This is a genomic window from Vibrio sp. V12_P9A6T4, from assembly GCF_963874835.1.
Classification (GTDB): Bacteria; Pseudomonadota; Gammaproteobacteria; order Enterobacterales; family Vibrionaceae; genus Vibrio; species Vibrio anguillarum.
Map to the genome: position 1 here is coordinate 1 of NZ_CAWNJO010000034.1, position 57,671 is coordinate 57,671.

At 43.9% G+C, this 57,671-nt stretch carries 50 protein-coding genes (1 of these 50 running past the window's edge); 35 read left to right on the forward strand and 15 right to left on the reverse strand.

All coding sequences use genetic code 11. The features are described 5' to 3' along the window. The 3 genes from AACQ42_RS02870 to nagE all read right to left on the reverse strand — a co-directional run. Window positions 1-2,900 (reverse strand): FimV/HubP family polar landmark protein (locus AACQ42_RS02870; RefSeq protein WP_094165686.1); only part of this gene is annotated, 2,900 nt, incomplete at its 3' end. Between the two features lie 226 nt (window positions 2,901-3,126). Further along, a complete protein-coding gene (gene glnS, locus AACQ42_RS02875; RefSeq protein WP_017048027.1) occupies window positions 3,127-4,797 on the reverse strand; it encodes a glutamine--tRNA ligase in 1,671 nt (556 codons plus the stop codon). A gap of 328 nt (window positions 4,798-5,125) precedes the next feature. Next, window positions 5,126-6,613 carry an N-acetylglucosamine-specific PTS transporter subunit IIBC gene (nagE, locus tag AACQ42_RS02880; RefSeq protein ID WP_013857296.1) on the reverse strand — a complete coding sequence of 496 codons (1,488 nt, stop codon included), beginning with the start codon at window positions 6,611-6,613 and terminating at the stop codon, window positions 5,126-5,128. A gap of 489 nt (window positions 6,614-7,102) precedes the next feature. Here nagE and nagA point away from each other — a divergent pair, with 489 nt between their 5' ends. The 4 genes from nagA to asnB all read left to right on the forward strand — a co-directional run bounded on the left by nagA (window position 7,103) and on the right by asnB (window position 13,079). After that, window positions 7,103-8,239, forward strand: a complete 1,137-nt coding sequence (nagA, locus tag AACQ42_RS02885; protein WP_026028127.1) for an N-acetylglucosamine-6-phosphate deacetylase — start codon at window positions 7,103-7,105, stop codon at window positions 8,237-8,239. 2 nt (window positions 8,240-8,241) lie between these two features. Beyond that, entirely contained in the window at window positions 8,242-9,456 is a 1,215-nt protein-coding gene (nagC, locus tag AACQ42_RS02890) for a DNA-binding transcriptional regulator NagC (protein ID WP_026028126.1), read from the forward strand. A 99-nt stretch (window positions 9,457-9,555) separates the two neighbouring features. Next, entirely contained in the window at window positions 9,556-11,142 is a 1,587-nt protein-coding gene (locus tag AACQ42_RS02895; RefSeq protein ID WP_017045500.1) for a cation:proton antiporter family protein, read from the forward strand. A gap of 272 nt (window positions 11,143-11,414) precedes the next feature. Continuing rightward, window positions 11,415-13,079, forward strand: a complete 1,665-nt coding sequence (gene asnB, locus AACQ42_RS02900; protein WP_017045499.1) for an asparagine synthase B — start codon at window positions 11,415-11,417, stop codon at window positions 13,077-13,079. 81 nt (window positions 13,080-13,160) lie between these two features. On the opposite strand, the gene rfaH is transcribed toward asnB, so the two are convergent. Further along, complete coding sequence (gene rfaH / locus AACQ42_RS02905) at window positions 13,161-13,661, reverse strand: transcription/translation regulatory transformer protein RfaH (RefSeq protein ID WP_013857303.1); 501 nt, start codon at window positions 13,659-13,661, stop codon at window positions 13,161-13,163. Between the two features lie 307 nt (window positions 13,662-13,968). Here rfaH and AACQ42_RS02910 point away from each other — a divergent pair, with 307 nt between their 5' ends. After that, the gene (locus AACQ42_RS02910) at window positions 13,969-15,357 is read left to right on the forward strand and encodes a peptide MFS transporter (RefSeq protein ID WP_026028956.1); all 1,389 of its coding nucleotides are present in this window, start codon (window positions 13,969-13,971) and stop codon (window positions 15,355-15,357) included. Window positions 15,358-15,448: 91 nt separating this feature from the next. Here AACQ42_RS02910 and hemH read toward each other — a convergent pair whose 3' ends face one another. From hemH to htpG, 3 genes are all read right to left on the reverse strand, one after another. Next, on the reverse strand, window positions 15,449-16,414 hold the full coding sequence (gene hemH, locus AACQ42_RS02915; RefSeq protein ID WP_094165687.1) for a ferrochelatase: 966 nt from the start codon (window positions 16,412-16,414) through the stop codon (window positions 15,449-15,451). A 115-nt stretch (window positions 16,415-16,529) separates the two neighbouring features. Beyond that, window positions 16,530-17,174, reverse strand: coding sequence for an adenylate kinase (adk, locus tag AACQ42_RS02920; protein ID WP_013857306.1), 645 nt, complete (start codon window positions 17,172-17,174; stop codon window positions 16,530-16,532). 318 nt (window positions 17,175-17,492) lie between these two features. Next, complete coding sequence (htpG, locus tag AACQ42_RS02925) at window positions 17,493-19,400, reverse strand: molecular chaperone HtpG (RefSeq protein WP_094165688.1); 1,908 nt, start codon at window positions 19,398-19,400, stop codon at window positions 17,493-17,495. Between the two features lie 258 nt (window positions 19,401-19,658). Here htpG and AACQ42_RS02930 point away from each other — a divergent pair, with 258 nt between their 5' ends. The 3 genes from AACQ42_RS02930 (at window position 19,659) to AACQ42_RS02940 (ending at window position 21,414) form a co-directional block, all read left to right on the forward strand. Then, a complete protein-coding gene (locus tag AACQ42_RS02930) occupies window positions 19,659-20,525 on the forward strand; it encodes a winged helix-turn-helix domain-containing protein (RefSeq protein WP_088721050.1) in 867 nt (288 codons plus the stop codon). A gap of 10 nt (window positions 20,526-20,535) precedes the next feature. Continuing rightward, the gene (locus AACQ42_RS02935) at window positions 20,536-21,051 is read left to right on the forward strand and encodes a regulatory protein ToxS (RefSeq protein WP_026027495.1); all 516 of its coding nucleotides are present in this window, start codon (window positions 20,536-20,538) and stop codon (window positions 21,049-21,051) included. Between the two features lie 84 nt (window positions 21,052-21,135). Then, entirely contained in the window at window positions 21,136-21,414 is a 279-nt protein-coding gene (locus tag AACQ42_RS02940; protein WP_017045494.1) for a SelT/SelW/SelH family protein, read from the forward strand. A 17-nt stretch (window positions 21,415-21,431) separates the two neighbouring features. Here the strand turns inward: AACQ42_RS02940 and yfcE are convergent, their stop codons facing one another. Continuing rightward, complete coding sequence (gene yfcE / locus AACQ42_RS02945) at window positions 21,432-21,989, reverse strand: phosphodiesterase (RefSeq protein ID WP_026027494.1); 558 nt, start codon at window positions 21,987-21,989, stop codon at window positions 21,432-21,434. A 228-nt stretch (window positions 21,990-22,217) separates the two neighbouring features. On the opposite strand from yfcE, the gene AACQ42_RS02950 reads away from it, so the two are divergent. The 4 genes from AACQ42_RS02950 (at window position 22,218) to AACQ42_RS02965 (ending at window position 26,093) form a co-directional block, all read left to right on the forward strand. Continuing rightward, window positions 22,218-23,132: a TIGR01777 family oxidoreductase gene (locus AACQ42_RS02950; RefSeq protein ID WP_094165689.1), complete on the forward strand. Its 915-nt coding sequence runs from the start codon at window positions 22,218-22,220 to the stop codon at window positions 23,130-23,132. Between the two features lie 399 nt (window positions 23,133-23,531). Then, complete coding sequence (locus tag AACQ42_RS02955) at window positions 23,532-24,386, forward strand: thioredoxin family protein (RefSeq protein WP_094165690.1); 855 nt, start codon at window positions 23,532-23,534, stop codon at window positions 24,384-24,386. Window positions 24,387-24,694: 308 nt separating this feature from the next. After that, window positions 24,695-25,618, forward strand: coding sequence for an SPFH domain-containing protein (locus AACQ42_RS02960; protein WP_013857314.1), 924 nt, complete (start codon window positions 24,695-24,697; stop codon window positions 25,616-25,618). Window positions 25,619-25,625: 7 nt separating this feature from the next. Beyond that, window positions 25,626-26,093 carry an NfeD family protein gene (locus AACQ42_RS02965; RefSeq protein ID WP_094165691.1) on the forward strand — a complete coding sequence of 156 codons (468 nt, stop codon included), beginning with the start codon at window positions 25,626-25,628 and terminating at the stop codon, window positions 26,091-26,093. A gap of 121 nt (window positions 26,094-26,214) precedes the next feature. On the opposite strand, the gene cueR is transcribed toward AACQ42_RS02965, so the two are convergent. From cueR to zipA, 5 genes are all read right to left on the reverse strand, one after another. Next, complete coding sequence (gene cueR, locus AACQ42_RS02970; RefSeq protein WP_019282246.1) at window positions 26,215-26,634, reverse strand: Cu(I)-responsive transcriptional regulator; 420 nt, start codon at window positions 26,632-26,634, stop codon at window positions 26,215-26,217. Window positions 26,635-26,700: 66 nt separating this feature from the next. Then, the gene (locus AACQ42_RS02975; protein ID WP_094165692.1) at window positions 26,701-27,504 is read right to left on the reverse strand and encodes a hypothetical protein; all 804 of its coding nucleotides are present in this window, start codon (window positions 27,502-27,504) and stop codon (window positions 26,701-26,703) included. Window positions 27,505-27,579: 75 nt separating this feature from the next. Next, window positions 27,580-28,623 (reverse strand): chitoporin, encoded by a 1,044-nt coding sequence (gene chiP, locus AACQ42_RS02980; protein WP_017045465.1) that lies wholly within the window; start codon window positions 28,621-28,623, stop codon window positions 27,580-27,582. A gap of 504 nt (window positions 28,624-29,127) precedes the next feature. Beyond that, complete coding sequence (gene ligA, locus AACQ42_RS02985) at window positions 29,128-31,143, reverse strand: NAD-dependent DNA ligase LigA (protein ID WP_013857320.1); 2,016 nt, start codon at window positions 31,141-31,143, stop codon at window positions 29,128-29,130. 68 nt (window positions 31,144-31,211) lie between these two features. Further along, complete coding sequence (zipA, locus tag AACQ42_RS02990; protein WP_013857321.1) at window positions 31,212-32,036, reverse strand: cell division protein ZipA; 825 nt, start codon at window positions 32,034-32,036, stop codon at window positions 31,212-31,214. 230 nt (window positions 32,037-32,266) lie between these two features. Between zipA and cysZ the strand changes: the two genes are divergently transcribed. The 5 genes from cysZ (at window position 32,267) to crr (ending at window position 37,180) form a co-directional block, all read left to right on the forward strand. Beyond that, window positions 32,267-33,019, forward strand: coding sequence for a sulfate transporter CysZ (cysZ, locus tag AACQ42_RS02995; RefSeq protein ID WP_013857322.1), 753 nt, complete (start codon window positions 32,267-32,269; stop codon window positions 33,017-33,019). Window positions 33,020-33,176: 157 nt separating this feature from the next. Beyond that, on the forward strand, window positions 33,177-34,145 hold the full coding sequence (gene cysK / locus AACQ42_RS03000) for a cysteine synthase A (protein ID WP_013857323.1): 969 nt from the start codon (window positions 33,177-33,179) through the stop codon (window positions 34,143-34,145). A gap of 298 nt (window positions 34,146-34,443) precedes the next feature. After that, window positions 34,444-34,701 (forward strand): HPr family phosphocarrier protein, encoded by a 258-nt coding sequence (locus AACQ42_RS03005; RefSeq protein WP_026027491.1) that lies wholly within the window; start codon window positions 34,444-34,446, stop codon window positions 34,699-34,701. A gap of 138 nt (window positions 34,702-34,839) precedes the next feature. Beyond that, window positions 34,840-36,564, forward strand: a complete 1,725-nt coding sequence (gene ptsI, locus AACQ42_RS03010) for a phosphoenolpyruvate-protein phosphotransferase PtsI (protein WP_013857325.1) — start codon at window positions 34,840-34,842, stop codon at window positions 36,562-36,564. A 106-nt stretch (window positions 36,565-36,670) separates the two neighbouring features. Continuing rightward, window positions 36,671-37,180 (forward strand): PTS glucose transporter subunit IIA, encoded by a 510-nt coding sequence (gene crr, locus AACQ42_RS03015; RefSeq protein ID WP_010317358.1) that lies wholly within the window; start codon window positions 36,671-36,673, stop codon window positions 37,178-37,180. A 79-nt stretch (window positions 37,181-37,259) separates the two neighbouring features. Here crr and AACQ42_RS03020 read toward each other — a convergent pair whose 3' ends face one another. Next, window positions 37,260-38,411, reverse strand: coding sequence for a 2-octaprenyl-3-methyl-6-methoxy-1,4-benzoquinol hydroxylase (locus AACQ42_RS03020; protein ID WP_094165693.1), 1,152 nt, complete (start codon window positions 38,409-38,411; stop codon window positions 37,260-37,262). A gap of 257 nt (window positions 38,412-38,668) precedes the next feature. Between AACQ42_RS03020 and miaB the strand changes: the two genes are divergently transcribed. The 5 genes from miaB (at window position 38,669) to lnt (ending at window position 44,243) form a co-directional block, all read left to right on the forward strand. Next, window positions 38,669-40,093, forward strand: coding sequence for a tRNA (N6-isopentenyl adenosine(37)-C2)-methylthiotransferase MiaB (gene miaB, locus AACQ42_RS03025; RefSeq protein WP_017048014.1), 1,425 nt, complete (start codon window positions 38,669-38,671; stop codon window positions 40,091-40,093). A 70-nt stretch (window positions 40,094-40,163) separates the two neighbouring features. Then, window positions 40,164-41,264, forward strand: coding sequence for a PhoH family protein (locus AACQ42_RS03030; protein ID WP_017045820.1), 1,101 nt, complete (start codon window positions 40,164-40,166; stop codon window positions 41,262-41,264). After that, the gene (gene ybeY, locus AACQ42_RS03035) at window positions 41,264-41,728 is read left to right on the forward strand and encodes an rRNA maturation RNase YbeY (RefSeq protein WP_094165694.1); all 465 of its coding nucleotides are present in this window, start codon (window positions 41,264-41,266) and stop codon (window positions 41,726-41,728) included. Before AACQ42_RS03030 ends, ybeY begins: the two co-directional genes overlap by 1 nt. Before the next feature lie 85 nt (window positions 41,729-41,813). Then, a complete protein-coding gene (gene corC, locus AACQ42_RS03040; RefSeq protein ID WP_010317353.1) occupies window positions 41,814-42,689 on the forward strand; it encodes a CNNM family magnesium/cobalt transport protein CorC in 876 nt (291 codons plus the stop codon). Between the two features lie 33 nt (window positions 42,690-42,722). Beyond that, window positions 42,723-44,243 (forward strand): apolipoprotein N-acyltransferase, encoded by a 1,521-nt coding sequence (gene lnt / locus AACQ42_RS03045; RefSeq protein WP_094165695.1) that lies wholly within the window; start codon window positions 42,723-42,725, stop codon window positions 44,241-44,243. A gap of 51 nt (window positions 44,244-44,294) precedes the next feature. Here lnt and AACQ42_RS03050 read toward each other — a convergent pair whose 3' ends face one another. Beyond that, window positions 44,295-44,765 carry a zinc ribbon-containing protein gene (locus AACQ42_RS03050; RefSeq protein WP_029388304.1) on the reverse strand — a complete coding sequence of 157 codons (471 nt, stop codon included), beginning with the start codon at window positions 44,763-44,765 and terminating at the stop codon, window positions 44,295-44,297. Between the two features lie 122 nt (window positions 44,766-44,887). Here AACQ42_RS03050 and leuS point away from each other — a divergent pair, with 122 nt between their 5' ends. The 13 genes from leuS to AACQ42_RS03115 all read left to right on the forward strand — a co-directional run. Beyond that, window positions 44,888-47,461 carry a leucine--tRNA ligase gene (gene leuS / locus AACQ42_RS03055; protein ID WP_094165696.1) on the forward strand — a complete coding sequence of 858 codons (2,574 nt, stop codon included), beginning with the start codon at window positions 44,888-44,890 and terminating at the stop codon, window positions 47,459-47,461. A gap of 136 nt (window positions 47,462-47,597) precedes the next feature. Further along, the gene (locus tag AACQ42_RS03060) at window positions 47,598-48,224 is read left to right on the forward strand and encodes an LPS-assembly lipoprotein LptE (RefSeq protein WP_094165697.1); all 627 of its coding nucleotides are present in this window, start codon (window positions 47,598-47,600) and stop codon (window positions 48,222-48,224) included. Window positions 48,225-48,233: 9 nt separating this feature from the next. Further along, entirely contained in the window at window positions 48,234-49,259 is a 1,026-nt protein-coding gene (holA, locus tag AACQ42_RS03065; protein WP_013857334.1) for a DNA polymerase III subunit delta, read from the forward strand. A gap of 62 nt (window positions 49,260-49,321) precedes the next feature. Then, a complete protein-coding gene (rsfS, locus tag AACQ42_RS03070; RefSeq protein WP_013857335.1) occupies window positions 49,322-49,639 on the forward strand; it encodes a ribosome silencing factor in 318 nt (105 codons plus the stop codon). Window positions 49,640-49,642: 3 nt separating this feature from the next. Continuing rightward, window positions 49,643-50,113 (forward strand): 23S rRNA (pseudouridine(1915)-N(3))-methyltransferase RlmH, encoded by a 471-nt coding sequence (gene rlmH / locus AACQ42_RS03075; protein ID WP_013857336.1) that lies wholly within the window; start codon window positions 49,643-49,645, stop codon window positions 50,111-50,113. A gap of 6 nt (window positions 50,114-50,119) precedes the next feature. Beyond that, a complete protein-coding gene (gene mrdA, locus AACQ42_RS03080; RefSeq protein ID WP_013857337.1) occupies window positions 50,120-52,000 on the forward strand; it encodes a penicillin-binding protein 2 in 1,881 nt (626 codons plus the stop codon). Continuing rightward, window positions 52,000-53,121, forward strand: coding sequence for a rod shape-determining protein RodA (gene rodA / locus AACQ42_RS03085; RefSeq protein WP_013857338.1), 1,122 nt, complete (start codon window positions 52,000-52,002; stop codon window positions 53,119-53,121). The genes mrdA and rodA overlap by 1 nt, the downstream gene beginning before the upstream one ends. Before the next feature lie 2 nt (window positions 53,122-53,123). Further along, window positions 53,124-53,906: a septal ring lytic transglycosylase RlpA family protein gene (locus AACQ42_RS03090; protein ID WP_017045827.1), complete on the forward strand. Its 783-nt coding sequence runs from the start codon at window positions 53,124-53,126 to the stop codon at window positions 53,904-53,906. A 92-nt stretch (window positions 53,907-53,998) separates the two neighbouring features. Next, window positions 53,999-55,177 carry a serine hydrolase gene (locus tag AACQ42_RS03095; protein WP_017045828.1) on the forward strand — a complete coding sequence of 393 codons (1,179 nt, stop codon included), beginning with the start codon at window positions 53,999-54,001 and terminating at the stop codon, window positions 55,175-55,177. A 119-nt stretch (window positions 55,178-55,296) separates the two neighbouring features. Further along, entirely contained in the window at window positions 55,297-55,575 is a 279-nt protein-coding gene (gene ybeD / locus AACQ42_RS03100) for a DUF493 family protein YbeD (protein ID WP_010317329.1), read from the forward strand. A gap of 213 nt (window positions 55,576-55,788) precedes the next feature. After that, a complete protein-coding gene (gene lipB, locus AACQ42_RS03105; protein ID WP_094165698.1) occupies window positions 55,789-56,442 on the forward strand; it encodes a lipoyl(octanoyl) transferase LipB in 654 nt (217 codons plus the stop codon). A 5-nt stretch (window positions 56,443-56,447) separates the two neighbouring features. Next, window positions 56,448-57,416 carry a lipoyl synthase gene (lipA, locus tag AACQ42_RS03110; RefSeq protein ID WP_013857343.1) on the forward strand — a complete coding sequence of 323 codons (969 nt, stop codon included), beginning with the start codon at window positions 56,448-56,450 and terminating at the stop codon, window positions 57,414-57,416. 146 nt (window positions 57,417-57,562) lie between these two features. Continuing rightward, window positions 57,563-57,671: the 5' end (the start) of a hypothetical protein gene (locus AACQ42_RS03115; protein ID WP_013857344.1), read on the forward strand. It continues 218 nt past the right edge of the window; the window shows 109 of its 327 coding nt (coding positions 1-109); its start codon is at window positions 57,563-57,565; the stop codon falls past the right edge of the window.

The following is a 57,671-nucleotide window of genomic DNA, read 5'->3' on the forward strand; positions in this document are numbered from 1 at the left end:
TCTGTATACTCTGGCAGCTCAAGATCCGTAAGGTCGCTCTCGTCTTCCTTTTCTTCTAGAGAAGGCTCGTTAATTGAAGCAAGTGCATCTTCTTCACTAAATTCAGGTAAGGCTTGCTCGTCAATCGCTTCAAAACTTTCTTGAGCAACAGGCTCTGACGCCGTCTCTTGAGGCTCAGCTATCGCATCCGCTAGCGCGTCTTCTTCTGACTGCTCTGGCAGTTGGACTTCGGAAAGCTCGCTCTGTGACTGTTCTTCTAGCGATGGCTCATTAAAGGAAGCAAGGAGATCTTCTTCTTCGAACTCCACTAACTTGTCATCGTGGAGCTCCTCAACATGGTCCTTTGCCGATGATTCTGCTGAATTGGTTTGAAGCGGCTCAACATCAGCTTGGCTTGGTTCTTCGTCTTCTAGCTCACCAATGTCCCAGTCTTCATCTTGTGGAACTCCAAATTCGTTAGGGCTGACTTCTGGTTTGCTAACCTGTGCGGGTTCTATTTTTTCCGGGGATGTCGAGCTGCTTAGAGGTTGCTCCTCATTCGGCTTCAGATCCGGATAACTTGCCCCTTCAATTTCTGGGTTAAAATCAAATGAGTCGTCGATAAATTCTTCATCGATGTCGCCATCAACCACTCCCATCTGTTCATCATCCAGTAGAGGATCTTTTTCAGGAGCGGCACTTAGCAGATCGTCAATGAAGATGTCGCGGTTAAACTCGGAATCTTCAACGCTATCGTTTTCATTATCCAACAACTCGCTATTTTGCTGTTCGGCCTCTTCGATATTCTGAGCATGCTGCTCGATTTCCAGCAACTCTTCAAATAATGCCGTACCATCTTCTTCAGCGAGACTATCCTTATCTTCAGCACCTTCTTGCTCTTGGTCTGCCTTTTCAAACGCAAGTGATTCAGAACCATTGTCAGTAAATAGTTCGTCCAATAGCTCTGTACTATTCTCATCCAGCTCGGTTTCAATGTCGGATTCCGTAGCTTCTTCACCCAATAACTCATACAGAGTTTGATCACCAGTGAAGTCAACATCATCAATATCTTCTTCGCTCGAAGCGATGTCTTTATCGGGCTGCACAAGTTCTTCAAGTAAGTCGGTGCTTTCCGATAAGTCTGTCTCGCTCTCTTCATCATCACCGAGTAGCTCATCGAGCAGTTCGACACTGTCGCTATCAATTGCTAGGACGTCTTCATCTTGCTCTTCTAATAATTCATCCAGCAGCGCTGTTTCAGTGGAGGAATCAGTTTCTATTGAGGTGAGGTCAGATTGCGCTTCAATCGTTGCGAATAGATCATCAAGTTCACTATCCGACGCTAGCTCTGCTTCTTTTAAATCGAAGTTACCGCCGGTTTTTGCTAGCTCGGGCTCTTCTGAATCCAAGTTGAAATCATCTTCGGACTCATCCAATAATGAATCAAAGTCAAAACTATCATGATGATCGTCATCACTATTGGCGGCAAACAAATCGTCAAGTAGCGATTGATCTAAAGTATCGCTTCCGAGATCTTCAGCTTTATCATCTCCAGCCAATAACGCGTCAATGTCGTCTTCAGAGATGGAATCATCATCATCGGATAAATCAAATTCTGTTTCGCTATCATCTTCATCTAATAACGCTTCGTCTAAAGCTCGCGCCATCTCATCGAGACCGACAGCTTTTTCGTCAGCACCAACACTGATGCCGTTACTGCTAGCGGTCAAATCTTCTAAATCCGCAGCAAGATCACCATCATCGCCGATACTCGCAAATGGGTCTTCGCCATCTTCACCTTCGAGGTTGAAGTCTAAATCTGTATCGTCTAAATCGGCAAAAATGTCCGATTCTTGCTCAGCATTGTCATCGATTTCATCATCCAGTGTGATATCGTCACCAAATAACTTCTCACTATCATCAGACTCACCAAACAAGTCATCATCCAGCATTAAATCATCGTCAATATCTTCAAGGCTGCCAGCAGCCATTGGCGTTATGGGCTCTTGATTACCTTGAGTGACAACAGGCTGCTCCGTTGGCTTGGATCGGCGGCCAAGCAACATCACAACCAGTAAACCAATTAACAGACCAGGAATAAGGGCGAGAGCGGCGACCAACCAAGAGTTGGAAAGCAGTTGATCAAGTGCACTTGGTGCAAGCTTTTGCGCCTCTAATGCTTTTCTACGTTCTTCATCAAGTAGCTTTTCAACTTCAGAGCGAATGCGGTTTTCGTCACCGAGTTCTCCTTTGAGTGCATCGACTTCAGATTGAACATCTGCCAGCATCAAACGTAACTTATGATTTTTCTCTTCAAGCGCCAGTAATTCAGTATCAGATTTCGCAACTTGTGTGCCAATATCTTTTAGCACAGGTTCACTCTTCGTCTTTTCAACAACTGGTTGAGCGACAGTAGAGGCAATTGTTTTTTCAGGCAAAGCTGTAGAAGCAGCAGTAACAGGCGCTGTTGGCTGCGCCGTATTAGCATTCAATTTGGCTTGATGCGCGGCCATGATATTGACCGCTTCTTGGGTGGGCGCACTATTTACCTGTGCCAATGATGGAACACGTAAGTTGCTACCTGGGATCAAACTGTGAATATTTTGATTTTCGAACGCCTGAGGGTTTAGCCGATAAATGGCCAGCAGGGTTTGTTGTACAGTGACGTTATTCGATGGGCGTAGTCGAGTGGCAATAGACCACAAAGTGTCGCTGTCTAAGGTTGGCCCAAAAAACGTCGATGGTTGGCTATTAGCCTGCTGAAGATTACGAGTTTGAGTGAGATTTTCTGAAAATTGAGGAGAAGACTGGATCTCACCATTCGGCCCAACCAGGCGAATGCTCTCGGCACTAACGATAGAAGTCTGAGTCACGGCAACCATTGCTATCGGCAACAGTAGACGCTGAAAAATTTGACGCATATAAGGCTCAGCTATGTGCTTGGAATAAATAAATACGATGATCTGTTTAATATATCGGATAACGCTAGCAAAACTATAGGACGCAAGGTAAAAAATGTGTCACGACTACGATAATCGCAGGAATCTCACACATTTTTCCCCGCTAAGTGAGCTTGCTCAGACAAAAACAGTACCATAATAAAAAGAAAGGCCAGCATTGGCTGACCTTTTTAAATAGTACTTAAGCTTACTCTGCGTCTATTTTTGCCCAAGTGTCACGTAGACCCACTGTGCGGTTAAAAACCAACGCTTCTGGTTTAGAATCTTTCGAGTCAGCACAGAAATAACCCATGCGCTCAAACTGATAACCTTGCTCCGCGTGTGCCGACACCAAACTAGGCTCAACAAAACCATTAATTTTAACCAATGAATCTGGGTTAATGGTTTCGGCAAAGTTGTCAGCCGCCGCCGGGTTGGGAACGGTAAATAGGCGATCATACAAACGAATTTCAGCTGGCAAGGCTTTATCGGCGGATACCCAGTGAATAACACCTTTCACTTTGCGTCCATCTGCCGGGTTTTTACCCAGAGTATCCATATCGTAAGTGCAGAATATTGTCGTAATATTGCCTTGTGCATCTTTTTCAATGCGCTCTGCTTTTATTACGTAAGCGCCGCGTAAGCGAACTTCTTTGCCTAGCACTAAACGTTTGTATTTCTTGTTGCCTTCTTCACGGAAATCTTCACGTTCAATCCACAATTCGCGAGTAAATGGAACTTCACGTTCGCCCATTTCAGGCTTGTTTGGATGATTTGCCAGCGTTAACGTCTCGACTTTACCCGCCTCAAAGTTTTCTATCACCACTTTTACAGGGTCAAGAACCGCCATGGCGCGAGGCGCATGTTCGTTTAAGTCTTCACGGATACAAGACTCTAACGAACTGAATTCGATCATATTTTCCTGTTTTGTCACACCTATGCGTTTGCAAAACTCACGAATCGATGCTGGTGTGAATCCACGGCGGCGTAAACCTGAAATCGTCGGCATACGTGGGTCATCCCAACCATCCACTAATTTTTCCGTAACCAGCTGGTTTAGTTTACGCTTAGACATTACCGTGTATTCAAGGTTTAAACGGCTAAACTCATACTGATGTGGTCGACAATCAATCGTGATATTTTCCAACACCCAATCGTACAGACGGCGGTTATCTTGAAACTCTAGGGTACAAATTGAGTGCGTGATCCCTTCCAAGGCATCCGAGATACAGTGGGTAAAATCGTACATTGGATAAATGCACCATTTATTACCCGTTTGGTGATGCTCAGCGAAACGAACACGGTAAAGCACAGGATCGCGCATCACCATAAAGGATGATGCCATGTCAATCTTGGCACGTAGGCACGCTTTGCCTTCTTCGAAACCACCAGCGCGCATTTTCTCAAATAGCGCTAGGTTTTCTTCAATGCTGCGATCGCGGTACGGACTTGGCTTACCTGCTTGAGTCAATGTACCTCGATATTCACGGATCTCTTCTGGACTGAGCTCTTCAACATAAGCCAGACCTTTTTGGATCAACTCAACCGCGTATTGGTATAGTTTGTCAAAATAATCTGACGAATAACAAACATCACCAGACCATTGGAAGCCGAGCCATTTCACGTCGGCTTTGATTGACTCAACGTACTCCATATCTTCTTTTTCAGGGTTTGTATCGTCAAAACGTAAATTACACTGTCCCTGATAGTCCTGAGCAATACCAAAGTTTAAGCAGATAGATTTAGCATGACCGATGTGCAGGTAACCATTTGGCTCGGGCGGAAAACGAGTATGCACACTTGTGTGTTTGCCATCCGCTAAATCTTTATCAATGATTTGGCGAATAAAATTCGATGGACGAGCCTCAGCTTCACTCATCTATAGCACCTCAAAATTATTTAGTATCGTCAGAAGATTTTTCTGTATGTAAGAGCAGCAATGCTTGCAGAAACAGAAAGTTTGTCGCTAATGATCCACAATTATCCGCTCTTGCACAATAAAAAGTGGGCATTTCCTGCGATTATTTCAAGACATTGCCTTTTGTCTGGCTAGGCTAAGCAAAATTTCAGGCAAAGGGCGTAAGAAATAGGCAAAAGCTACCGTTGTGGGCAGTCTTAAATTTGAATAGCGCTCATTTGATGAATAAGAAAAGCCTCTGCATGAAGCAGAGGCTTTAAAATAACCTAATCATCCGTTGCGATTAAGACTAAGGAAGTTTCACGCTAGAAAGATCTTCGTTTGCATTGATAGACTTCATCTCACCAGCAACGATTTCAGCAAGAGGACCTAAGATAACTTGTAGGTTATTAGTACCCAGTTTCACCACACCCATTGCACCCAATGCTTTTAATGTTTTCTCGTCGATAATGCTCATGTCATTGACAGATAAACGTAAGCGAGTGATACAAGCATCGATGTTAGATAGGTTGCTGTGACCGCCTAGAGCTTTAAGGTATTGTTTAGCGAGCTCAGAAGACTCTTTCGCGCCTGATACTTTGCTATCGCTGTCGTCATCTTCGCGACCTGGTGTTTTAAGGCCAAATTTCAAAATAACGGTACGGAAAATCACATAGTAGAGAGCAAAGAACACAATACCTTGAACTATTAGCATGTACCAATTAACCGCCAGTGGGTTACGTGATGACAATACCATATCCACAAGGCCTGCAGAGAAACCGAAACCCGCAATCCACTGCATTGAAGCAGCAATGAATACTGATAGACCCGTCAATGCTGCATGCAGTACATATAGTGCAGGAGCAAGGAACATGAACGAGAATTCTAGAGGTTCAGTTACACCAGTAAAGAATGAAGCAAAACCAGCTGCAATCATGATAGAAGCAACTTTCTCTTTATTCTTCGCTGTAGATGTGTGGTAAATAGCCAATGCCGCACCAGGTAGACCGAACATCATAATAGGGAAGAAGCCTGCTTGGTACATACCCGTTACGCCTGGGATACCAGTACCCTCAGCGATAGATTTTGCACCACCTAAGAAGTTAGGAATGTCGTTAATACCCGCAACGTCAAACCAGAATACTGAGTTCAGTGCGTGATGAAGACCAACAGGGATTAGCAAACGGTTAAAGAACGCATAGATACCTGCACCCGCAGAACCTAGACCTTGAATCGATTCACCAAACGATACTAGACCACCATAAACATGCGGCCATACATACATCAGAACGAAGGCGATAAAAATACCAGCAAACGACGTCAAAATAGGTACTAGGCGTTTGCCAGAGAAGAAGGCTAATGCTTTATGCAATTCTACAGTAGAGAAGCGATTGTAGATTTCAGCAGAAACAATACCTACTAAAATACCAACAAACTGGTTGTTGATTTTACCAAAAGCAGCAGGAACTGCGCTTGGATCAATACCTTGGATCTGTGCAACGGCTCCTGGAGAAAGCAAAGTCGTCACGACTAAGAAACCAACAAACCCCGACAATGCAGCAGCACCGTCTTTATCTTTAGACATACCGTAAGCCACACCAACAGCAAACAGTACAGACATGTTATCAATGATTGCAGCACCTGCTTTAATCAGGAATGCAGCCAAGGCACTGTTTGAACCCCACCCATTTGGGTCGATCCAATAACCAATACCCATTAGTATCGCGGCAGCTGGCAATGTGGCAACTGGTACCATCAACGCCTTGCCTACTTTTTGAAAGTATCCAAGAATATTCACCTTAAGTTCCCCCTATAGGATTTAGGATTTTTTGTATTTGGTTGAGCCACTTATTTTAGTCGCTCAATTTAGTCAAACTCAGTTTATGATATTAATTTTGCTCCGCAAATTAAAACCTTATCATTTGTGATCATAATCACCACAATCTGCCAAATACCAAGGTTTTTGCTAGCGAGATCATAAAACTTATTTTACAATTAAAAAAAATGGAAATTAGGCGATAATATTTGCCTGTTTCATCGTCGAATAGCATGTAAGCTAAACAACCCCGACTGGCTTTTTTCGTATAAAATGCAAACTATAACTATCAAATAACCCAGTCAAAACGAGCACTTAATTTTAATGTCATCCAGCATTGGCTGTTTGCTAGCAAGATAATTCGCGACCTAATTGAAGTAAGAAACGAAAGCACCGTACTGGCACATTCCACCTTTCATTTCGTCGCCTCGCCAAATTTATAAAGTATTGATAGATAAGGATTTGATTATTATGTACGCACTAACTAACTGTAAAATCTACACTGGCAGTGATGTGCTAGTTGACCATGCTGTGATTATCAACAACGAGTTGATTGAAGCGGTCTGTCCTATTGCGGATTTACCACAAGATATAGCGACACAAGATTTAAATGGTGCAAACCTAAGCCCAGGCTTTATCGACCTGCAATTGAATGGTTGTGGCGGTGTGATGCTGAATGATGAAGTAACGGCGACTACGATGCAGATCATGCATAAAGCCAACCTAAAATCAGGATGCACAAGCTTTTTGCCAACGTTAATCACCTCTTCAGACGAAGACATGCGCAAAGCGATTTCTGCCGCACGTGAATATCACTCTCAATATAAAAACCAATCACTGGGTTTACACCTTGAAGGGCCATATCTTAATGTGATGAAAAAAGGCATTCACAGTGTGGATTTCATCCGCCCTTCAGATGACAACATGATCGCCACTATGTGTGAAAATAGCGATGTGATTGCTAAAGTGACATTGGCGCCAGAGCACAACAATCCAGAACACATTGAACGTCTGGTGAAAGCTGGCATTGTGGTATCGATTGGTCACACTAACGCAACTTATACTGAAGCACGTAAAAGCTTTGAATCAGGCATCACCTTTGCCACACACTTATTTAATGCCATGACGCCGATGGTTGGACGTGAACCCGGTGTCGTTGGTGCAATTTATGACACCCCAGAAGTTTATGCTGGCATTATTGCTGATGGCTTTCATGTTGATTATGCTAACATCAGAATTGCTCACAAAATCAAAGGCGAAAAGCTTGTATTAGTGACCGATGCCACAGCTCCTGCAGGCGCTAACATGGATTACTTTATTTTTGTCGGTAAGAAAGTATATTACCGTGATGGTAAGTGTGTTGATGAAAACGGCACACTGGGCGGCTCAGCACTCACTATGATTGAGGCAGTGCAAAACACTGTTGAGCACGTTGGTATCGCATTGGACGAAGCTCTGCGGATGGCGACTCTATATCCGGCAAAAGCAATTGGTGTGGATCACAAACTAGGCCGAGTTAAAAAAGGCATGGTGGCGAACCTCACTGCATTTGATAGAGACTTCAATGTTCAGGCGACGGTTGTTAACGGACAATACGAGCACAATTGATAATGAATGGCGGACAAATAGGTAACGTAGATTTAGTCAAACAACTCAACAGCGCAGCAGTGTACCGATTGATCGACCTACAAGGTCCGATATCTCGTATTCAAGTTGCCGATGTGAGCCAACTTGCTCCAGCAAGTGTTACAAAAATAACCCGCCAACTTCTGGAACGCGGCCTCATTAAAGAGGTCGCACAACAAGCCTCTACTGGCGGACGTAGAGCCATCTCCTTAACAACCGAAGTCGCCCCTTTTCACTCTGTCGCCGTACGTTTAGGCCGAGATTACATTCAGCTCAGCCTGTATAATTTAGGGGGCAAAGAACTCGCGTCGGACTATCACGAGTTTCACTATTCTCACCAAACACAATTAATTGAGGGACTCCTTTTCCACCTCAATACCTTTATCAAACAACAGCAAGAGCGAATCGAACAGTTCATTGCCATTGGTATTGCCCTACCCGGCTTAGTCAACCCAGAAACGGGTGTCGTAGAATACATGCCCAACATTGCTATTGATGCACTCGCTTTAGGTGACATCATTCGTGATAATTTTCATGTTGAATGTTTTGTTGGTAACGACGTGCGCGGCATGGCGCTTGCCGAACATTATTTTGGTGCCAGCAAAGACTGTCAAGACTCTATCCTAGTCAGCGTTCACCGAGGAACTGGTGCTGGCATTATCGTCAATGGCCAAGTATTCCTAGGCTATAACCGTAACGTGGGTGAAATTGGTCATATCCAAATCGACCCACTCGGCGAACAGTGTCAATGCGGAAATTTCGGCTGTTTAGAAACGGTAGCCGCAAACCCGGCTATTATATCTCGTGTTAAAAAACTGATTGCTCAGGGCTATGAATCTAGCCTAGCGAATATAGAGAGCATTACCATCAATGATGTATGTGAGCACGCCAATCTCGGTGATGAGCTAGCAAAACAGAGCTTAATTCGAGTGGGTAATCAACTCGGTAAAGCCATTGCGATGACCATCAACTTGTTCAACCCACAAAAAGTGGTAATTGCAGGTCAAATCACAGCCGCTCAAGAGATCGTATTCCCCGCGATTCAACGAAATGTAGAGAATCAATCACTCAAAACTTTCCACACCAATTTACCCATAGTCGCGTCGCAGATTGATAAACAACCAACCATAGGTGCATTTGCTATGATTAAACGGGCAATGTTAAATGGTGTTTTACTTCAAAAATTACTTGGCGATTAAGCAACCGATTGAATTATAATAAAAGGCTGTGTCGTCATGACACAGCCTTTTTTACAACCAAAACATTATTTTTAAACCAAAGCATTACTAAAGGAATTTATGGAACTTATCCTAATTTCAACGGCTTTTTTCGCAGGGTTTATTGCCTTGAAATGCAATTTACCTCCGTTGGTTGGCTTTTTAGTTGCTGGGTTTGGCCTTAATGCCGCTGGCTACCACAGCAGCGATACCATTCTGACCCTAGCCGATCTAGGGGTTACCTTATTGCTGTTCACAATTGGACTTAAGCTAGAGATTAAAACCTTACTTGCGAGAGAAATTTGGGCTGGTGCCACGGTTCATAACCTCCTTTCGACAGGAATTTTCAGCATTGCTTTATTGATATTCAAATATTTAGGGGTTAGCTCTCTGGCCTCGATGTCAATTGAACAATTAGTTCTGCTTGGTTTTGCTTTGTCATTCTCCAGTACTGTTTTTGCGGTGAAATCACTGCAAGAGAAAGGAGAAATGAACGCGACATACGCCACTATCGCCATCGGTATTCTTGTGATGCAAGATATCTTTGCTGTCATATTTTTAACCGTCTCGACAGGAAAACTTCCTCATTGGTACGCTGCCACTTTATTGATCCTACCCTTTATGCGACCACTATTTTACAAACTGCTCGACTGGGTTGGTCACGGTGAAATGCTTGTTCTGTTTGGTATATTTTTTGCCTTAGTGGTCGGAGCAGGATCATTTGAATTGGTTGGGATGAAACCCGATCTTGGTGCTCTGATTTTAGGCATGCTGCTAGCAGGCCATCGCAAAGCATCTGAGTTGTCAAAATCACTCTTTAATCTAAAAGAGCTGTTTCTCGTCTGCTTTTTCCTCAACATTGGACTATCAGAACAACCCACAATGACTGGGTTTGCGCTCGCATTGTTGCTCTTACTGCTGCTTCCCATCAAAGGTATCCTCTATTTTTGGGTACTCAACCGCTTTAAATTCCGAGTGAGAACCTCATTGTTAGCCACCTTGTCTTTATTCAATTTCAGTGAATTCGGACTGATTGTGGGGGGGCTTGCTTTCAAAATGGGATGGATGTCGGGTGATATATTGGTCGCACTGGCCATTGCGGTATCCATTTCATTTGTAATCGCAGCCCCAATAAGCCGTAAAGGCCATGAACTCTATCAACATTCACGGCAATGGCTCAAAGAACATGCCGCTGAAAAACTCAACACCAAAGATCAATTAATTAATCCAGGCCATGCCCAGGTACTCATATTAGGGATGGGCCGCATAGGTACCGGTGCATATGATGAGTTGCGCTCTCGTTATGGCAAAATAAGTTTAGGCATAGAAGTCCGAGAAGAGGTTGCTCATGATCACCGCTCACAAGGGCGCAATGTTATTGCTGGTGATGCAACCGACCCTGATTTTTGGGAGCGTATTCTAGACACTGGTAATGTAAAACTCGTACTGCTTGCTATGCCGCATCATCAGGGTAACCAAATCGCACTATCGCAGTTACAACACCGTAATTTTAAAGGTCAAATCGCAGCCATCGCCGAATACCCAGACCAATTGGAATCACTATTGGAAAGTGGTGTTGATGCGGCATTCAACATCTATAGCGAAGCGGGTAGCGGTTTTGCCCGTCACGTATGTAAACAGCTCCAACCTAATTTTACTAAACCGTAATAATGTCTAGGTAAGCCATCGCAATTTTTAGGTAAAACATTGTCATTTCTATGCCCAACTCAATACGGCCCCAGAGCTTAGTTGGGCATAATTTACCCACCATCGCTCAAAAACAGAAAACAAATAGAAAAAATTCATATAAAGCACTCATTACTTAAATAAAATTCACCAAGATGCATCTTATGTGATATTAACGACACCATATGGTTGCTTTTTTTAACCAGAATGGCAAATTAGGTCCAACAGATTAAAAATCATCAAAAGGAAGTTGTATGTGTTCTATATTTGGCATTCTTGATATTAAAAGTGATGCAACAGCGTTACGCCCAATAGCGCTAGAGATGTCTAAAAAAATGCGTCACCGCGGCCCTGACTGGTCTGGCATCTATGCTTCAGAAAAAGCAATCTTGGCTCATGAGCGCCTTTCTATTGTCGGTTTAAACAGCGGCGCACAACCACTTTACAGCCCAAATAAAAAGCACATATTAGCGGTCAATGGTGAGATTTATAACCACAAAGAAATTCGTGCTCGTTACCAAGGCAAATACGATTTTCAAACCGACTCTGACTGTGAAGTGATATTAGCGCTTTATGCAGACATGGGTGCCGCGCTGCTTGAAGAACTCAACGGCATCTTTGCCTTTGTGCTCTATGATGAAGAAAAAGATGAGTACCTCATCGGGCGTGACCATATTGGTATCATTCCTCTTTACCAAGGCCATGACGAACACGGTAACTACTACATTGCATCCGAAATGAAAGCTTTGGTAAGCATTTGCAAAACTATCAGTGAATTTCCTCCTGGTAGTTACTACAGCTCGAAAGAGGCAGGCGCACAGCGCTACTATATTCGAGATTGGAATGAATATGCGGCAGTCCAAGGCAATAGCAGCAGTAAAGAAGAGCTAAAACAAGCATTAGAAGCGGCCGTGAAGCGCCAACTGATGACAGATGTACCTTATGGTGTTTTGCTTTCTGGAGGATTGGACTCTTCAATTACGTCAGCCATTGCGAAACGTTACGCTGCAATGCGAATTGAAGATGATGAACAATCAGAAGCATGGTGGCCACAGCTTCACTCTTTTGCGGTGGGTTTAGACGGTGCTCCAGACCTTAAAGCGGCTCGTGAAGTGGCTGAAAAAATTGGCACTGTACACCACGAAATGACTTATACCATCCAAGAGGGTTTAGATGCTATTCGTGATGTTATTTACCATATTGAAACGTATGACGTGACGACAATTCGAGCCTCTACTCCGATGTATTTGATGGGGCGGAAAATCAAAGCTATGGGTATCAAAATGGTACTTTCCGGCGAAGGAGCGGATGAGATCTTCGGTGGTTACTTATACTTCCACAAAGCACCAAACGCGCAAGAATTCCACGAAGAAACTGTGCGTAAACTGCTGGCGTTGAACTTGTTTGACTGCGCTCGCGCTAATAAATCTTTAGCGGCTTGGGGAGTGGAAGGACGCGTTCCTTTCCTAGACAAAGAGTTTATTGATGTTGCAATGAGGCTTAACCCTGCTGACAAAATGTGTGGCAATGGCAAGATGGAAAAACACATTCTACGTGAGTGCTTTGAAGATTATCTGCCAGCCTCGATTGCTTGGCGTCAAAAAGAGCAATTTTCCGATGGTGTGGGCTATAGCTGGATTGACACACTAAAGAGTGTTGCTGAAGAAAAAGTTACCGATCAACAGATGGAAACAGCAAAATACCGCTTCCCATATAATACTCCAGCGACAAAAGAAGGGTATGTTTACCGCGAGATCTTCGAAGAGCTGTTCCCGTTAGAGTCTGCTGCACAATGCGTTCCTGGAGGTCCTTCTGTAGCTTGTTCTTCCGCCAAAGCAATAGAGTGGGATGAATCCTTTAAAAATTGTATTGACCCGTCAGGCCGAGCTGTCAAAGCGGTGCATAATGAAGCGTACTAACCAAAACGCTGGCTAATAAAGCAAATAAAAGGCGCAAAATGCGCCTTTTATTTGTCTAAAGAGCTTACTGTAGAGAGTCAATCACGAATCTAATTCTAAATGTTTATTATCAATGCTCATCGGTATCACTTGGCTGATCATTTTAACCAGCATAATCGATCGCGTCTCACCATCGGGCTCTTGGTAAATGGCATCAATTCCTGAGAACTGCCCACCCTTAAGTCGAACTACCTGCCCTTTTTCTGGAATATTGAACGATGCTACCGGTAATTTTAACTGGTCGAGTAACTTCAATTCCTCGATCAAATCACTGTCCAACTCCTTCGGATGTGAACCAAATCGGATGAAATCAACCACACCGCGAGTAGAGCGCACACTAGTAAAGGTTGGGCCAATTTCAAAATCAAAGTAAATGAACATATAGGAGGGAAAAAGTGGCTCTTTGACAACTTGCCGCTTACCCCGAAGAATTCTCTCTAGTTCAATTTCTGGGTAGAAACATTCGACACCTTGGTTTTCAAGGTGTGCTTTAGCACGCCTCTGATCGCCACGTTTACAATACAACAAATACCAACGTTTCATTTTATTCCTAGCTACTGCTTTTCTTTTTCTTGAATCCTAACACCATCCTCCTCCTCAATAAACGGCTAATAAACTGAACACAAAAATAAACCCTTAATGTCCGAACAAGGCAAATTCAAATAATCAGTAATGAAAGATAAGTTTTCATAACGCAACAAAACTTTGAGCATTGATAGACATGCATTTTAAAAACAATGAGTTAGTTAATAATACCAGAATAAAATACTGATTTTACTCATTGCGATACGCTAAAAGCCCATGTATATCTAAAGCACAATTTTTCTCATCTCAAATACTAATAATTCTTATGACAAACCAACATCAATACTTTGGGCACCCAAGGGGCCTATTTTTACTTTTTGGCACAGAGCTATGGGAGCGTTTTTCGTATTATGCGATGCGCGCCATTTTGGTACTTTATCTTACAGACGCAACGATGAATGGCGGTCTAGGTTGGTCGACTAAAGATGCTCTCGATCTTTACGGCACCTATACAGGGCTAGTCTACATCACACCGCTTATTGGTGGTTACCTTGCAGATAACTACCTTGGGCAACGCCGTTCTATTTTATTGGGTGGAGCGTTAATGGCCATTGGCCAATTTACGCTGGCACTGCCTGCAGATGTGCTAGGCATTGGCTCTCTACACACTTTCTATTTAGGCCTTGCACTGCTTATCTGTGGTAACGGTCTATTTAAGCCCAATATCTCAACAATGGTTGGTGACCTATATAATGAAGGTGATAACCGTCGTGATGGCGCGTTCACCATCTTCTACATGGGGATCAATTTAGGTGCGCTACTTGCTGGTGTGATCTCTGGTTCAGTTACTAACTCATTTGGTTGGAAAGCCGGTTTTGTGGCCGCTGGTATTGGTATGCTGATCAGCCTTGTGATGCAAATGGCAATGGCTCAATCATGGCTTGGTAATATTGGCCGCGAACCAGCAGCTAAGCGCGATCTAAAACTGAAAAAATCAGCAAATAAAGAACCACTAACGAAAGCAGAAGTAGATCGTATCAAAGTTATCCTTGTGATGAGTTTGTTTACTATTGTTTTCTGGGCGGGTTTCGAACAAGCTGGTGGTTTAATGAACATTTACACGCAGCAATACACTGATCGTATGATGGGCGGTTTTGAGATACCTGCGGCTTGGTTCCAATCGTTAAATCCATTTTTCATTATTACTCTTGCCCCTGTATTAGCCGTATTATGGGTAAAATTAGGTAAGCGTGAACCAAACTCGCCAATGAAGTTTGCATTAGCGATGTTCTTCTTAGCCCTAGGCTTCCTATGCATGGTTGGTGCGGTTATGGAGCAAGGTGGTGACACTACCGTAAAAACATCAATGCTATGGCTTGTCGGTGCCTTCTTCTTCCATACCTTGGGCGAACTGTGTCTATCACCAATTGGTCTATCGCTTGTCACTAAACTAGCCCCACTACGCCTTGCTTCATTAATGATGGGAGCATGGTTCGGTTGTAACGCAATCGCGAATTATGTAGCAGGCCATGTAGGTTCTCATGTGGGAGAGCTTGGTGCGATGGCTATCTTCAGCGGTATTGCAGTAACAGCAACCATTGGCGGCGTCATTTTACTGTTGTGCTCTAACACGCTCGTTCGTTGGATGCACGGTGCAGAAAGAGCCACAAGCTACGCTGAAGAAATTGAGGAGCAACAAGCTCAGTTGGTTTAGCTTCAAATATACCTAGTGGTAATTCAAGAATAATAATGACAAACGGTCACGCTATAGTGACCGTTTTTGTACCAGAAAAGAATTCAACTCATCAGCGCTTAACTAAGGAAGCCATCATTTCTATATGCATTGCCGAATCATTTAGGCACTCAATGTAGGTAAACAATTCTCCACCAGCATGTATAAAGGTTTCTTTACCTTGCTCAGCTATCTCTTCTAGGGTTTCTAAACAATCCACCGAGAAGGCGGGTGTGATGATATCCAACTTTTTAATACCGCGGCTTGGCAGAGCCTCTAATGTTTTATCCGTATAAGGCTGTAGCCACTCTTCACGTCCAAAAATAGACTGATAGGTCATGCCGATTTGGTCAGCATTCAAACCAAGTTCTTGTGCCAAAAGTTCTGTGGTTTTTTGGCAGTGCTGTGGGTAGATATCACCGTTATCGGCGTATCGCTTAGGGATACCGTGGTAGGAACAAAGCAAATAGTCACCTTGCCCGTTACGTTGCCAAGAGTCACGGACTCTACTCGCCAAAGATCGTATATAAGCAGGGTGATTATGATAATCACGAATAAAACGTAAATTGGGCGTCACAGGGATACGTTTCATCGCTTTGGCAAGGCCATCAAACACGGCAGCCGTAGTAGTACCAGAATATTGAGGGTACAGAGGCAGCACTACAATCTCTTCAACACCACGCTCCAATAATGTGTTGATACCCTCTAAAAGGCTTGGTGAACCATAGGTCATACCAAGTTCCACTGGTGTACCGAGATACTGTTCTAACGCTTGCACTTGGCGTTTAGAGTACACCATCAAAGGAGAGCCTTCTTCCATCCAAACAGATTGATATAACTTAGCAACCTTGGGAGCTCGCAGCGGAAGAATCACACCATGTAATAATGGACACCAGATCCAACGATTCATATCAACCACACGCTGGTCATGTAAAAATTGGCTTAAAAATCGTTTTACTGCCGATGCCGTCGGTTCACTCGGCGTTCCCAAGTTAACCAATAGCACACCCTGTTTTTGATTATTTTGCATTACTTCCATTCATCCATTTCATTGTTAATTATTGAGTACGAATTCGCGGCAGGAAAGTTCATAAAAAAAGCGACCTTTAGGTCGCTTCCACTATAACAAAGTTAACAAGCCTATACTGAGCCAATTATGCTAATGCTTTCTCAATATCAGCGCTAACTTGAGCAACTGGCTTAGTGCCATCAAATTTTAGGTATTTCGTATTACCCATTTGTGCTTCTTTACCGTAGTAAGTGATCAGTGGCGCTGTTTGCTCGTGGTAAACACCTAAACGAGCACGAACGGTTTCTTCTTTGTCATCATCACGAACGACAAGATCTTCACCTGTTACGTCATCTTTACCTTCCACTTTTGGCGGGTTGTAAATGGCGTGGTAGGTACGACCAGAAGCCAAGTGAGCACGACGTCCCGCCATACGCTCAACAATAACGTCATCGGCAACATCAAACTCAATCACATAGTCAACATTAATACCCATTGCTTTTAAGCCATCAGCTTGAGGAATCGTGCGAGGAAAACCATCGAGTAAAAAGCCCTTTTCACAATCGGCTTGGGTGATGCGTTCTTTGATTAAGCCAAGGATGATTTCATCAGAAACAAGTTGACCAGCATCAATCACTGATTTCGCTTTTTTGCCAAGTTCAGTACCTGCTTTAATCGCAGCACGTAACATATCACCAGTAGAGATTTGTGGAATACCGTACTTCTCCATGATGAATTGAGCTTGAGTGCCTTTACCTGCACCGGGAGCACCTAGAAGAATGATGCGCATGTTTAATCCTCTTTAGAAAATTATGATTTATACCGAAGCTCACAACCAGATGAGACTTAAAACCAACGGTAAGTTTCGGTATAACGGTAATGAGATGAGTGAATAATAATTCGGCGAGCAACATACACAGCTTACCGATCGCATTCAAGCGATGCATTCTAACATACAAATTTAAGCGACTAACCAGATTAAGACTAAAGAATATAATCTTGGCCGGATGTTCGCTGCAAGTTTGCCTAAAATATCGCTCGTTCTCAGCAGAGAATCGCTATTCAAAGCAAAAAGCTCGCAGTTGCGAGCTTTTTGTTAGCCAGTTAGCTATTCAACCTTAGTCAAAAGCTGATTAATTGCGGTTAGGAATTGTGACGGATCTTCCATCGAACCACGCTCAGCAAGCGTCGCTTGACCTAGTAAAACTTCAACCCAGCGACCAAATACTTGCTCATCCGCTTCATCGGCCATCCGTTTCACTAACGCATGTTCAGGGTTAAGTTCCAAAATATACTTCACCTCTGGTACCGGTTGACCAGCCGCAGCAAGCAATTTTGCCATCTGCGTACCCATCTCATAATCGTCGGTCACAACAACCGCTGGAGTACTTGCCAGTTTAAAAGTAGTTCGAACTTCTTTGACACGATCGCCAAGGTACTGCTTCGTACGTTCAACCACCGATTTAAACTCTTCTTCAGTCTCTTTATGCTTCTCTTTTTCCGCTTCATCTTCGAACTGGCTCAGATCTAGCCCAGCTTTGGTGATGGATTGGAACATTTTTCCATCAAACTCAGTGAGGTAGTTCATCAACCACTCATCAATGCGATCAAACATTAAAATAACTTCGATACCTTTGGCTTTAAACTGCTCTAGGTGTGGGCTATTTTTGGCCGCAGCATAGCTATCGGCGGTGAGGTAGTAGATTTTATCCTGCCCCTCTTTCATCCGTTCAACATAAGCCGCTAAACTAACCGTTTGCTCTGCTGAGTCAACCTCGGTCGAGGCGAAGCGCAATAGGTTGGCGATCTTCTCTTTATTAGCAAAATCTTCTGCAGGCCCCTCTTTGAGTACCAAACCAAACTCTTTCCAGAAGGTTTGATATTTATCAGCATCATTGCTCGCCATACGTTCAAGCATGGTCAATACACGCTTGGTACAAGCATTACGCAATGATTGAGTCACCTTGTTATCTTGTAAAATCTCGCGTGAAACATTAAGCGGTAAATCGTTTGAGTCGATTAAACCACGAACAAAGCGCAAGTAGGACGGCATAAATTGCGCAGCATCATCCATGATAAAGACACGCTGAACATAAAGTTTCAAGCCTGATTTATGATCGCGATTCATCATATCCCAAGGTGCTTTCGCTGGAATATAAAGTAGGCTGGTATAATCGTTTTTACCTTCTACACGGTTATGGCTCCACACCAGTGGGTCAGCATAATCATGGGAAACGTGTTTATAGAACTCTTGATACTCTTCATCACTGATTTCTGACTTAGAACGCGTCCACAACGCCTGTGCTTTGTTGATTTGTTCCCACTGGGTCTCTTCAGTCTCGTTACCTTCGTCATCACGAACTTTGGTTTGGATAGAAACTGGAATTCCAATGTGGTCTGAATATTTAGAAATCACATCACGCAGACGCCATTCAGAAAGGAACTCTTTGCCTTCCTCTCGCATGTGCAAAATGATATCGGTTCCACGAGACTCTTTATTAATGCTTTCTACTGTATATTCACCTTCACCTTGTGAATACCATTGAACCGCTTCGTTAGCGGGTAAACCCGCAGCGCGAGTTTTTACAGTGACCGCATCAGCGACGATGAAGGCCGAGTAAAAACCCACCCCAAACTGACCGATAAGCTGAGAGTCTTTAGATTGATCTTGGGATAGTTTAGAGAAAAACTCCGCTGTGCCGGATTTTGCAATCGTACCTAGATGTTCAATGACATCTTCGCGGCTCATACCAATACCGTTATCTGAAATGGTCAGCGTATTCGCTTGGGTATCAAACGATAATTTAACGCCTAAGTTGGCATCACCTTGATATAAATCGGCATTAGACAACGCTTGAAAACGAAGTTTATCCGCAGCATCAGAGGCATTTGAAATTAATTCGCGAAGGAAGATCTCTTTATTGGAATAAAGAGAGTGAATCATAAGATGAAGTAACTGTTTGACTTCAGATTGAAAACCACGAGTTTCTTTATTGGTAGTAGCCGTTTCGCTCATACTAGCTCCATAACATCTGAGTTATTTTCATTCACACACAGAGTGTGCAACCAAGGATGATTTGCTAGTAAGATGAGGCTGGCAATTGTAAATTCAAGGTCAATAATCATAAAAACACTGTTTTTTTCATTTATTTTGATTATGCTTGCCGTAATTTTTATCAAAGAAAATAAAAACTAGCATAATGTTTCATCAATTGCTTCCCCAAGCAGGCTAGGTTGATGGACGGTTAAACATGCCAACAATAAGAAGATTATCATGAGTAACATAGGCACAAAATTCATCCTTGCTAACCGATTCACGTTTGATCCCAATAGTAACTCTTTGCTTGAACAAGAAAACGAACAAGAGGCTGTTCGCCTTGGTAGTAACGAAAGTCGAATTTTACTTCTACTTTGTGAACGCCCCAATGAAGTGATTACACGCCATGAACTGCATGAGTTTGTTTGGCGTGAACAAGGTTTTGAAGTTGATGACTCAAGCTTAACTCAAGCGATTTCAACACTTCGTAAGATGTTGAAAGATCAAACCAAATCACCAGAATTCGTCAAAACCGTGCCGAAACGAGGTTATCAAATGATCGCCTCGGTGACTCGAGCAACCCCCTACTCACAAAAAAACACCTTCAACGAGCCTGAAGAGGAACCGTTACTGGCCAGTGAGTCTATCCAAGACATTGACGCGGATACCACTTCGCAACCCGAAGAGACAACATCCCAAACCGTGACGACAGATCCACTCGCGAAAGTAAAAATAGGGAGAGAAAAGTTAACACTGCAAAGCAAATTGATGCTGGTTGTGGCTCTTTTCTTACCTATCCTGGCTCTCCTATTGACTAGCCCTGCACAATCAAAATTTAAACAGATTGCGGTTTATAACAACATAGTTGTGAATACGCCCATCAATCATCCAGACCTAAACAAATGGTTACCTTCTATTGAAAAGTGCGTAAAAAAATACAATGAATCACATACTGGAGAACTGGCACCTAAGCAGGTGATTGCGACTGGTGGTCAAAATAATCAGCTCGTATTGAATTACATCCATAGTTCTGAGTTCTCGGGTGAAAATGTCACTTTACGAATTTTAGCTAACCAAGATGATTTGGCCAACGTGTGTAAATAAGGGCATAAATATGAATCCAAAAGTGGCAACCCTCATCTTAGCTATCTCTGCACTATTCAGTAGTTGGTTATACTGGGGCAGTGATTTAAAAATAGAACAAATCCTAACGGCGCAAGAATGGCAATCTAAAATGGTCACTGTGGTAAAACGCAGTCAACAGAATGATTCTGTTGGGCCAATCCGTCGGGTTGATGTCAATTCGAATGTGAAATATTTACCTAACGGTACTTATATTAGAATGTCAAATGTGAAGTTATTCGCCGTGGGTGGTGAAAGTGAAAGTTTCATTAATATCTCAGAAACCGGCACCTGGGATATCAGTGATAGCTACTTATTGATATCGCCTAGCGAATTTAAAAACATTAGTTCTAGTCAAAGTAAGGACTTTACCCCTGAGCAATTAGAACTGATTACTCAATTTTTCAAGATGGATGCTCAACAAAGTCGACGCATTGATGTCGTCAATGAAAAAACATTATTGCTCACCAGCCTAAGCCATGGTTCGACAGTGCTGTTTATCAATTAGCCATCGAGTAATCTGTAACTTCAATGAAGGGTCGAAAAGATCCTTTGTTGCGTATGGCCCTTACTTCTTCACAAAAGGTACACCATGGAAAAAGCCAATATTGAGATCTACTATTGCCGCCAGTGTAATTGGATGCTTCGAGCCACTTGGCTAAGCCAAGAGTTACTGCATACTTTTAGTGAAGAAATTGAATCTGTGCGTCTCTACCCTGATACAGGGGGACGATTTGAAATCATGTGCAATGGACAACGTATTTGGGAACGTAAACATGATGGTGGTTTCCCTGAAGCAAAAGTTCTTAAGCAACGAGTCCGAGATATCATTGACCCAGAGCGAGATCTGGGTCATTCAGACAACAGGTAAATCAGATAGCGACCGGTTTAAGAGCTAGTCGCTAAACGATATTGCGCCAGTCCTTGCCCCTCTAGCCCCATTACTTGAAATAATCCATCCGTATAAATAGCGTAGCTTGGGGGAAATTCATTACGTGGAAAGGTCGCGGACCCCGGGTTGACAATAATGACATCATCTTGACCTTGCGCCATAGGGATGTGCGAGTGGCCATGGATCAAAACATCACCTTTTTTTAATGGTGGCCTATTTTGAGCATTATATTGATGGCCATGCGTTAAGAAAAAACGAGTTCCTGACTCCAAAACTACCCAACAAAAATCCATCATCATCGGAAAGTCGAGCAGCATTTGGTCGACTTCGCTATCACAATTGCCTCTGACCGCCACAATATGCGGCGCCCATCGATTCAAGCACTCCGCCACTGCGGTCGGATTATACCCATCAGGTATAGGATTACGCGGACCATGATTTAAAAGGTCTCCTAGCAGTACTAAAGTGTCTGCACCTGACTGTTCAAATAGACTGAGTACTTTTTCAGTAGCAGGCAGTGAACCGTGTAAATCCGAAGCAAAAAACAACTTCATACTTTTATCTCCGTATTTTGGAGCTACAGATTGTACGAATTTCAGCACACTTCGTCATCTTTAGTTATGGATAAACATTGTCATTTATCACCACGAACAATTCACGTATGCTAAATAAGTTTCCTATATTAGGTTAGATGGCAAACAAGCATCGTCACTTAACCAACATGGCTATCGTTCTCATCACCACCATTTAGGTGATATCGCACAGACCAATGAGGTAGAAACATGAAAATACTATTAACGGGAGGGACTGGCTTTATCGGTAAAGAGCTGATGAAACAGATTTTCACGCACAATATCTACCTTCTCACGCGCGATATAGAGCGAGCTAAACAGCAGCTCGCCCATGTAGACAAAGGTAGTATCACCTACCTGACCTCCCTAGCGAGTTTAAAAGACGCGAATCAATTTGACGCCATTATCAATCTTGCAGGAGAACCGATCGCCGACAAACGTTGGAGCAAACAGCAAAAATCGATCATTTGCGCTAGCCGATGGGAAATAACAGAGCGGTTAGTTGAACTCATCCATGCCAGTACTGAACCACCCTCCGTTTTCATCAGTGGCTCGGCCGTCGGCTATTATGGTGACCAACAGTCTCATCCGTTTGATGAAACATTACATGTGCACCAACAAAGTTTTCCTCATCACGTTTGCGAAAAATGGGAGCGCATCGCACTCCAAGCGCAATCAGAAAAAACTCGAGTGTGCCTATTGCGTACGGGGATCGTGCTCGCTAGTGATGGTGGTGCTTTAAAGAAAATGCTGCCACCTTACCGTTTAGGCTTGGGCGGCCCTCTTGGTAAGGGTGAACAGTATATGCCATGGATCCACTTATTAGATATGGCACGAGCGATAGCCTATTTATTAGACACGCCACATGCACAAGGTGCTTTTAACCTCTGTGCTCCACATCCCGTACCTAATAAGCATTTTAGCCAGCTATTGGCGAAAACATTACGTCGACCACACATACTATTCACTCCCAAATGGGTTCTAAACCTTGCAATGGGTGAAGCGGCTGTTTTACTGTTTGACAGTATTAGAGCAAAACCTAAAAAGCTAACCGAGCTAGGATTTCACTTCCAGTTTTCACACCTAGAACCTGCGTTGAAAAATATATTACAACATCGTGCTTAACCAAAACTGGCCTATATTTTTTGTGAATAGCAAGGTATACGATAATGACAAAAGCGATACTTATCAGTGGATAAACCGACGGTTGCATAAAGTAGAGCAACCAACTTAATTGTCATTAATTCGTAACATTCATGTGACATGATACAACTCTGGATATCCCAGTTAATCCAATATAAAGCGTTACATGTGGTACGACGAATATGACATTACACCAATTAAATTGGCTCAGTGTCGGTGTTGCGCTGACACTATTTTTAATATTATAGACACCTCTGCTTGCCCTCTCTTTGAGAGATAAAAAACGCTACTTTAACGGTAGCGTTTTTCATTTGCCCTTGATATTCCAATTTTTACCCCTATTTCTAAGACTATAAACTTGATTATCGCAAGGAAAATATCATGCAATCACCTTACATCGTTGAGGTCAATCAGCACAACTTTCGAGAGGTGTTCGAACGCTCAGTTGAGACTCCTATTCTCTTTTATTTTTGGGCACCCATGAATCAAGAGAGCGTACAACTCATTCCTGAATTACAAAGCGTAGCGCAACAACACAGTGGCGCATTCACATTGGCTCTTCTCAACTGCCAACAAGAACAGCAAGTGGCAGCACAATTTGGTGTTCAAGCCCTGCCAACAATCGCTCTGTTTATTAATGGTCAAGCGGTCGACGGTTTAGCAGGTGCTCAGACCATAGAAACAGTGAATACAATGTTAAACAAACATTTGCCAAGCCACGATGAAATTGCGCTACAGCAAGCCTTAACACTGATAGAGCAAACACAACATTCGCAAGCACTACCTTTGCTACTAAGTCTACCTGACGATATGAAAGCAAAAGCAGAGGTCAAACTGGCCCTCGCTGATGTGTTTCTGGAAACTCAGCAGTATGAAGCGGCAGAAACAGAACTGGAACGCATCCCACTAGAGTATCAAGATGGTTACTACAAAGGCTTAATCGCCAAACTGGAGCTGCACAAGCAAGCCGCTGACAGCCCAGAGATTCAAGCATTAGAAGAGATTTTTTCCGCTGAGCCAAACAACGCTCACATAGCAAGTGAGTTAGCGCTTCAATATCATCAAGTTAACCGTAATGAAGAAGCTCTCGAGCTGTTATGGTCATTTTTACAAAGCGACCTCAATTGCCTCGATGGCGGGCTCAAAAAAGTGTTTATGGACATTTTAAGTGCTCTTGGACAAGGAAATAGTGTGGCAAATCTCTATCGCAGAAAGCTGTATTCACTATTATACTAATAATATCAAGCAATTAAACTGGAAACGTTCTGCTTTGATTGTTTAAAAAACCAGTATCAAATCTCATTATTTCATTTGTTCCATATCGATAACTGATAGAGAATGATCAATAGCAAAGCTCAAACGTTGATGAGAATCGCTCCTATATCCAAATGACTTGGAGATACTGGCAGTCGGCAAGTGAGTTCATCCCTATGAGCACAATAAGCTCTATGATTGGGGTGAACGAACTTAGCTAACACAGCGGCCGATTCAATAGAGAAAGGAACATCAACATTAGGATTATTTAATACTTAAAAGGAACCGTTATGGCTATTGATTCACTCGTCGCCGTTGGCATATTTGTATTCGTCGTTATTTCATTTATCTTTTCTGCAGTGAAAACCGTTTCACAAGGGAGCAATTGGACAGTAGAGCGTTTTGGACGTTACACACACACCCTACGCCCCGGTTTAAATATCATTATTCCATTCATTGATCGCGTCGGACAAAAAATCAATATGATGGAACAGGTGCTTGATATCCCAGCACAAGAAGTGATATCCAAAGATAACGCCAATGTTGTTATCGACGCGGTTTGCTTCGTGCAAGTGATTGATGCTGCAAAAGCCGCCTATGAAGTTAGCGAACTACAACACGCCATTCGCAACTTAACTCTAACCAATATGCGTACCGTACTGGGCTCGATGGAACTGGATGAAATGCTCAGCCAGCGTGACATGATCAACACTAAATTGTTATCGATAGTCGATCAGGCGACTAACCCTTGGGGTGTAAAAGTCACTCGCATCGAAATTAAAGATGTACAACCACCAGCGGATTTAACCGCAGCGATGAATGCGCAAATGAAAGCGGAGAGAAATAAACGTGCTGAAGTGTTAGAAGCCGAAGGCGTACGTCAAGCACAAATTTTACGCGCCGAAGGCCAAAAGCAGTCTGAAATACTTAAAGCTGAAGGTGAAAAGCAGGCGGCTATTCTTCAAGCCGAAGCACGTGAACGCGCTGCTGAAGCAGAAGCCAAAGCGACAGAGATGGTTTCGAATGCGATTGCGCAAGGTGACATGCAAGCGGTTAACTACTTTATCGCTCAAGGATATACCGAAGCACTTAAAGCCATTGGTCAAGCAGAGAACAGCAAAATCATCATGCTGCCATTAGAAGCAACTGGGTTGATGGGTTCGGTTGCTGGCATTGCTGAAATGTTCAACCTAAAATCCTCACAAGATAAGTAGGCCTAACGTGATAGAGCTAATACAACAAATGAATTATTGGCACTGGCTCGCATTAGGCTTAGTGCTTGTTGCATTGGAACTGCTTGGAACTGCTGGGTATTTTCTTTGGTTAGGTATTTCCGCACTCATCGTTGGCCTTATCTTTACGATGCTCCCCATCAGTTGGCAACTGCAGTGGATGGCTTTTGCAAGTTTATCACTCGTCACGACTTGGTTATGGTGGCGTAAACAATTTAAATCAGACCACGATGGTGATGAGACTCGTGATCTGAACCAGAAACAGAAACAGCTGATCGGACAAACAGCTCGTCTTAAAGAGAGCGTTCAAGAAGGGGCAACTTTTCGATTGCAGCTCGGCGATACAACGTGGATAGCAAAATGCCAGCAAAACCTAGAAGCCGATGTTGTGGTTAAAGTCGTGGATGTCGAAGGAATTGTGTTGATTGTTGAGCCTAAAGAGAGCCAGCCTCATTGAGTAAACATTAGTAAGAAAGTACATAAAAACCAAAAGTGATGAATTGCTTTTGGTTTTTTCATTTATGGGCAGCCCAATTGTAGTGTGTGCCTCGACAGCTCATTAGCTAATGAGCTCATTTTCACACTGACTTGTTCAAGTCGTTATGGCAACACTGCCCCTTCAAATTATCTATGATTGGGCATTCACTACCGCCGTCGCCTGGACATTCGGTAATCCACTCTTCTAGTTGCAACTTAATCAATGAAAGCTCTGCCAGCTTCTGTGATACTTGTTTCAACTTCTCTTGCGCTTTCTCTTTGACTGCAAAACTGGTCCGGTACGGATCGTTGGCAAGGGCGAGTAAGGATTTACATTCCTCTAAACTAAAACCAACGCGCTTGCATCGCGCAATAAGTAAAAGATCATCAATATGCGCTTGTTGATAATGACGGTAACCATTCTCTGAACGAAGGGGCGGCGATATCAGCCCCTTCTCTTCATAAAGACGAATGGACTTAGCGGTAAGTGCTGTTAACTGAGAAACTTGGCTAATATTCATAGTAAGCGTAATACTTAAAAGGCATGATTTAACCATGCCTTTTATAACGATAAATCGCAAGCTTGATTATTGATTTAGTAACCAGCTCAGAATCTGAGACTTCTCAGCTTTATTCGCTTTCTCATACCAGTACCCTAGCATATCTAATGGCTTATTTTCTGCCTTCAGAGGTTGGCTAATGTTATCTCGATTGCTAAATGCCCAGTTTTCAAATATTTCCCGATCGTTAACATCAGCTTCAGCAAACCAATATTGAACCATTTCAATAGTTTTAGTCGCTTGCTCTTGCACTGAGTGAGTGACACTGGAAGGTATCGTTGAACTGCCTAAGGTGAAGTTCGCCTCGTCAATCACGGCTAAGAAGTAGGCTTTAGGCACCGAAAATTCTACTTGGCTTTTGTCTGTTGATGAGGTCAGCGTAAACACAACCGAATCCGAGCTCAGTTGCTGAATATATTCTTGAGATAATGGAAACTTAAACCATTGCGTCGTCGTACAATGCTCGGTACAAGTCTCAGCCAATGGACGATATGTTTCTACTTTAAACTTCTGTGATGAGTAAGTAACTGTGTCAAATTGGTCATAATTTTTAAAATAAGTAACATTCATATCAACATATGAATATTCAATATTTACCCCTTCAGATTTAGGGAAATTACCGACATAGCTTAGCTCAGATTTTACAATATCAGGACCTAAAATTGCCTTAGCTCCTGGTGTAATGTCTTTTGCTACAACTTGAACATAGTTGTGCCTTTCTTTGACATTCTTCGCCACATCATTGAACACACTAGAACTGTCTAAATTACTGCATCCAACGGCCATTGTGATGGTTGAAAATAATATGGTCGTTTTAAATAAATTCATCATTTATGTCCTTGTTTATGGAGTAAAAACACCGGCACAAGGCCGGCGTTTTATTAAAGAAAGGCAAGGTTTGTCAAATTAGAAGCCGTATTCCAAGCCTACACGTACAAATCCTTTCTTATCATCAGAGTTGTATGCGTCGTGCTGACCAACACGAATGTATGGCACGAAACCATTTTTCACGTACATCAGCTGTGCAGACAATACTTCATCATCATCATTTTGATCTACACCGTTCACTTCAGAATCAAGGTTAGCTGCATAGCCTACTTTGAAGCCCCATGGACCATTCCAGTATTGGCCGATCAGAGAGTATTGACCTTGCTCACCTTCTTTACCAGCATTACTATAGTGTTTAGAAACACCTTCCGTATACTTATAAGCCCCAGCTAAGCCGAAGCCTGCTGGCAGTGGAAGTTCAAAACCTACGATATACGCTGTTGCGTCAGCAGCAGCTTTAATATCATCTTTTTTGTCTTCTGTTAAAGTTAATTGGTATTTTGAGTTATTTTCGTAACCGACATGGAAAGTTACGATATCAGCTGCATTATAGTGAACAGCTGCACCAAAGTGATTTGAACCCTTAGTGCCTACATCACCACGACCAGCAGAAATGTTAAATGTTAGACCACCGAAGGCTGGTGAGTCGTAGCGAGCAATATCACCTTTACGATCATAATGGCCTGCAACATCGCCACCCCAATCGAATACACGACCTAAACCTGGGTTAGAGTATGGCCAGTCAACGATTTCATATAGAGGGGTTAGCATACGACCAAAACGAATTTTACCCCAATCTCCTTGCAAACCAAGAAAAGTATCACGGGCACCTAAAGTGTTACCTTTACCATCTTCGCCAACATAACCTGATTCAATTTGCATAAATACGTTCACATTATCAAACATATCTTTGCTAGCACGGAAACCTATGCGTGATTCATTTTCATAATCGTAGCCATTACTATCTTCTTGATAAAAAGCAGAAATAGCAGCAACACCGTACGCTTGCACGTTAAAATCAGACAGCACACCAATTGCACCTGTTTCAGACGCTGCGAATGCACCAGTTGACGCCATAGCAACTGCAGCGCCTAAAAGAGTACGTTTAAACATTTTGTCCATGGAAAAACTCCTAAAAATAGATATAGCTGTTTTTTATTTCCCCCTTAAGTTGGCCGCCGAAGGGAGAAATCATTTCCTATGTTGAAAACCTAAATTAGTCATTAATTTTCTGATTTTCTCTTTTCCTGCATACACATCGTGTATCCATGTTCACTAGACTAACTTCGCAACAGAAAACATCAATGAGAACTTAATTTTTATCTAAAAAAATATGAGCTACGGCAAACTTTGACCAAGTAAGTGATCAAGATCTAATAAGTCATAAAACAAAATATAAAAACAAAAAACTCATTAATTTTCAAAATGATACAAAAACAATTACACTAATAGCTTGAAGTGCATCGCAATAATAAATTGAAAGAGAGTAAAGTTCTTCTTGATTGGCATCGAAGAAAATGAGGGCTTTTTTTCTAATTACTGGACATTTTAATGTGGCGGTTTGAGATAAAAATAAAGCCTCAAAATTAATTTTGAGGCTTTATGAAGGAAGGGATGCTTAAAAAATTAGCTTTTCATTAACTCAAGCAAATCTTGTTCGCTGCGAATTTCGATGCCTAGTTCTTGCGCTTTTACTAATTTTGAACCGGCCGCTTCTCCGGCAAATAGTATATCGGTGTTTTTAGAGACGCTTCCCGTTACTTTTGCGCCAAGCTCTTGTAGCGCCGCTTTCGCATCACTTCTAGAGAGTTTCGACAAGCTCCCCGTCAAAACCACCACTTTACCAAGTAAAGGGAGAATCGCATCTTGGCTCGGCTTTTCGATATTAGGCCACTGGATACCGAGTTCGATCAATTCATTAATCACCCGTTGGTTTTTATCTTGCTCAAAAAAAGATGTGATATGACTCGCAACGATAACTCCAACATCTTGAACTTCAAGTAGTTCTTCATGGGTCGCTTGGCGAATTTTGTCTAATGACCCGAAATGGAGCGCAAGATTCGCCGCCGTCGCTTCCCCGACTTCACGTATGCCCAATGAATACAAAAAACGGGGTAATGTGGTCATTTTGGCGGCATTCAGTGCATTAACGATATTTTGTGCTGATTTTGGTCCCATACGCTCTAACACCGTTAGCTGGCCTGCTTTTAGACGGAAGAGGTCCGCGGGCGTGCTCACCATCTCTTTATCAACAAGCTGCTCAATCACTTTTTCGCCTAAACCATCCACGTCTAACGCTTTGCGAGAGACAAAGTGCTTTAATGCTTCTTTGCGCTGAGCTTGACACACTAACCCCCCTGTACAACGGGCGACAGCTTCACCTTCAACACGCTCAATGTCAGAGTTGCACACCGGGCAGTACTGCGGGAAAACAATATCGACCACTGTATCAGAGCGTCTGTCTAACAACACAGAAACAATCTGTGGGATAACATCGCCTGCTCGACGAATAATAACGCTATCACCAATTTTCACGCCTAGGCGCTCAATTTCATCAGCGTTGTGTAATGTCGCATTGCTGACGGTGACTCCCCCCACAAATACAGGTTCTAACTTCGCAACAGGTGTAATAGCCCCGGTACGGCCCACTTGAAATTCAACATCGTTCAGGAGCGTTATTTCTTCTTGGGCGGGAAATTTATAAGCAATCGCCCAGCGAGGCGCCCGCGCGACAAAACCGAGCTTTTGTTGCAATTCAATATCATCAACTTTAATCACCACGCCATCAATCTCATACGCGAGTTGAGCGCGACGAGTTAAGATACTTTGGTAGTACTCTTTCACTTCATCCATTGAAGAGACTAGACGTGTTTCAGGGCACATCGGCAGCCCCCACCCTTTTAACTGCAAAAAGCGCTGATAATGACTGCTTGCTAACTCAGCGCCTTCAATCACACCAACACTGTAAGCATAAAAATTCAACGGCCTTTGAGCTGTGATTTTTGAGTCGAGCTGTCTCAAGCTCCCTGCGGCTGCATTTCTTGGGTTAACAAAGGTTTTTTCACCTTTTTTGAGTGCTTGTTGGTTCAATCGCTCAAAACCGGCTTTAGGCATGAACACTTCACCACGAACTTCTAAACGAACGGGCCACCCTTTTCCCTGTAACTTCAGTGGAATAGCACTGATCGTTCGCACGTTTTCCGTAATGTTTTCACCGACCGCGCCATCCCCACGCGTGGCGGCTTGTACTAACACACCATTTTCGTAAAGCAAACTCACGGCTAAACCATCAAGCTTAGGTTCGCAGCAAAAAGCGTTAAAGTGGGCACTCGGTATCCGGTCTTGCATCCGCTTGTGAAAGGCATCAAGCTCATTCTCATCAAACACATTATCTAAAGAGAGCATTGGAATTTCATGAGTCACCTGGGCAAAACCCTCTAAAGGCTTACCTCCAACACGCAAGCTGGGTGAATCCGCTGTGACTAACTCCGGATACTGCGATTCCAACTCAAGCAGCTCACGCATCAAACGATCATACTCAGCGTCAGGAATTTCAGGGTTATCTTCTACATAATAACGTACAGCATGATAATGCAGCGTCTCACGAAGTTGGCTTAATTTGTGTTCTATTGTTTGCATCATAATTCTCTCGGATCATGAAAAAAGGCTCCGACTAGGAGCCCTTAATGGTCGATGTTTATTCTACGCGTCTACGCGTTGCGTGCGCTTTTAAACTCTTGGATTTGGCGTCGGTAGGCAGCCAATCGATCTGGCGTCATTAAATTACGCGCATCATCCAATACATTGCCACCTAAATCATCAGCGATTTGTTGAGCGGTTTTAAGCATTAATTTGAAATTTTGATCAGGCTCGCCGTAGCAAGGCAGTGTCATGAAGAATGAGATACCGCGAGTAGTAAACTCCGCAGGATCATGATGTGCCAATGTACCGGGTTGCATCATGTTGGCAACACTAAACAGCACTTTCCCTGTACCTGACAGATCGGCATGCCGGTGGAAAATATCCATCTCACCATAAAGAAGGCCGTTTTGCTGCATACTGTCAAAAAGCTTAGTGCCGACAAAGGGATCATTTCCCGCACAATGCACATTCAGCACAATCACTTCCATTTCGGCTTCTTGAACGTCGGATTTTTGATTATCGTCAGCAATGACATCATCTTGTTCACTGAGACTTGGGGATTCGGTTTTCATCGATATTGAGGGCACATCATCGAGTTCATCAAGCACATTTTCAGGTTCAAAGCTTGGTGAATAACCGTCAATGAGAGGGTCAACCGCTTCACTAAAATCTGGCTCTTTACGTACTTTGCGAATAATTTCGAAATCATCTTCCGGAGCAAATGAACGCTGGGTCGCAGATTGTGTATCATCGTGATCAACATCAATTTTACCAAGAGGCTTATCCTCAAACTTGGACTTCCCTTCTTTCTTACTGGTCCAAAGACCATGAAATAGCAACGCGGCTATCGCTAGCGCGCCAACAATTATGAGTACGAATCGCAATTCCTGCATGTTTCACTCTCAGTTTCTCGATGCATGGTTATTCTCAGCTTTACCAGCTTGAATTGAACGTGTCACCAACGTGGGTTATATCGGTCTATCGGGGTACTTTACCAAAAGTTTGTACCGATTTAGAACAACTTAATGTGAGAAGTTCAATACATGATGTGATTTTCACCACGCTTTTCTTCTTCGGCAGGTTGAGTAGAATAGCTTTTTAGTATTGATTAACAGATATTCACATGGATAACGGTATGACACTTAAGCAACGTTCAGGTTTTGGATACTTCTTTTTTGGTCTAGAGCTAGCACTGACCCCCGGCATTCGACGCTTTGTGATTCTGCCATTACTCATCAACATCATTCTCGTCGGCAGCGCTCTTTTTTACTTATTCAATCATCTCAATACGTGGATAGAACAGTTTATTGGTCAAATCCCTGATTTTTTATCTTGGCTAAGTTACGTTTTATGGCCATTGCTCGCGATCACTATCTTAGCCACGTTCTCCTATTTCTTCAGTACGCTGGCTAACTTCGTCGCTGCACCATTTAATGGGCTACTCGCAGAAAAAGTGGAAGAAAGATTAATTGGCGCTCCAATCAACAGCGATGGCATCTGGTCTATGGTCAAAGACATCCCACGTATCCTCGCAAGAGAGTGGCGAAAATTAATCTATACCTTACCCAAAGCAATCGGTTTGTTCTTATTGCTCCTAATTCCTGCCTTAGGACAAACCTTAGGCCCTTTGCTGTGGTTCATTTTCACTGCATGGATGTTAGCCATCCAATACTGTGACTACCCATTTGACAACCACAAAGTGAGCTTTAACCAGATGAGACACAATTTGAAACAAAAACAGACCAAGGCGTATAGCTTTGGTGTTTTAGTGTCGATTTTTACCACCATACCCATTGTTAACTTAATCGTCATGCCGGTTGCTGTATGCGGGGCAACAGCCATGTGGGTTGGTGAATTTAAAAACAAACTGCAGTGATGGTGCGAGGGAGATTCAACCTGCATATCCCTCTATAAGTTATAACTTTTTAATCCTTTTACGTTTTAAGGTTAACACCTATTCTGCATCTGTATCCACTCACGTGTCTTATCAGACCGCCAGGCACATATAACGTGTGTAATAAAGGAATATCGCAATGAGCAAAATTTACGAAGACAACTCTCTGACTATTGGTAACACTCCTCTTGTTCGCTTAAACAAAGTCAGCAAAGGTAAGGTACTGGCGAAAATTGAAGCGCGCAACCCAAGCTTTAGCGTGAAGTGCCGTATCGGTGCCAACATGATTTGGGAAGCAGAAAAAGCTGGCACACTGAAACCTGGCGTTGAACTTGTAGAGCCAACCAGCGGTAACACCGGTGTTGCTCTTGCGTTTGTTGCAGCAGCTCGTGGCTATAAGTTGACGCTTACTATGCCTGAATCAATGAGTTTAGAGCGCCGTAAACTGCTTAAAGCTTTAGGAGCCAACCTTGAACTCACCGAAGCGGCGAAAGGCATGAAAGGCGCAATTGCTAAAGCAGAAGAAATTGTTGCCAGCAACCCTGAAAAATACTTGTTGCTGCAGCAATTCAATAACCCAGCCAACCCACAAATCCACGAAAAAACAACCGGGCCCGAAATCTGGGATGCAACTGATGGTGAGATTGACGTGTTCGTTGCAGGTGTCGGAACCGGTGGTACTTTAACGGGCACAAGTCGCTACATTAAGGGCCAAAAAGGCAAGGCTATCATCTCAGTTGCGGTTGAACCTGCGGAGTCGCCAGTCATTGCTCAAGCACTTGCTGGAGATGAAATCAAACCTGCGCCACACAAAATCCAAGGTATAGGAGCAGGATTTATTCCTGGCAACCTCGATTTATCCCTCATTGACCGTGTTGAAGCCGTCACTTCAGAAGAAGCGATTGAAATGGCAAGACGCCTCATGGAAGAGGAAGGGATTTTGGCTGGAATTTCATCAGGCGCAGCGATTGTAGCAGCGAATAGATTAGCAGAACTACCTGAATTTGAAGGAAAAACAATTGTAGCGGTACTACCAAGCTCAGGTGAGCGTTATCTGAGCACCGCACTATTTTCTGGCCTATTTACCGAGAAAGAGAACCAACAGTAATAGGTGGTTAAATCAAATTTTCGTTTAAAAAAGCCCCATACAGGGGCTTTTTTGTTGATCCTTGCCTCACCTTTGGTAATATCACCTCGTTTTATTTTAAGCTTCGAAATAAAGAAGTCAGAAACGTATTAACTATAATGACGAATGACAACATAGATTGAAATCGTGATTATGAAATTTAAATCAGTATCAGCTATGACACTAAAACAGCGTTACTCTGCTAGCAGAACCGTTGATTAGCAGTTAAGCTGTTCTGGTGAAGAAACTAACAAAAAATAAATCAATTGGGGTATATAACATGTACGAGAAGCAAGTAGAAATCACTGCAGAAAACGGCCTTCACACTCGTCCTGCTGCGCAGTTCGTTAAAGAAGCAAAAGTATTCGATGCAGACATCACAGTGACTTCTAACGGCAAAAGCGCAAGTGCTAAGAGCCTATTCAAACTTCAAACTCTTGGCCTAGTAAAAGGTACCGTTGTGACTATTTCTGCTGAAGGCCCTCAAGCTAAGCAAGCGGTAGATCACCTAGTTGCTCTCATGGACCAACTACATTAATCCGGTCCACTATTTCAAAGCCATTTTGTGAAAACAAAATGGCTTTGTTGGAAATAGTCTACATTTTGAGCTACTAATTACCGTTAGCGCAATAGTCCACATTCTCCCGTTTACAGTTGACCAATTTAAGGTAACGCTATGATTTCAGGCATCCTAGCATCTCCAGGCATTGCTTTTGGTAAAGCACTGCTACTTCAAGAAGATGAAATTGTCCTAAATACTCACTCTATTTCAGATGACCAAGTAGAAGCAGAAGTTCAGTGTTTTTATGACGCTCGTAACAAATCTTCTGCTCAGCTAGAAGTGATCAAACAAAAAGCACTTGAAACATTCGGTGAAGAAAAAGAAGCCATCTTTGAAGGCCACATCATGTTGCTTGAAGATGAAGAGCTAGAAGAGGAAATTTTAGCACTCATCAAAAATGACAAAATGCATGCAGACAACGCGATCTATACCGTGATAGAAGAGCAGGCTGCTGCCCTAGAATCTCTTGATGATGAATATCTAAAAGAACGCGCGACAGACATCCGCGATATCGGTACGCGCTTTGTTAAAAATGCACTCGGCATTAATATCGTTTCACTGAGTGATATTAACGAACGGGTGATTCTTGTTGCTTACGATTTAACGCCTTCTGAAACTGCACAAATCAATCTTGATTACGTGCTGGGTTTTGCTTGTGATATCGGTGGTCGTACATCTCATACTTCAATCATGGCACGTTCACTTGAGCTTCCAGCGATTGTTGGTACTAACGACATCACTAAGAAAGTAAAGAATGGCGACATGCTTATTCTTGACGCCATGAACAACAAAATCATCATTAATCCTTCAGAAGCACAGCTTGAAGAAGCGAAAAAAATTCGTGATGATTTTGCTGCGGAAAAAGAAGAGCTCGCAAAACTAAAAGACCTACCTGCTATCACACTCGATGGCCACCAAGTTGAAGTATGCGGTAACATCGGCACAGTAAAAGACTGCGATGGTATTTTACGCAACGGTGGTGAAGGCGTTGGCTTATATCGTACTGAGTTTTTATTCATGGACCGCAGCGCGCTACCAACTGAAGATGAGCAATACCAAGCTTATAAAGAAGTTGCAGAAGCGATGAGTGGTGAAGCGGTGATTATCCGTACCATGGATATCGGTGGTGATAAAGATCTCCCGTACATGGATCTACCAAAAGAGATGAACCCATTTTTGGGCTGGCGCGCGATTCGCATCAGCTTAGACCGTCGTGACATCTTACGAGATCAGCTTCGTGGCATTCTGCGTGCGTCTGCGCATGGTAAACTGCGTATCATGTTCCCGATGATCATCTCTGTAGAAGAAATTCGTGAGCTTAAAAACGCCATTGAAGAATACAAAGAAGAACTTCGTACTGAAGGCTTAGCGTTCGATGAAAATATCGAAATCGGCGTTATGGTTGAAACACCTGCGGCAGCGGCAATTGCGCACCACTTGGCAAAAGAAGTGTCATTTTTCTCTATCGGTACCAATGATTTAACCCAATACACTCTTGCGGTTGACCGTGGTAACGAAATGATTTCACACCTGTATAACCCACTTTCTCCAGCAGTTTTAACCGTGATTAAGCAAGTGATTGATGCTTCACACGCTGAAGGTAAATGGACGGGTATGTGTGGCGAGTTAGCGGGTGATGAACGTGCAACGCTACTTCTACTTGGTATGGGGCTAGATGAATTCTCTATGAGTGGTATCTCTATCCCTAAAGTGAAGAAAGTGATCCGCAACTCAAACTTCGCCGAAGTTAAAGCGATGGCAGAAGAAGCACTCTCTTTCCCAACCGCAGCTGAAATCGAAGCTTGTGTGGAAAAATTCATCGCAGAGAAAACGCAATAATTCGCTAATACCAATGAGATAGACGACTAAAAATAGGTCGTCTATTGTTGGCGATTGGTATACTATAATTCGACAGAATAAAATTAAACGTTAGGAGCATGACACAATGGGTCTGTTTGATAAACTTAAGAAGCTAGTATCTGACGACAGCTCAGATGCAGGTGCGATTGAAATTATTGCCCCTCTTTCTGGTGAAATCGTCAATATCGAAGATGTGCCAGATGTTGTTTTCGCTGAGAAAATTGTTGGTGATGGTATTGCGATTAAACCATCAGGTAACAAAATGGTAGCTCCAGTTAACGGCACTATCGGTAAGATTTTCGAAACTAACCATGCGTTTTCAATCGAGTCTGATGACGGTGTTGAGTTATTCGTCCACTTTGGTATCGACACAGTTGAACTAAAAGGTGAAGGTTTTACTCGTATCGCTCAAGAAGGCCAAGCGGTTAAAGCAGGCGATACTGTTATCGAATTCGACCTAGCGCTTCTTGAAGAGAAAGCAAAATCAACACTAACACCTGTTGTTATCTCTAACATGGACGAAATCAAAGAGCTAAACAAGCTTTCTGGCACCGTCGTTGTTGGTGAAACACCGGTTCTACGTGTAACTAAGTAATTCGTTAAAATTTTTATTACGTAAAAAACGCTGCTGATCTGCAGCGTTTTTTGTTTCTACAAAAACAGCTCAAATCGCACTACAAACCTAACGCGTATTTCAACAGTTTTTCCTTCACTGGGCCTGAATGTTCGGCCAACTTCAATACCGCGTTGCGCACCAACTTTGCTGGCAAAACCTCGTTGCTGAACGTTTTATAAAACAGATCCATTCCTGATTGCATCACTAAGTTATCCGGCCTTCTGCATGTTTCATAATTCCGTAATTGCGCTTGTGTTAAAGCTTCTTGATTTTGTGTCACAGCTAATAACGCTTTTACATCTTTAAACCCTAAATTCACCCCTTGCCCAGCCAGAGGGTTAATCGTGTGTGCTGAATCGCCAACCAAAACACATTGCCGTTTCGCATACGTCTGAGCATGACGACGAGTGAGGGGAAATGCCCCGCACTGCAACACGTTAATATCGCCTAGTTCCTCAGGAAAGGAGGCCAACACTTGCTCCCTTAACTGCTGCTTGTTCATCGCACACAATTGGCGAATTCGTTTTGGTGAGTCATACCATACCAAAGAAGCTTGATTACCCGGCAAAGGAAGAAACGAGCGCGGGCCGGATGGAAAAAATTGCTGCCAAGTAATATCTTGCTGAGGTTGATGAGTTTCGACATTGATCAACATGCAATGGTGTCGATAATCCCACGCGGTAATACCAATTCCCGCCAGCTGCCGCACAAGAGAATTTGCACCATCCGCACCAATCACCCAAGTTGCAGTAAGAGTTGCGCCTGACTCTAAAAGCACGCTATTTTGTTGGCCAAACACAATGTGTTTGAGCTTATCAGGACAAAAAACCTGCAAATTCGGATAGTGCGCAAATTGCCCCCACAATCCGATCTGAATAAGACGATTTTCGACCATATACCCCAGCTGAGGGAGGCCGAGTGCATCGCTATGAAAGCGAGTACGGCACTCTGGGTGCTCCCAGGTTTCTAGGCGGCGATAAGGGCAAACACGCATTTGTGCAATTTCATTCCATGCACCTAAGTCAGTAAGTAACTGAACCGAAGTTTGCGAAATGGCTGATACGCGCAGATCCATTGCTTGGTCTATTGTAAACGCTTCAGGCTCTATACCCTCAACCAGAGCAACCGTGCGACCTTGCTTAGCAAAGCCTATAGCCACTGCCGCCCCAACCATGCCACCGCCAATCACCACCACGTCAAAATTGTTCATTGTTTATACTTAATCGTCTGAGTTTTGAGTCGATTTTCATTGTACGTTTTCAGCTCTTTTTTGCGAATTTTTTTACACAAAAACCCTGCACTTTCTATGGTAAAAATCTAGAGATGACGGAACATGCGAGAGATTTTATTGGATGACTAGTCAGTGACTTTTTAAAGCAGTACAATACGCGGCTTACCGCCGAGATGGCGGCTACAATTTGAGCATTAGTTCAACCAATTTAGACCAATAAGACGAGCGAAAGTGAGATGAGTAAGAAACTGCTAATTAAAACCTGGGGCTGCCAGATGAACGAATACGATTCATCAAAAATGGCCGACCTGCTTAACGCTGCAAACGGCTACGAGCTAACGGAAGAGCCAGAGGAAGCAGATGTATTATTACTTAACACCTGTTCGATCCGAGAAAAAGCACAAGAGAAAGTCTTTCACCAACTGGGTCGTTGGAAAACATTGAAAGATAAAAAACCAGGCGTCGTGATTGGCGTTGGCGGCTGTGTTGCAACCCAAGAAGGTGATCACATCCGTGAACGCGCTCCCTTTGTTGATGTTATTTTTGGCCCGCAAACCCTACACCGCTTGCCAGAAATGATAAAACAATCGCAAACCAACGATGCGCCAGTCATGGACATTTCGTTCCCAGAGATTGAAAAATTCGACCGTTTACCAGAACCAAAAGCAGACGGCGCAACCGCATTCGTCTCTATTATGGAAGGGTGTTCAAAATACTGCACTTACTGCGTAGTACCTTACACTCGCGGTGAAGAAGTCAGCCGCCCAATGGATGACGTGTTGTATGAAATCGCGCAACTCGCGGCGCAAGGTGTACGCGAAGTCAATCTTTTAGGACAAAACGTTAACGCATACCGTGGCCCTATGCACGATGGTGAAATCTGCTCATTTGCCAATCTGCTGCGCTTAGTGGCCTCTATTGATGGTATTGATCGCATTCGATTCACCACCAGCCACCCACTCGAATTTACCGACGATATTATTGCCGTTTATGAAGACACACCTGAGCTGGTGAGTTTCCTACATCTTCCGGTACAAAGTGGTTCAGACCGAATCTTAACCATGATGAAGCGCCCACACACCGCGATTGAGTACAAATCCATTATTCGCAAACTGCGTAAGGCGCGCCCAGAGATACAAATCAGTTCTGACTTTATTGTCGGTTTCCCCGGTGAAACAGATAAAGACTTTCAAGATACAATGAAGCTGATTAAAGACGTTGATTTTGATATGAGCTTCAGCTTTATCTTCTCCCCTCGCCCGGGTACGCCAGCCGCTGATTACCCATGTGATTTATCAGAAGACGCCAAAAAAGAGCGTTTATATGAACTGCAGCAAACAATCAACGCACAAGCGATGCGTTACTCACGTTTGATGTTAGGTACAGAACAACGCGTATTAGTCGAAGGCCCATCTAAGAAAAATCTAATGGAGCTTCGCGCCCGTACCGAAAATAACCGTGTCGTTAACTTTGAAGGCTCCGCCGATCTGATTGGCCAATTTGTCGATGTAAAAATTGTCGATGTGTTTGCCAACTCACTGCGTGGTGAACTTGTTCGCACTGAACAAGCGATGGATCTTCGCACCGTGATTTCACCAACGCAAATGATGGCGAAAACACGTCGAGAAAATGAGCTAGGGGTAGCCACTTTTACACCTTAGGTTTAAGCATAATGTCATACAGTGCTCGATCATAATCGGGCACTGTACCATGGCAAACTGAGAGGCAACATTGAGCAATAAAATTGTTACGCTAGAGATAGATCTAGAACCTTCAGACAACCGCCGTCTTGCTAGCCTGTGCGGTCCATTCGATGACAACATCAAACAATTAGAACGCCGTCTTGGTGTTGAAATTAATCACCGCAGCCAGTTTTTCACCATAGTCGGTAAACCACACACTGCCGCGGCTGCGTTGGATATTATCAAATCTTTGTACGTTAATACCTCACCCATACGTGGTCAAATTCCCGATATCGAACCAGAGCAAATTCATCTAGCCATCAAAGATTCAGGGATCCTTGAGCAGCCGTCTGAATCAAGTATTCAACATGGCAAAGAAGTCTTCATTAAGACCAAGAAAGGGCTGATAAAGCCGCGTACGCCTAACCAAGCTCAGTATCTCGTTAACATGGTGACGCACGACATCAGCTTTGGTATTGGCCCTGCAGGGACAGGTAAAACCTACTTAGCCGTTGCCGCTGCAGTTGATGCGCTAGAGCGCCAAGAAGTTCGTCGAATTTTGTTAACACGCCCGGCGGTTGAAGCAGGTGAAAAATTGGGCTTCCTACCCGGTGATTTAAGCCAAAAAGTCGACCCGTACCTACGACCGCTTTATGACGCGTTGTTTGAAATGCTTGGCTTTGAGCGAGTAGAAAAGCTCATTGAACGCAATGTGATTGAAGTTGCGCCACTCGCTTACATGCGCGGACGTACGCTCAACGATGCTTTTATTATTTTAGATGAAAGTCAAAACACTACCGTTGAACAAATGAAAATGTTCCTGACACGGATTGGGTTTAATTCAAGAGCCGTTATTACGGGTGATGTGACACAAATCGATTTGCCACGTGGCGCTCGTTCAGGTCTTCGCCATGCCATTGAAGTGCTCAATGAAGTTGACGAAATCAGCTTCAACTTCTTTTTGTCTGATGATGTCGTACGTCATCCAGTGGTTGCTCGTATCGTCAACGCTTACGAAAAATGGGAAGCTCAGGACCAAAAAGAGCGTAAAGCTCAAGAGCAACGTCGTCGTGAAGAGCGAGAAGTAAAGTCTGTGGATGTTTCTACTGAAGTGAATACAGTAACCGCAACAAAAAACGTTGGTGAATAATGAGTATCGAACTAGATTTACAATTAGCGGTCAGAAATGAGCAAGGGTTACCTACTTTTGATGAGTTCAGCCATTGGTTAACTCACGCGGTGACCCCATTTCAGGAACAAGCGGAAGTCACTGTGCGAATTGTTGATTCCGAAGAGAGTCAACAGCTCAATCGCGATTACCGAGGAAAAGATAGGCCGACCAACGTGCTATCCTTCCCTTTTGAGATGCCTCCGGGCATAGAGTTGGACCTGCTCGGTGACCTTGTCATTTGCCGCCAAGTGGTGGAACAAGAAGCCGATGAGCAACAAAAACCGTTGATGGCACACTGGGCTCATATGGTTGTACACGGCAGTCTACATCTGCTAGGTTATGATCATATCGATGATGATGAAGCCGAAGAGATGGAATCTCTTGAAACTGAAATTCTGCAAAAAATGGGCTTTGAAGACCCGTATATTGCTGAGAAGGAATAGCTCCAGACAATGAAGCTAGTACCGCTAAAGTCGGTACGATACGTGTGCTATCACACATCTGATAGCGAGGAAAATTAGAGAAACAATGAACGAAGATAACCCCCAGAATTCTGAAGGTCCGAGTAGAAAGTCCTTCTTTGAACGCCTAGGCCAATTATTTCAAGGTGATCCGAGAGATCGCCAAGAGCTTGTGGATGTGATCCGCGACTCTGAAATCAATGACCTTATCGACCATGACACAAGAGATATGCTTGAAGGTGTGATGGAGATTTCTGAGATGCGCGTGCGTGATATTATGATCCCACGCTCACAAATGGTCACTATCGATAAAAACGATGACTTGGATACCTTAATTGCGCTGATCACCGATGCTCAGCACTCACGTTACCCAGTGATCAGTGAAGATAAAGACCATGTTGAAGGCATTCTACTAGCGAAGGACTTACTCAAATATTTAGGTTCAGACAGTGCACCTTTTAACATTTTAGAAGTGATCCGCCCGGCAGTCGTGGTACCAGAAAGTAAACGGGTTGATCGCTTATTGAAGGAGTTCCGAGAGGAGCGTTACCACATGGCGATCGTCGTGGATGAATTCGGTGGCGTGTCTGGCTTAGTGACCATTGAAGATATTTTGGAAGAGATCGTTGGCGACATTGAAGACGAGTTCGATGATGAAGAACAATTGGATATCCGTAAGCTCAGCAAACATACTTTTGCAGTTAAAGCGCTGACCACCATCGAAGAGTTTAACGAAACCTTTGGTACTAAGTTCAGCGATGAAGAAGTAGATACTGTAGGGGGATTGGTGATGACAGCCTTTGGCCACCTGCCAAGCCGTGGCGAAGTTGTAGAAATCGACAAATACAGCTTTAAAGTCACCGCAGCAGACAACCGCCGAGTGGTTCAACTGCAAGTCACTATTCCTGATCTTGAATCACTTCCAGTGATAGCAGAAGAGTGACATAACCCCACTCACATCAGCAGAATGAGATAGATGATTAAAGCACTTTTTCATCGCCTAATGCGGCCGCTTGCGGCCGCTTTTGTTGGCGCATTAACCCCACTCGCTTTTGCTCCTTATCAGTTTTGGCCGCTGGCCATACTCACCCCCATGTTGCTATTGTTGCTCATTAATCAGCAACCAGCTAAAAAAGCAGCATGGATCGGATACTGCTGGGGCTTAGGTTTTTTTGCTTTTGGCATCAGTTGGGTGCACGTCAGTATTGATACCTTTGGTGGTATGCCCAAAATTGCCAGCCTGTTCCTGATGTCATTACTGGTCGGTTATTTAGCCCTTTATTCTGGGCTTTTCGCTGGCTTACTCAACCGTTTTTTCCGCCGTAACACTATCAGCCATTTTTTATTAGCCACCCCTGCGCTTTGGCTAATTACCGATTGGCTTCGAGGCTGGGTAATGACCGGCTTTCCTTGGTTATGGCTTGGTTATAGTCAAATTGATAGCCCGCTTGCCAGTTTCGCACCACTGGGAGGCGTTGAGCTGGTCACCTTCTTCACGCTCCTCTGTTCTAGCGCTCTAGCCATGACGTGGCTTAAGCGCTCTTGGATACTCGTGCTCATTCCTCTGACCATATTGGCGACGGGGTTTGGACTACGCAATTTCGATTGGGTCACTCCCGATCCCAGCACACAAACTCGCGTCGCACTGATTCAAGGTAATATTAAGCAAGCGGAAAAATGGCTTCCCAATCAGCGCTGGCCAACCATTATGGCCTACACCGATCTCAGTCGAGAAAACTGGGACGCGGATATTATCGTATGGCCAGAAGCGGCGATTCCCGCATTTGAATTCGAGATCCCTTCCTATTTGAGTAACTTAGATTCTGCGGCAAAAATGAACGACAGTGCGATTGTCACAGGCGTGCTCAACCAAAGCCCAGAGCGATCTTTTTACAACAGCATTCTGGTACTTGGCACCAACCCTTATGGCGACTACCGTTATGACTCTGACGCTCGCTACCATAAGCATCATTTATTGCCATTTGGTGAGTTTGTGCCATTTGAAGATTGGCTCAGGCCCATCGCACCCTTTTTCAACTTGCCGATGTCTTCATTTAGCCGTGGTGACTATATTCAACCGAATCTGATTGCCAAGGGTAGACACCTAGCCGCGGCACTGTGCTATGAAATCATCTTCAATGAACAAGTCCGAGCGAATGTCACTGATGAAACAGATTTTATCTTAACCCTCTCTAACGATGCGTGGTTTGGGCATTCAAATGGCCCATTGCAACATATGGAGATTGCTCGGATGAGAGCTTTAGAGCTGGGTAAACCGCTCATTCGTTCAACCAACAATGGTGTCACCGCCGTGACGGATCACAAAGGTAAAATAACGCAGCAGATCCCACAATTTGAAACGGCCGTATTGAAAGCAACCATCACGTCGACCAAAGGAGAGACGCCGTATCACGCTGTCGGCACTTGGCCGCTCTACGTCTGGGTGTTACTCAGTTTGATCGTCGGATGGACAAGACGTCACTCACCTCACTCTTAACCTCAAAAAGGCGCATTTCAGCGCCTTTTTGTTGTTTTCTATCAGCAACCATTAAGGTTTTAATGGCTGACGAGTAAAAGCCGTTTGCCCACATTGAATACAAGGCATAATTTCAGTTGGATGATTATACTGGGTTTTATGCCCACAATGGTCACACACTAACATCCCAAGGCCTATCATCTCCCCCGCTTGATACAAACCTTGTCGTTCTAAATCTTGAAACAATTCCACCCATTCCACTTTTGTTTTATCGGTGATTTCAAAAAGCCCCTGCCAAATTGAATTGGTAATCATCAATGAAAATGGGCTGCTTCTACTCTCTTCAAAACTATCCGCGAATTCTTTGAGATCCGCTTTTACATAGGCAGAAATAAGCGCCAATTCATCTTTGGTGAGATTATTGGCAGCATCAACAACCTTACCTGATGTCTGCAAAACTTGGGACATTTCATCAGGACTATGTTTGAGCGTTTCAATCACGTCATCCACAATCTCTTCGTAACTTGTTTTACGTTTTGGCATCACCCACCTCCATCAAACCAGATTGGCTATTGTTGTGTACCCCTGCTTTAGGTATTCTATGTCGATCTATTAGACTCTGTTCTAACCGAACTCACAAATTCCAAGATAACCGGATATCATCGATGCAAGAGCAATATAACCCGCAAGATATTGAACAAAAAGTTCAACAGCACTGGGATGACAACAAGACCTTTGTTGTAAGTGAAGACCCAAATAAAGAAAAATTCTACTGTCTTTCTATGTTCCCATACCCAAGTGGCCGACTGCACATGGGTCACGTGCGTAACTATACTATCGGTGATGTAGTCTCTCGTTTTCAACGTCTGCAAGGTAAAAACGTCATGCAGCCCATTGGTTGGGACGCATTTGGCCTACCCGCTGAAAATGCGGCTGTAAAAAACAAAACGGCACCAGCGCCTTGGACCTACGAAAACATTCAGTACATGAAAAACCAGTTAAAACTGCTAGGTTTTGGCTACGATTGGAGCCGTGAATTCGCCACTTGCACGCCAGAATATTACCGCTGGGAACAAGAGTTCTTCACTAAGCTGTATCAAAAAGGCTTAGTCTATAAAAAAACCTCTTCCGTTAACTGGTGTCCAAACGACCAAACCGTTCTCGCTAACGAGCAAGTTGAAGATGGCTGCTGCTGGCGTTGTGATACACCAGTAGAACAAAAAGAGATCCCACAATGGTTTATTAAGATCACCGCGTACGCACAAGAACTGTTGGATGATTTAGAGAACTTAGAGGGTTGGCCTGAAATGGTCAAAACCATGCAGCGTAACTGGATTGGTCGCTCAGAAGGCGTAGAGCTCAAGTTTGGTGTCAACGGTCATTCAGATCTCGACGTCTATACCACTCGCCCTGATACCTTGATGGGTGTCACTTATGTGGGCATTGCGGCTGGTCATCCATTAGCGACCATTGCAGCGCAAAATAACCCTGCTTTAGCTTCTTTTATTGACGAATGTAAGAACACCAAAGTTGCAGAAGCTGAACTGGCGACCATGGAAAAGAAAGGCATGGATACGGGCCTAACGGCCATTCATCCTTTAAATGGTCGTGAAGTGCCTATTTATATCGCCAACTTTGTGCTGATGGATTACGGTACAGGCGCGGTGATGGCCGTACCTGCTCATGACCAACGTGATTTTGAGTTCGCCACCAAATATGGCCTAGACATCATTCCAGTCATCAAACCAGAAGATGGCTCTGAAGTCGATGTGTCTAGCGATGCGTACACTGAAAAAGGAGTCCTGTTTGGTTCTGGCGAATTTGATGGTTTAGCCTTCCAAGCAGCATTTGATGCTATTGCAGCCAAGCTGGAGGCTGAAGGTAAAGGCAAGAAAACCGTTAATTTCCGTCTACGTGACTGGGGGGTTTCTCGCCAACGTTACTGGGGCGCGCCGATTCCTATGGTGACCACTGAAGATGGCCAAGTTCACCCAGTGCCAATTGATCAACTGCCCGTCATTCTACCAGAAGATGTTGTGATGGATGGTGTAACTAGCCCAATCAAAGCCGACAAAGAGTGGGCCAAAACCACCTTTAATGGCGAGCCTGCACTACGTGAAACCGATACCTTCGATACGTTTATGGAGTCGTCTTGGTATTACGCTCGTTACTGTTCACCACAAGCGGACGATATTTTAGACCCAGCGAAGGCAAACTACTGGTTACCAGTAGACCAATACATCGGTGGTATTGAGCATGCTTGTATGCACCTGCTCTACTCACGCTTCTTCCATAAGCTATTGCGTGATGCAGGCTATGTCACTTCAGATGAACCTTTCAAGCAACTACTTTGCCAAGGCATGGTATTGGCTGATGCGTTCTACCACACGAACGAGAAAGGCACCAAAGAGTGGGTAGCGCCAACTGACGTAAAAGTGGAACGCGACGGTAAAGGCCGCATCACTCAAGCCGTAGACAACCAAGGCCGCAACGTTGAGCACTCAGGCATGATCAAAATGTCTAAGTCGAAAAACAACGGTATCGACCCGCAAGAGATGGTTGATAAGTATGGCGCCGATACGGTTCGTCTATTCATGATGTTTGCCTCTCCGGCTGACATGACGCTTGAATGGCAAGAGTCTGGTGTAGAAGGTGCTAACCGCTTCCTAAAACGCGTCTGGAAACTGGTTGCAGAACATAGCGCTAAAGGTGTGGCTGAAGCGGTAGATAGCGCCTCTCTTACTGGTGAACAAAAAGCGCTGCGTCGTGATGTGCATAAAACCATCGCCAAAGTGACTGACGATATTGCACGCCGCCAGACGTTCAATACCGCCATTGCTGCGATTATGGAGTTGATGAATAAACTCACTAAAGCGTCACAAGAATCCGTGCAAGATCGGGCTATTCTCGACGAGGCTTTAAAAGCGGTTGTCAGCATGCTTTACCCAATCACTCCTCATATCAGCTTTGAACTGTGGAATGCACTGGGTGAGAGTGATGTAGATAATACCGTGTGGCCGACCTACGACGAATCCGCCCTAGTGGAAGATGAAAAACTGATCGTCCTACAAGTTAACGGAAAACTTCGTGGTAAGCTGACCGTAGCCGCTGATGCAAGTAAAGATCAGGTTGAAGCACTCGGTTTAGCGGACGAGAACGTCATGAAATTTACGGATGGCTTAACCGTTCGTAAAGTTATCTATGTACCAGGTAAGTTACTGAACATCGTTGCGAACTAATATCGCAGCCTAATGTCGTAATAACTGGTTTATCAACAGGGTAGCTCGCTGCCCTGTTGATTTATCTTAGCGTTCTTACCCACAGAGCTATAGAGCGCTAAGATAAGTCACCTAAATATATGAGAACTTAACCCCAATGCGCCAAATTTCGTCTTACTCTCTGAAATTATCGTTAATTGTTATTATGAGCAGCCTACTCTCCGCTTGCGGCTTTCATCTTCGTGGCGATTACTCCGTTCCTGAAGAGCTCAATCGAGTCTCTGTCACCAGCTACGACCAATACAGTACCTTCACTCGTATGGTAAAAAATCAATTACGAATGAGTGACATTGAGATTGTTTCCCCCTCAGAGACGGTGCCAAACATCTATCTAATAAACGAGAGTGTTGGTGAACGGACGCTTTCGCTTTATCAAAATACTCGTGCTGCTGAATTGGAATTGACGTTCAACGCCTCCTATAGCGTCACCCTACCTGAAGTGGGGATAAAAACGTTTTCAACCAGTGTGACTCGTAGCTATCTTGATAACCCATTAACTGCTCTCGCTAAATCGGTAGAGCGAGACATGATTGAAGATGAGATGCGCAAACTAGCCGCAACTCAAATTTTACGCCAAATGGCACGTCTAAAAGCCGATATTGCAGCGAATGAACATCAACTTGAACAACAAGAAAATGAACAGCAGCGAACAGACCAGCAGGCCTATGAGATAAACACCGTGGAAAGTGAACCGTCACAATTCACGGCTCCTGCGACAAACTAAAGGCGAGTAATGAGAATATTTGCTGACAAGCTGGCCGATCACTTAAACAAGCCCTTGATGGGGCTTTACTTACTGTTTGGCAACGAACCGCTATTGCTGCAAGAATCACGCGTGGCGATAGAGAAAAAAGCATTAGAACAAGGATTTGAAGAACGCCATCGTTTCAGTGCCGATGCCCATTTAAACTGGGATCAAGTCTATGACTGCTGCCAAGCTTTAAGTTTATTTTCCAGCAAAAAAATCATTGAAATTGAATTACCTGAAACGGGTGCAAATGCGGCAACAGCGAAAGAGCTCGTCGCCCTAGGTCAATCGCTTCATCCTGACGTACTACTTGTGATCATCGGTGAGAAATTGACCAAAGCACAAGAAAGCACTAAATGGTTTAAGACACTCTCAAGCCTAGGATGTTGGGTGAGTTGCTTAACCCCGGATATCAGCAAACTGCCACAATTTGTCATGATGCGCTGCCGCGCATTGGGGCTAAAACCTGATCAAGAAGCAGTGCAGATGCTGGCGCAATGGCATGAAGGCAATCTGTTCGCACTATCTCAAAGCTTAGAAAAACTCGCGCTACTCTATCCAGATGGCTTACTGACGCTGATCCGCTTAGAAGAGTCATTAAGCCGACATAACCACTTCACTGTCTTTCACTGGGTCGATGCGCTGCTCGAAGGGCAAGCGAATCGGTCACAACGTATTTTACGCCAGCTCATTACCGAAGGCACTGAGCCTGTGATTCTGATACGTAGCCTACAAAAAGAGCTGCTGCTGCTGCTGCAAATGCATCAAGATTTAACCCAAATGCCGATTGGCTCAATCTTTGATAAGTACCGAATTTGGCAATCCAAGCGACCTTGGTACGCGGCAAGCTTAAAAAGACTATCGAGAGATAAACTCAAACAGCTGATTGCATTACTCACCCAAGCCGAAAGAGTAACTAAAACTCAGTATGAAACCTCAACTTGGCCAATATTGCAGCAAATCAGTGTCGAATTTTGCTTGCCACAGTCCGTTGTATCAAAGTTGGCTTGAAGGCGTGTTATACTCCGCGCCATTTTGTCAGTAACCAGACCAATTTTTAAAAGAGATGACGCTTGCAACACCACGAATTGAAAGACTTTCTTGCCGATAAAGCCGACGATATGAAAGCCATTGATATCAAAACCTTAGATGTTAAGGGAAAATCTAGCATCACCGATTACATGATCATTTGCACAGGCACATCAAAACGACATGTAGCCTCGATTGCCGAACATGTCGCAACTGAAGTCAAAAAAGTGGGCATGGAACCACTGGGTATGGATGGCGAAAGTGAAGGCGAATGGGTCGTACTAGACATGGGCAGCAGCATGTTGCATGTTATGCAAGAAGAGCATCGTGATCTGTACCAGCTTGAAAAACTTTGGAGTTAAGTTTTGAAAATTCAGTTGATTGCCGTTGGTACCAAAATGCCGAAATGGGTAGAAGAAGGCTTTCAAGAGTACCGCCGACGTTTTCCACACGATATGCCGCTTGAATTAGTGGAGATACAAGCGGGCAAACGTGGCAAAAATGCGGATATTGCAAGAATTTTGCAAAAAGAAGGCGAAGCTATGCTCGCGGCCGTGCCAAAAAGCAATCGAATTGTTACTCTCGATATTCCAGGTAAGCGTTGGGATACCGAACAACTGGCGGAACAACTTGAAAGTTGGAAGCTCGATGCCCGTGATGTATCGATTTTAATTGGTGGCCCTGAAGGGCTTTCTCCTGCATGCAAAGCCGCCGCAGAGCAGAGCTGGTCGCTTTCGCCGTTGACACTTCCTCACCCTTTGGTTCGAGTGGTCATGGCAGAGAGTTTGTACCGCGCTTGGAGTATTACGGCTAATCACCCTTATCACCGAGAATAACTATTCATGTTACGTAAGCGTAGCCAAATTCGTGACTACCAATCAGAAGCTCGGCTGTTTCGCAACCGAGCAATTGTCTCTTTTATCGCGATCATCATGCTGGTGGGCGTTCTGCTTACCAATTTGTACCATATTCAAATTAACCAATATCAAGATTACAAAACGCGATCCAACGATAACCGAATCAAAATCGTCCCGATTGCGCCTAATCGAGGGTTAATTTATGACCGCAATGGTGTGCTACTAGCGGAAAACCGCCCAGTATTCAACTTAGAGATCACACCTGAGCAAGTGCGCGATATGGATGATACGATCACGCGCTTACAGCAATACCTGACCATCTCACCAGAAAAAATTGCCACCTTTGAAAAAGAGCGTCGTCAGACACGCCGGTTTAATTCAGTGCCGCTTTTGACACAGTTAACACCGGAAGAAGTGGCTATTTTTTCGGTCAATCAGCACAAGTTTCCCGGTGTATCAGTAAGCGCAAGCTTAAAGCGCTACTACCCCTATGGTGAAGTTCTCACTCATGTTATCGGTTATGTATCTAGAATCAATGACCGAGATATGGAACGTCTAGAACGCGAAGAGCGCTCAGCCAATTACCAAGCCACTCGTGATATTGGCAAACTGGGGATTGAACGCTTTTATGAGGATGTGCTGCACGGCACGGCTGGCTACCAAGAAGTTGAGGTCAATAGCCGAGGACGCATCATTCGCACCTTAAAATACGTCCCTCCCGTGGCAGGGAAAGACATTGTGTTAAGCTTGGACATTGATCTGCAGCTTTATGTGCACAAGTTGTTGGATGGCCGGCGAGGTTCAATTGTAGTGCTCGATCCAAAAGATAACGGTGTCCTTACCATGGCATCAAGTCCAAGCTACGATCCAAACCCATTCGTACATGGTATTTCTAGCGCCGCCTACAACGAACTTCTCAATGACCCAGACCGCCCGTTAGTCAATCGAGCGACACTTGGTATTTACCCTCCCGGCTCAACGATTAAACCTTTTATTGCTGTCGCTGCACTTCAAGAAGGGGTTATAACCCCAACAACAACACGTAATGATCCTGGTTATTGGGTGATACCAAACTCCAAAACGCGGCCCTTCCGAGACTGGTTGCGCTGGGGGCATGGGCGAGTGGACATTAATAAGGCACTCGAAGAGTCTGTCGATACCTTCTTTTACCAAATCGCCTACGACTTGGGTATTGATCGTCTCTCTAGTTGGATGATGAAATTTGGCTTTGGTGACTATACAGGTTTAGACATTTATGAAGAAGGCAAAGCGAACATGCCAACGCGTGAATGGAAAATGGCACGTCACCGCACCCCTTGGTATCAAGGTGATACGATTCCGGTCGGCATTGGTCAAGGGTATTGGACATCAACACCGATGCAAATTGCCAAAGCGACTTCCGTGCTGGTTAATCACGGCAAAGTGATTGCGCCGCATTTATTGCGTTCGACGCTCAAAAATGGTGAAGAGTTTAGCAGGCAAGAGCTTTCAGAATTAGAAACTTCGCCACCGATCGAAGGGGTGCCGAAACGCTATTGGGACATCGCAATCAATGGCATGCGTCTTGTAAACCACGGTAAAAAAGGAACCGCACGGCGCTCATTTACCAATATGAAATATGTCAGCGCTGGAAAATCTGGAACTGCGCAAGTGTTTGGCTTGGCAGAAAACCAAGTGTATAAGGCCGATGAATTAGCCGAACACCTTCGTGACCATGCCCTATTCACAGGCTTTGCGCCTGTAGATGACCCGCAGCTTATTGTCACTCTGGTACTCGAAAACGCAGGGGGAGGTTCTGGCAATGGTGGACCCGTTGTTAGGAAAATATTTGACCGCGCCATTCTAGGTAAAGAGGCTGAAAAATAATGGAACTGGATCCTTCAACAGGACAAAATCGAGCGCTTTTTGAGCGTTTGCACATCGACTTGCCATTACTGCTGGGTATTTTGTTATTGATGGGGTTTGGGCTGGTCGTGATGTACAGCGCCAGCGGTCAGAGCTTAACTATGATGGATCGCCAAGCCATGCGCATGGTACTGGCTCTCGGTGTGATGATCTTTCTTGCTCAAATTTCCCCAAGAACTTATGAGTCTCTTGCACCCTTTATGTTTTTCTGTGGCGTACTGTTGTTGCTCGGCGTGCTGTTTTTTGGCGAATCGTCCAAGGGAGCTCAGCGCTGGTTAAATTTAGGCTTTGTTCGTTTTCAGCCCTCAGAATTGCTTAAACTCGCAGTGCCTCTCATGGTTGCTCGCTACATAGGGAAACGTTCTCTTCCACCCACCTTTAAAACCCTAGTCGTTTCGCTGTTAATGGTGTTTATCCCTACCGTGCTAATCGCGAAGCAGCCCGATCTTGGCACTTCAATATTGATTGCAGCCTCCGGCATTTTTGTCATTTTCTTATCTGGAATAAGCTGGCGAATCATTTTTTCTGCCGCCGTGGCTTTGGGTGGCTTCATACCTGTGCTTTGGTTCTTTCTGATGCGTGAATATCAAAAAACCCGAGTCAGAACACTTTTCAATCCGGAATCCGATCCACTCGGTGCAGGCTATCATATCATTCAGAGTAAAATAGCCATTGGGTCTGGTGGGTTGTCAGGAAAAGGATGGCTACACGGCACACAGTCGCAACTTGAATTCTTACCTGAGCGGCACACCGACTTCATTTTTGCCGTCATTGCTGAAGAGTGGGGCATGATTGGCATCTTGTGTTTACTCGCTATTTATCTCTTTATCATCGGACGTGGTCTATACCTCGCGAGCAACGCGCAAACGGCTTTTGGGCGAATGATGGCAGGAAGTATTGTACTCAGCTTCTTTGTTTACGTTTTTGTAAACATAGGTATGGTCAGTGGTATTTTACCCGTGGTTGGTGTTCCCTTAGCCCTCATCAGCTATGGTGGTACTTCCATGGTCACTCTCATGGCTGGCTTTGGCATACTGATGTCTATCCACACTCACCGAAAAGCATTTTCTAAGGCAACCTAAGCATGAGAAACTCCCTATTTATCTTTATATTAACGAGTCTATTTCTCATCGGTTGTAGCTCTTCAAGCCGCTATTCAATAACAGACGACGTGGCCCCTAACACGCCACTCTCGGTTGAGCATATTGAAGATGCACATCCGCAATACGAACCCTATAGTTTGGGCGGCAACAAGAATTACACTTTGAGAGGCATAAACTACACCATTGTCAAAGAGGCCAAAGGATTTACAGAGAAAGGCCAAGCCTCGTGGTATGGAAAAAAGTTTCATGGACATCTGACATCCAACGGTGAAATCTACGACATGTATTCGATGACGGCCGCCCATAAAACGTTGCCGTTACCCAGCTACGTTAAAGTAACGAATTTAGATAACAAAAAAACCGCGATCGTTCGGGTAAACGATCGCGGTCCCTTTCATGAGGGACGAATTATTGATTTAAGTTACGCTGCCGCTTACAAATTGGGTGTAGTTCAAACCGGGACTGCGAATGTGGCTATCGAAGTCATCACCATCGATAAACCCATCACGACGTCACCACAGAAAAAGAAGGTTCAATATCTCATCCAAGTTGCCTCTGCAAAATCAGAGCAAAGAATACGAACTTTATCCGAACAATTGAGTCAAACATTGACGGTTGAAAGCTTTGTAGACAGTGTGAATGGCAGTCATCGCGTATTTTTAGGGCCATTTAATGACGATGCCCTGACTCAACAAACGCTAGAAAAAGTTAAATTACTCGGTTACGAGACCGCCTTCATCAAAGCGCAACCCGTCACTCAGTGACTTATCAAATCCAGTGATCTTGATTCAAGCTCTGGTTTGATAGGTCGTTTCTGTTAAGATATGGACAGTTAATAAGATAATTTGCATTCCTCATGAAAAAACACACATTCTTAAAACCGATTCTAGCGTCTTCTATTGCGCTTTCTGCAACCTTTACTAGCTCAGTATTTTCTGCGCCTATCGTGATACCTGATGCTCCTCAGATTGCCGCTAAAGGCTATGTGTTGATGGACTACCATTCAGGTAAAGTGCTGGCAGAAAAAGAGATGAACACCAAACTTTCACCTGCAAGTTTGACGAAAATGATGACCAGCTACGTGATTGGCCAAGAACTGAAACGTGGCAATATCTCTCCACAAGATAAAGTGGTGGTCAGTAAAAATGCGTGGGCTAAAAACTTCCCTGACTCTTCTAAAATGTTTATTGAAGTCGGCACTACAGTTACCGTAGAAGAACTGAACAAAGGTATCATCATTCAGTCTGGTAATGACGCTTGCGTGGCGATGGCTGAACACATTGCTGGCTCAGAAGACGCTTTTGTTGACCTAATGAATGCGTGGGCAAGTTCACTAAAAATGAGCAATACGCACTTTGCTAACGTACACGGTCTAGATAACCCAAATCTCTATTCAACTCCATATGACATGGCGCTACTAGGTCAAGCGTTGATTCGTGATGTACCAAACGAGTACCGTATTTATTCAGAGCAGAAATATACCTATAACGGGATTACCCAGTACAACCGAAATGGTTTGCTGTGGGATAAAAGTATGAACGTAGATGGTATTAAAACCGGTCATACGAGTAATGCTGGGTACAGTTTAGTTAGCTCTGCAACGGAAGGGAAAATGCGCCTCGTTGCTGTGGTTATGGGGACCAAAGATGAAAATGCTCGTAAATCAGAAAGTAAAAAACTTCTGAGCTATGGCTTTAGATTCTTCGAAACCGTTGCGCCACACAAAGCAGGTGAAACATTCGTCGAAGAAAAAATCTGGATGGGTGACAAGGATAAAGTGGCGCTTGGTGTCAATGAAGATACTTACGTTACACTCCCTCGCGGTCAAGCGAAGGATCTCAGCGCAAGCTTTGTTCTTGAAAAAGAGCTCAGAGCGCCAATAAGCCAAGGCGATGTGGTCGGTAAGCTTTACTACCAGCTTGATGGCAAAGACGTGGCTGAATACCCTCTTTTGGCATTAGAAAATGTGGATGAAGGCAGCATATTTAGCCGTCTTTGGGACTACATTATATTGCTTTTCAAAGGGTTATTCTGATATCCCTTGTAGAAGATAAAACAAAGCCGCCTTACCGCGGCTTTGTGATTATTGAGTTCCATCAACATTCGCTGTAGTATTCGCCACCGCTAATCGAATTATCAACGGGAGTTTCCATTATGCTGACTATCAACTCTGATGCAAAACTCAAAGACTTACTCGAGTTTCCTTGTTCATTTACCTACAAGGTGATGGGCCACGCAAAGCCCGAACTTCCAGAGAAGGTTCTTGAAGTAATCCAACGTCACGCTCCAGGTGATTACAGCCCACGAGTTAAACCCAGTGCAAAAGGGACTTATCACTCCTTATCGATTAACATTACCGCCACCTCTATCGAGCAAGTTGAAATACTGTACAAAGAGCTAGGCGAGATCGATATCGTACGTATGGTTCTGTAGCCCAAAAACCGTGATTGAGATGCCTAGCCTCTCATTTTTTGATTTATTCAATTTTTTTTGAAAGCAGCTTAGGCTGCTTTTTTAATATAAATCATATAGCTAGCATATACCCCATCACACTAAGGACAAATTTATCGTCCTCATTAGTAGTCCATTCGCTGGAAGAAGTTTATAATCCAAAAACTTTATTTATACGGTAGATGAGTCACGCTGATGTTAAATTCGCTTGTTGTAAAACGTCTGGGTCGCCAAGAATACCTTCCTGTATGGGAAGCTATGCATGAATTTACCGATACAAGAACCGAAAGCACACAGGATCAGGTTTGGCTTGTCGAACATCAACCAGTTTTTACCCAAGGCCAAGCAGGTAAAGCTGAGCATCTTCTCAATACTGGCGATATTCCAGTGGTACAAAGTGACCGAGGCGGCCAAGTTACCTACCATGGTCCAGGCCAACTGGTGGCTTATTTCTTGATCGATTTGCGCCGCAAAAAATTAGGTGTAAGAGAGTTAGTGACCAAAATTGAACAGATCGTGATCAATACCTTGCAAGCATACCGTATTGACTCAGCCGCAAGACCAGATGCCCCTGGTGTCTATGTCAAAGGGAAAAAAATCTGCTCTCTTGGGTTACGGATCCGTAAAGGTTGTTCGTTTCATGGTTTAGCGCTAAACGTCAACATGGATCTCTCCCCTTTCCTACGCATTAACCCTTGTGGCTATCAGGGTTTAGAAATGGCCCAAGTCAGTGAACTGGGCGGCCCGACAGAACTACAAACCGTAGAAAAACAACTTATAATAGAACTCGTTAACATATTGGCTTACGAGCAAGTAGAATTCAGCACAGAAGCACCTCTTCAAAGGTAAAAAGCATGAGCAAACCGATCCAAATGGAAAAAGGCGTTAAATACCGCGACGCTGATAAGATGGCATTAATTCCTGTAAAAAATATGCCAGCCGCCGAACAAAAAGAAGTTTTGCGTAAGCCCGAGTGGATGAAAATTAAGCTGCCGAGTGATAGCCAACGCATCCAAGAGATCAAATCAGCAATGCGTAAAAATAATCTCCATTCGGTGTGTGAAGAAGCGTCTTGCCCTAACCTAGCAGAATGCTTTAACCACGGAACCGCCACCTTTATGATTTTAGGCGCCATCTGTACAAGACGGTGCCCATTTTGTGACGTTGCTCATGGACGGCCAAATGCCCCAGAGACAAACGAACCACAAAAACTGGCGCAAACCATTAAGGATATGAAGTTGAAATACGTGGTTATCACCTCAGTTGACCGTGATGACCTACGTGATGGTGGTGCCCAACATTTTGCCGACTGTAACCGTGAAATTCGAGCATTAAACCCAGAGATCCGTATCGAAACGTTAGTACCGGATTTTCGTGGCCGAATGGATATCGCCCTTGAACTACTCAAAGATAACCCACCGGATGTGTTTAACCACAACTTAGAAACCGCACCACGTCTATATCGTAAGGCGCGTCCTGGGGCAAACTATAAATGGTCACTGGAACTGTTGAAGAAATTCAAGCAACAACATCCAAGTATCCCTACCAAATCAGGCATCATGATGGGGCTTGGTGAAACAAAAGAAGAGATAGTGGAAGTATTGAAAGATCTTCGCGCTCACGACGTCACAATGCTGACTCTTGGTCAATATTTAGCACCGAGTCGCCATCACCTGCCAGTTGAACGCTACGTTCCACCGTCTGAATTTGACGAACTTAAAGAGATCGCACTAGAGCTTGGATTTACTCACGCCGCCTGTGGCCCGTTCGTACGTTCCTCCTATCATGCGGATATGCAAGCCAAAGGGCTAGAAGTGAAATAACCACACAGCACAAGTTCACTCAAGCCGATGTTCACTCATCGGTTTTTGAGACTCTGCTCGGTTAATGATTGAAGCTTGAATATTGATTCTATGTTCTATAGGCTAACGGCATAGAAAATAGATAACAAAGCTAGGGATTTATTAATATGAAAACGATCAGTACATTAGCACTTGTTACAGCCACTTTAATGGCCGGTTGTGCATCTAATACTCAGCAAGATAACTATCGTGAAGCCTCCTTTGAGCTTTGTAATA

What these genes read in the sequence shown, in the direction of transcription:
- AACQ42_RS02960 (WP_013857314.1), top strand. Translation starts at nt 24,695, where the DNA reads ATGGCTATTGATTCACTCGTCGCCGTTGGCATATTTGTATTCGTCGTT.
- AACQ42_RS02910 (WP_026028956.1), top strand. Translation starts at nt 13,969, where the DNA reads ATGACAAACCAACATCAATACTTTGGGCACCCAAGGGGCCTATTTTTA.
- ligA (WP_013857320.1), bottom strand. Translation starts at nt 31,143, where the DNA reads ATGATGCAAACAATAGAACACAAATTAAGCCAACTTCGTGAGACGCTG.
- nagC (WP_026028126.1), top strand. Translation starts at nt 8,242, where the DNA reads ATGAATGGCGGACAAATAGGTAACGTAGATTTAGTCAAACAACTCAAC.
- AACQ42_RS02930 (WP_088721050.1), top strand. Translation starts at nt 19,659, where the DNA reads ATGAGTAACATAGGCACAAAATTCATCCTTGCTAACCGATTCACGTTT.
- AACQ42_RS03050 (WP_029388304.1), bottom strand. Translation starts at nt 44,765, where the DNA reads ATGCCAAAACGTAAAACAAGTTACGAAGAGATTGTGGATGACGTGATT.
- chiP (WP_017045465.1), bottom strand. Translation starts at nt 28,623, where the DNA reads ATGGACAAAATGTTTAAACGTACTCTTTTAGGCGCTGCAGTTGCTATG.
- AACQ42_RS03095 (WP_017045828.1), top strand. Translation starts at nt 53,999, where the DNA reads ATGAAAAAACACACATTCTTAAAACCGATTCTAGCGTCTTCTATTGCG.
- leuS (WP_094165696.1), top strand. Translation starts at nt 44,888, where the DNA reads ATGCAAGAGCAATATAACCCGCAAGATATTGAACAAAAAGTTCAACAG.
- holA (WP_013857334.1), top strand. Translation starts at nt 48,234, where the DNA reads ATGAGAATATTTGCTGACAAGCTGGCCGATCACTTAAACAAGCCCTTG.
- AACQ42_RS02895 (WP_017045500.1), top strand. Translation starts at nt 9,556, where the DNA reads ATGGAACTTATCCTAATTTCAACGGCTTTTTTCGCAGGGTTTATTGCC.
- AACQ42_RS03020 (WP_094165693.1), bottom strand. Translation starts at nt 38,411, where the DNA reads ATGAACAATTTTGACGTGGTGGTGATTGGCGGTGGCATGGTTGGGGCG.
- miaB (WP_017048014.1), top strand. Translation starts at nt 38,669, where the DNA reads ATGAGTAAGAAACTGCTAATTAAAACCTGGGGCTGCCAGATGAACGAA.
- AACQ42_RS03060 (WP_094165697.1), top strand. Translation starts at nt 47,598, where the DNA reads ATGCGCCAAATTTCGTCTTACTCTCTGAAATTATCGTTAATTGTTATT.
- rfaH (WP_013857303.1), bottom strand. Translation starts at nt 13,661, where the DNA reads ATGAAACGTTGGTATTTGTTGTATTGTAAACGTGGCGATCAGAGGCGT.
- zipA (WP_013857321.1), bottom strand. Translation starts at nt 32,036, where the DNA reads ATGCAGGAATTGCGATTCGTACTCATAATTGTTGGCGCGCTAGCGATA.
- AACQ42_RS02935 (WP_026027495.1), top strand. Translation starts at nt 20,536, where the DNA reads ATGAATCCAAAAGTGGCAACCCTCATCTTAGCTATCTCTGCACTATTC.
- corC (WP_010317353.1), top strand. Translation starts at nt 41,814, where the DNA reads ATGAACGAAGATAACCCCCAGAATTCTGAAGGTCCGAGTAGAAAGTCC.
- cueR (WP_019282246.1), bottom strand. Translation starts at nt 26,634, where the DNA reads ATGAATATTAGCCAAGTTTCTCAGTTAACAGCACTTACCGCTAAGTCC.
- yfcE (WP_026027494.1), bottom strand. Translation starts at nt 21,989, where the DNA reads ATGAAGTTGTTTTTTGCTTCGGATTTACACGGTTCACTGCCTGCTACT.
- AACQ42_RS02950 (WP_094165689.1), top strand. Translation starts at nt 22,218, where the DNA reads ATGAAAATACTATTAACGGGAGGGACTGGCTTTATCGGTAAAGAGCTG.
- htpG (WP_094165688.1), bottom strand. Translation starts at nt 19,400, where the DNA reads ATGAGCGAAACGGCTACTACCAATAAAGAAACTCGTGGTTTTCAATCT.
- ybeD (WP_010317329.1), top strand. Translation starts at nt 55,297, where the DNA reads ATGCTGACTATCAACTCTGATGCAAAACTCAAAGACTTACTCGAGTTT.
- glnS (WP_017048027.1), bottom strand. Translation starts at nt 4,797, where the DNA reads ATGAGTGAAGCTGAGGCTCGTCCATCGAATTTTATTCGCCAAATCATT.
- AACQ42_RS02940 (WP_017045494.1), top strand. Translation starts at nt 21,136, where the DNA reads ATGGAAAAAGCCAATATTGAGATCTACTATTGCCGCCAGTGTAATTGG.
- cysZ (WP_013857322.1), top strand. Translation starts at nt 32,267, where the DNA reads ATGGATAACGGTATGACACTTAAGCAACGTTCAGGTTTTGGATACTTC.
- hemH (WP_094165687.1), bottom strand. Translation starts at nt 16,414, where the DNA reads ATGGAAGTAATGCAAAATAATCAAAAACAGGGTGTGCTATTGGTTAAC.
- AACQ42_RS03005 (WP_026027491.1), top strand. Translation starts at nt 34,444, where the DNA reads ATGTACGAGAAGCAAGTAGAAATCACTGCAGAAAACGGCCTTCACACT.
- crr (WP_010317358.1), top strand. Translation starts at nt 36,671, where the DNA reads ATGGGTCTGTTTGATAAACTTAAGAAGCTAGTATCTGACGACAGCTCA.
- ptsI (WP_013857325.1), top strand. Translation starts at nt 34,840, where the DNA reads ATGATTTCAGGCATCCTAGCATCTCCAGGCATTGCTTTTGGTAAAGCA.
- rodA (WP_013857338.1), top strand. Translation starts at nt 52,000, where the DNA reads ATGGAACTGGATCCTTCAACAGGACAAAATCGAGCGCTTTTTGAGCGT.
- AACQ42_RS03090 (WP_017045827.1), top strand. Translation starts at nt 53,124, where the DNA reads ATGAGAAACTCCCTATTTATCTTTATATTAACGAGTCTATTTCTCATC.
- adk (WP_013857306.1), bottom strand. Translation starts at nt 17,174, where the DNA reads ATGCGCATCATTCTTCTAGGTGCTCCCGGTGCAGGTAAAGGCACTCAA.
- cysK (WP_013857323.1), top strand. Translation starts at nt 33,177, where the DNA reads ATGAGCAAAATTTACGAAGACAACTCTCTGACTATTGGTAACACTCCT.
- mrdA (WP_013857337.1), top strand. Translation starts at nt 50,120, where the DNA reads ATGTTACGTAAGCGTAGCCAAATTCGTGACTACCAATCAGAAGCTCGG.
- lnt (WP_094165695.1), top strand. Translation starts at nt 42,723, where the DNA reads ATGATTAAAGCACTTTTTCATCGCCTAATGCGGCCGCTTGCGGCCGCT.
- ybeY (WP_094165694.1), top strand. Translation starts at nt 41,264, where the DNA reads ATGAGTATCGAACTAGATTTACAATTAGCGGTCAGAAATGAGCAAGGG.
- lipB (WP_094165698.1), top strand. Translation starts at nt 55,789, where the DNA reads ATGTTAAATTCGCTTGTTGTAAAACGTCTGGGTCGCCAAGAATACCTT.
- lipA (WP_013857343.1), top strand. Translation starts at nt 56,448, where the DNA reads ATGAGCAAACCGATCCAAATGGAAAAAGGCGTTAAATACCGCGACGCT.
- nagA (WP_026028127.1), top strand. Translation starts at nt 7,103, where the DNA reads ATGTACGCACTAACTAACTGTAAAATCTACACTGGCAGTGATGTGCTA.
- AACQ42_RS02955 (WP_094165690.1), top strand. Translation starts at nt 23,532, where the DNA reads ATGCAATCACCTTACATCGTTGAGGTCAATCAGCACAACTTTCGAGAG.
- asnB (WP_017045499.1), top strand. Translation starts at nt 11,415, where the DNA reads ATGTGTTCTATATTTGGCATTCTTGATATTAAAAGTGATGCAACAGCG.
- AACQ42_RS02975 (WP_094165692.1), bottom strand. Translation starts at nt 27,504, where the DNA reads ATGATGAATTTATTTAAAACGACCATATTATTTTCAACCATCACAATG.